At 41.5% G+C, this 57,671-nt stretch carries 50 protein-coding genes, 1 tRNA gene and 1 pseudogene (1 of these 52 running past the window's edge); 41 read left to right on the forward strand and 11 right to left on the reverse strand.

The features are described from left to right. The 14 genes and pseudogenes from K5Q34_RS07070 to K5Q34_RS07135 all read left to right on the forward strand — a co-directional run. Positions 1-3,831: gp58-like family protein (locus K5Q34_RS07070; RefSeq protein WP_221864761.1), on the forward strand; the 3,831-nt coding region annotated here is incomplete at its 5' end. Positions 3,832-3,843: 12 nt separating this feature from the next. Then, complete coding sequence (locus K5Q34_RS07075; RefSeq protein WP_002943561.1) at positions 3,844-4,050, forward strand: hypothetical protein; 207 nt, start codon at positions 3,844-3,846, stop codon at positions 4,048-4,050. Between the two features lie 5 nt (positions 4,051-4,055). After that, positions 4,056-4,424 (forward strand): hypothetical protein, encoded by a 369-nt coding sequence (locus tag K5Q34_RS07080; protein ID WP_014636352.1) that lies wholly within the window; start codon positions 4,056-4,058, stop codon positions 4,422-4,424. Beyond that, complete coding sequence (locus tag K5Q34_RS07085; protein WP_024388660.1) at positions 4,402-4,797, forward strand: holin family protein; 396 nt, start codon at positions 4,402-4,404, stop codon at positions 4,795-4,797. The genes K5Q34_RS07080 and K5Q34_RS07085 overlap by 23 nt, the downstream gene beginning before the upstream one ends. Before the next feature lie 6 nt (positions 4,798-4,803). Next, the gene (locus K5Q34_RS07090) at positions 4,804-6,273 is read left to right on the forward strand and encodes a LysM peptidoglycan-binding domain-containing protein (RefSeq protein ID WP_221864762.1); all 1,470 of its coding nucleotides are present in this window, start codon (positions 4,804-4,806) and stop codon (positions 6,271-6,273) included. Between the two features lie 106 nt (positions 6,274-6,379). After that, positions 6,380-6,541, forward strand: a complete 162-nt coding sequence (locus K5Q34_RS07095; protein WP_024380991.1) for an SHOCT domain-containing protein — start codon at positions 6,380-6,382, stop codon at positions 6,539-6,541. 57 nt (positions 6,542-6,598) lie between these two features. Continuing rightward, positions 6,599-7,834, forward strand: a complete 1,236-nt coding sequence (locus tag K5Q34_RS07100; RefSeq protein WP_105123795.1) for a recombinase family protein — start codon at positions 6,599-6,601, stop codon at positions 7,832-7,834. Further along, a complete protein-coding gene (locus K5Q34_RS07105) occupies positions 7,834-9,396 on the forward strand; it encodes a recombinase family protein (RefSeq protein WP_208498424.1) in 1,563 nt (520 codons plus the stop codon). Before K5Q34_RS07100 ends, K5Q34_RS07105 begins: the two co-directional genes overlap by 1 nt. Positions 9,397-10,036: 640 nt before the next feature. Further along, positions 10,037-10,612 (forward strand): annotated as a pseudogene (locus K5Q34_RS07110) (ComEC/Rec2 family competence protein); the annotation flags it as partial. A gap of 316 nt (positions 10,613-10,928) precedes the next feature. Further along, positions 10,929-16,904 (forward strand): ZmpA/ZmpB/ZmpC family metallo-endopeptidase, encoded by a 5,976-nt coding sequence (locus K5Q34_RS07115; protein ID WP_221864763.1) that lies wholly within the window; start codon positions 10,929-10,931, stop codon positions 16,902-16,904. Positions 16,905-17,262: 358 nt separating this feature from the next. After that, a complete protein-coding gene (holA, locus tag K5Q34_RS07120; RefSeq protein WP_105151269.1) occupies positions 17,263-18,294 on the forward strand; it encodes a DNA polymerase III subunit delta in 1,032 nt (343 codons plus the stop codon). 112 nt (positions 18,295-18,406) lie between these two features. Beyond that, complete coding sequence (gene sodA, locus K5Q34_RS07125) at positions 18,407-19,012, forward strand: superoxide dismutase SodA (protein ID WP_013730459.1); 606 nt, start codon at positions 18,407-18,409, stop codon at positions 19,010-19,012. A 263-nt stretch (positions 19,013-19,275) separates the two neighbouring features. Further along, positions 19,276-21,300, forward strand: a complete 2,025-nt coding sequence (locus tag K5Q34_RS07130) for a bifunctional UDP-sugar hydrolase/5'-nucleotidase (RefSeq protein ID WP_105151340.1) — start codon at positions 19,276-19,278, stop codon at positions 21,298-21,300. Positions 21,301-21,496: 196 nt separating this feature from the next. Then, a tRNA-Arg gene (locus K5Q34_RS07135) sits at positions 21,497-21,568 on the forward strand. Between the two features lie 107 nt (positions 21,569-21,675). Here the strand turns inward: K5Q34_RS07135 and K5Q34_RS07140 are convergent. The 4 genes from K5Q34_RS07140 to K5Q34_RS07155 form a co-directional block, all read right to left on the reverse strand. Continuing rightward, entirely contained in the window at positions 21,676-22,860 is a 1,185-nt protein-coding gene (locus tag K5Q34_RS07140; protein WP_221864764.1) for a chloride channel protein, read from the reverse strand. Next, positions 22,850-23,128: a chorismate mutase gene (locus K5Q34_RS07145; protein WP_024413316.1), complete on the reverse strand. Its 279-nt coding sequence runs from the start codon at positions 23,126-23,128 to the stop codon at positions 22,850-22,852. Before K5Q34_RS07145 ends, K5Q34_RS07140 begins: the two co-directional genes overlap by 11 nt. An 81-nt stretch (positions 23,129-23,209) precedes the next feature. Further along, on the reverse strand, positions 23,210-23,479 hold the full coding sequence (gene rpsN, locus K5Q34_RS07150) for a 30S ribosomal protein S14 (RefSeq protein ID WP_105118906.1): 270 nt from the start codon (positions 23,477-23,479) through the stop codon (positions 23,210-23,212). Positions 23,480-23,620: 141 nt separating this feature from the next. After that, positions 23,621-24,082: a flavodoxin gene (locus K5Q34_RS07155; protein ID WP_024396312.1), complete on the reverse strand. Its 462-nt coding sequence runs from the start codon at positions 24,080-24,082 to the stop codon at positions 23,621-23,623. Positions 24,083-24,176: 94 nt separating this feature from the next. Here K5Q34_RS07155 and K5Q34_RS07160 point away from each other — a divergent pair, with 94 nt between their 5' ends. The 8 genes from K5Q34_RS07160 (at position 24,177) to serB (ending at position 33,468) form a co-directional block, all read left to right on the forward strand. Then, positions 24,177-25,121, forward strand: a complete 945-nt coding sequence (locus tag K5Q34_RS07160) for a bifunctional oligoribonuclease/PAP phosphatase NrnA (protein ID WP_221864765.1) — start codon at positions 24,177-24,179, stop codon at positions 25,119-25,121. Beyond that, on the forward strand, positions 25,108-26,136 hold the full coding sequence (locus K5Q34_RS07165) for an FAD:protein FMN transferase (RefSeq protein ID WP_221864766.1): 1,029 nt from the start codon (positions 25,108-25,110) through the stop codon (positions 26,134-26,136). Before K5Q34_RS07160 ends, K5Q34_RS07165 begins: the two co-directional genes overlap by 14 nt. A gap of 119 nt (positions 26,137-26,255) precedes the next feature. Continuing rightward, the gene (locus K5Q34_RS07170) at positions 26,256-26,498 is read left to right on the forward strand and encodes a type B 50S ribosomal protein L31 (RefSeq protein WP_012027466.1); all 243 of its coding nucleotides are present in this window, start codon (positions 26,256-26,258) and stop codon (positions 26,496-26,498) included. A 553-nt stretch (positions 26,499-27,051) separates the two neighbouring features. Beyond that, the gene (locus K5Q34_RS07180) at positions 27,052-28,281 is read left to right on the forward strand and encodes an FtsW/RodA/SpoVE family cell cycle protein (RefSeq protein ID WP_172115085.1); all 1,230 of its coding nucleotides are present in this window, start codon (positions 27,052-27,054) and stop codon (positions 28,279-28,281) included. A gap of 13 nt (positions 28,282-28,294) precedes the next feature. Beyond that, entirely contained in the window at positions 28,295-28,834 is a 540-nt protein-coding gene (locus K5Q34_RS07185; protein ID WP_015647132.1) for a DJ-1 family glyoxalase III, read from the forward strand. Between the two features lie 181 nt (positions 28,835-29,015). Beyond that, on the forward strand, positions 29,016-30,968 hold the full coding sequence (gene gyrB, locus K5Q34_RS07190) for a DNA topoisomerase (ATP-hydrolyzing) subunit B (RefSeq protein ID WP_002939427.1): 1,953 nt from the start codon (positions 29,016-29,018) through the stop codon (positions 30,966-30,968). An 88-nt stretch (positions 30,969-31,056) separates the two neighbouring features. Then, positions 31,057-32,781, forward strand: a complete 1,725-nt coding sequence (gene ezrA, locus K5Q34_RS07195) for a septation ring formation regulator EzrA (protein ID WP_024385447.1) — start codon at positions 31,057-31,059, stop codon at positions 32,779-32,781. Positions 32,782-32,832: 51 nt separating this feature from the next. Beyond that, complete coding sequence (gene serB / locus K5Q34_RS07200; protein ID WP_114866363.1) at positions 32,833-33,468, forward strand: phosphoserine phosphatase SerB; 636 nt, start codon at positions 32,833-32,835, stop codon at positions 33,466-33,468. A 173-nt stretch (positions 33,469-33,641) separates the two neighbouring features. Here the strand turns inward: serB and K5Q34_RS07205 are convergent, their stop codons facing one another. After that, positions 33,642-34,292 (reverse strand): HAD family hydrolase, encoded by a 651-nt coding sequence (locus K5Q34_RS07205; protein ID WP_114866364.1) that lies wholly within the window; start codon positions 34,290-34,292, stop codon positions 33,642-33,644. A gap of 107 nt (positions 34,293-34,399) precedes the next feature. Here K5Q34_RS07205 and K5Q34_RS07210 point away from each other — a divergent pair, with 107 nt between their 5' ends. Together K5Q34_RS07210 and K5Q34_RS07215 are read left to right on the forward strand one after the other, a co-directional pair. Continuing rightward, complete coding sequence (locus K5Q34_RS07210; protein WP_114866365.1) at positions 34,400-35,527, forward strand: glycerate kinase; 1,128 nt, start codon at positions 34,400-34,402, stop codon at positions 35,525-35,527. Continuing rightward, positions 35,518-35,745: a hypothetical protein gene (locus tag K5Q34_RS07215; protein WP_044676647.1), complete on the forward strand. Its 228-nt coding sequence runs from the start codon at positions 35,518-35,520 to the stop codon at positions 35,743-35,745. Before K5Q34_RS07210 ends, K5Q34_RS07215 begins: the two co-directional genes overlap by 10 nt. A 9-nt stretch (positions 35,746-35,754) precedes the next feature. Here the strand turns inward: K5Q34_RS07215 and K5Q34_RS07220 are convergent, their stop codons facing one another. Beyond that, on the reverse strand, positions 35,755-36,207 hold the full coding sequence (locus K5Q34_RS07220; RefSeq protein ID WP_029172222.1) for a DUF1694 domain-containing protein: 453 nt from the start codon (positions 36,205-36,207) through the stop codon (positions 35,755-35,757). A gap of 149 nt (positions 36,208-36,356) precedes the next feature. On the opposite strand from K5Q34_RS07220, the gene eno reads away from it, so the two are divergent. Together eno and K5Q34_RS07230 are read left to right on the forward strand one after the other, a co-directional pair. Then, positions 36,357-37,664 (forward strand): surface-displayed alpha-enolase, encoded by a 1,308-nt coding sequence (gene eno / locus K5Q34_RS07225; protein ID WP_002935704.1) that lies wholly within the window; start codon positions 36,357-36,359, stop codon positions 37,662-37,664. A 240-nt stretch (positions 37,665-37,904) separates the two neighbouring features. Continuing rightward, the gene (locus K5Q34_RS07230; RefSeq protein ID WP_221864767.1) at positions 37,905-38,552 is read left to right on the forward strand and encodes an HAD family hydrolase; all 648 of its coding nucleotides are present in this window, start codon (positions 37,905-37,907) and stop codon (positions 38,550-38,552) included. A 27-nt stretch (positions 38,553-38,579) separates the two neighbouring features. On the opposite strand, the gene K5Q34_RS07235 is transcribed toward K5Q34_RS07230, so the two are convergent. Continuing rightward, entirely contained in the window at positions 38,580-38,765 is a 186-nt protein-coding gene (locus K5Q34_RS07235; protein ID WP_002935693.1) for a hypothetical protein, read from the reverse strand. A gap of 63 nt (positions 38,766-38,828) precedes the next feature. Beyond that, positions 38,829-39,833, reverse strand: a complete 1,005-nt coding sequence (locus K5Q34_RS07240) for a lactonase family protein (RefSeq protein WP_221864768.1) — start codon at positions 39,831-39,833, stop codon at positions 38,829-38,831. A 135-nt stretch (positions 39,834-39,968) separates the two neighbouring features. Between K5Q34_RS07240 and K5Q34_RS07245 the strand changes: the two genes are divergently transcribed. The 3 genes from K5Q34_RS07245 to budA are packed head-to-tail and all read left to right on the forward strand — an operon-like array spanning position 39,969 to position 43,074. After that, a complete protein-coding gene (locus tag K5Q34_RS07245; RefSeq protein ID WP_014638343.1) occupies positions 39,969-41,135 on the forward strand; it encodes an AI-2E family transporter in 1,167 nt (388 codons plus the stop codon). Further along, positions 41,125-42,354, forward strand: coding sequence for a tetratricopeptide repeat protein (locus K5Q34_RS07250; protein ID WP_221864769.1), 1,230 nt, complete (start codon positions 41,125-41,127; stop codon positions 42,352-42,354). Before K5Q34_RS07245 ends, K5Q34_RS07250 begins: the two co-directional genes overlap by 11 nt. A gap of 3 nt (positions 42,355-42,357) precedes the next feature. Continuing rightward, complete coding sequence (gene budA / locus K5Q34_RS07255; RefSeq protein ID WP_221864770.1) at positions 42,358-43,074, forward strand: acetolactate decarboxylase; 717 nt, start codon at positions 42,358-42,360, stop codon at positions 43,072-43,074. A gap of 27 nt (positions 43,075-43,101) precedes the next feature. Here budA and K5Q34_RS07260 read toward each other — a convergent pair whose 3' ends face one another. After that, positions 43,102-44,763: an NFACT family protein gene (locus K5Q34_RS07260; RefSeq protein WP_221864771.1), complete on the reverse strand. Its 1,662-nt coding sequence runs from the start codon at positions 44,761-44,763 to the stop codon at positions 43,102-43,104. A gap of 830 nt (positions 44,764-45,593) precedes the next feature. Between K5Q34_RS07260 and trpX the strand changes: the two genes are divergently transcribed. The 12 genes from trpX to K5Q34_RS07320 all read left to right on the forward strand — a co-directional run bounded on the left by trpX (position 45,594) and on the right by K5Q34_RS07320 (position 56,382). Further along, positions 45,594-46,595 (forward strand): tryptophan ABC transporter substrate-binding protein, encoded by a 1,002-nt coding sequence (gene trpX / locus K5Q34_RS07265; protein ID WP_221864772.1) that lies wholly within the window; start codon positions 45,594-45,596, stop codon positions 46,593-46,595. Positions 46,596-46,617: 22 nt separating this feature from the next. Next, a complete protein-coding gene (locus K5Q34_RS07270; protein ID WP_221864773.1) occupies positions 46,618-47,484 on the forward strand; it encodes an ABC transporter permease in 867 nt (288 codons plus the stop codon). Beyond that, positions 47,481-48,239: an ABC transporter ATP-binding protein gene (locus K5Q34_RS07275; RefSeq protein ID WP_221864774.1), complete on the forward strand. Its 759-nt coding sequence runs from the start codon at positions 47,481-47,483 to the stop codon at positions 48,237-48,239. Before K5Q34_RS07270 ends, K5Q34_RS07275 begins: the two co-directional genes overlap by 4 nt. A gap of 182 nt (positions 48,240-48,421) precedes the next feature. Continuing rightward, a complete protein-coding gene (locus K5Q34_RS07280) occupies positions 48,422-48,907 on the forward strand; it encodes a prolyl-tRNA synthetase associated domain-containing protein (RefSeq protein WP_105116398.1) in 486 nt (161 codons plus the stop codon). A 5-nt stretch (positions 48,908-48,912) separates the two neighbouring features. Continuing rightward, on the forward strand, positions 48,913-49,317 hold the full coding sequence (locus K5Q34_RS07285) for a hypothetical protein (protein WP_105212007.1): 405 nt from the start codon (positions 48,913-48,915) through the stop codon (positions 49,315-49,317). A 255-nt stretch (positions 49,318-49,572) separates the two neighbouring features. After that, positions 49,573-51,234, forward strand: coding sequence for a ribonuclease J (locus K5Q34_RS07290; RefSeq protein WP_024406880.1), 1,662 nt, complete (start codon positions 49,573-49,575; stop codon positions 51,232-51,234). Between the two features lie 63 nt (positions 51,235-51,297). Next, a complete protein-coding gene (locus tag K5Q34_RS07295) occupies positions 51,298-52,074 on the forward strand; it encodes an alpha/beta hydrolase family protein (RefSeq protein ID WP_105105615.1) in 777 nt (258 codons plus the stop codon). Between the two features lie 65 nt (positions 52,075-52,139). Beyond that, complete coding sequence (locus K5Q34_RS07300; protein WP_024385959.1) at positions 52,140-52,835, forward strand: M57 family metalloprotease; 696 nt, start codon at positions 52,140-52,142, stop codon at positions 52,833-52,835. Positions 52,836-52,845: 10 nt separating this feature from the next. Beyond that, entirely contained in the window at positions 52,846-53,211 is a 366-nt protein-coding gene (locus K5Q34_RS07305) for a hypothetical protein (protein WP_014638331.1), read from the forward strand. Positions 53,212-53,311: 100 nt separating this feature from the next. Continuing rightward, positions 53,312-55,210, forward strand: coding sequence for a ribosomal protection-like ABC-F family protein (gene abc-f / locus K5Q34_RS07310; RefSeq protein ID WP_221864775.1), 1,899 nt, complete (start codon positions 53,312-53,314; stop codon positions 55,208-55,210). A gap of 8 nt (positions 55,211-55,218) precedes the next feature. After that, positions 55,219-55,548, forward strand: a complete 330-nt coding sequence (locus K5Q34_RS07315) for a hypothetical protein (RefSeq protein ID WP_002935667.1) — start codon at positions 55,219-55,221, stop codon at positions 55,546-55,548. Positions 55,549-55,554: 6 nt separating this feature from the next. Further along, entirely contained in the window at positions 55,555-56,382 is an 828-nt protein-coding gene (locus tag K5Q34_RS07320; RefSeq protein WP_221864776.1) for a putative RNA methyltransferase, read from the forward strand. A gap of 140 nt (positions 56,383-56,522) precedes the next feature. Here K5Q34_RS07320 and gatD read toward each other — a convergent pair whose 3' ends face one another. Both gatD and murT read right to left on the reverse strand, forming a co-directional pair. Continuing rightward, the gene (gene gatD, locus K5Q34_RS07325) at positions 56,523-57,311 is read right to left on the reverse strand and encodes a lipid II isoglutaminyl synthase subunit GatD (RefSeq protein ID WP_221864777.1); all 789 of its coding nucleotides are present in this window, start codon (positions 57,309-57,311) and stop codon (positions 56,523-56,525) included. Next, positions 57,311-57,671, reverse strand: the 3' end of a protein-coding gene (murT, locus tag K5Q34_RS07330; RefSeq protein WP_221864778.1) for a lipid II isoglutaminyl synthase subunit MurT. 983 nt of this gene lie beyond the right edge of the window; 361 of the gene's 1,344 nt are visible here — the last part of the coding sequence; its start codon lies off the right edge, out of view — the gene reads right to left on this strand; it ends in the stop codon at positions 57,311-57,313. Before murT ends, gatD begins: the two co-directional genes overlap by 1 nt.

Below are 57,671 nucleotides of genomic sequence, written 5' to 3' on the forward strand. Positions count from 1 at the left end.
ATCAATGAAGTGACCTATACCAATAATAATCTCAAAACTCGACAGGAGTTAATAGAGTGGGCTAGTAGCAAGTTTCGCTTAGAGGGAATTGATAAGCCAAAAGACGCCATCATCATTGAGGCATTTGAGTTAGATGGTCAAACTGTTCATCTAGGCGATACAGTGACTTTAAAAAGCAAGCTACACGGCATTGATGTGAGGAAGAAAGCCATCGCTTATGATTATGATCCTTTAGCTAAGAATTACCGCTCTATCACTTTTGATGATAAGGCAAGTATTGGCACAGGTAAAACTGGTGGGAGCATAACTACACTAGCAAATAATCTCATTGATGGGAATAAGCGGAGTGAGGATGTTGCCGTTGAAATTGCTCTTGAGAATGCCAATAAAGCCTTTGATGCAGAATTTGAGAAACGTCAAGTAGCCATTGATAACGCTATTGAACAGGCTCAAAGTCATGGGGAGGTTTATGCGGATCGATTAAAGGCCAGCATTGATAATGAACTTAGTTCTATTCACCAACAGATGCGGCAACATGAAGAGGAGCAGCAACGCATAACTCGTGATTTAATGGCAAAGGCTGGGGTAAATAGCAACCTAGCCACAGAAGCCAAACTGAAGGCAGAACAGGCTCAAACTGGGGCAACTGAAGCCCTCAGAAGGTCAGAACAAGCCAAGCTTGATGCCATTCAAGAAGCTAACCGATTGACTTCAACGGAGCGTAGTCAAACAGAGTCAAAGATTGCGACAGCAAAATCACAAGCTATCTCTGAAGCTAGTCGATTGGTTGATGTAGCAAAATCACTATTAGGTGGACAGTTGGCTACAGTAAGTACCAATCTCTCGCAAACCAAGGAAGATATAAAACTTCTTGCGAGTAAGCAACTGGTGGATAGTCTGACTGGTCGAGTAACGGGTGCAGAATCCATGATTCAAGTGCAAGCAGACCAAATTTCTCAGCGAGTAAAGACTAGCGATTTTAACCAAGCAAAACAGAGAATCGAAACTGCAGAGTCAACGATTACTCAATTGGGGAATCGTATTACAACTGAAATCAGTCAAGTGGATGCGAAAATTCCAACTAGCCTAGATGGCCTAAATTTGATGACTGGTACTCGTGATTGGTCGAATAAAGGAAATGCCTGGCATTTAGGAAACAATTGGTCTACTGAAACAGAGAATTTCAGAGGACTAGTAGTTCGTTCGACCCAAGCGGGTTATAACGGAAGTCATCAGAATATTGTTGTGAAAGCAGGAGATGTCATTACTTTTAGCTTTTATGCCAAAGCAAATCAGCCACTTTCTTCCATCAAAGTTTCAGCGATTTGGTCCGGTTCGAGTGTCTATAGTGCTCCAGTCGCAAGAGTGAGAGAGTCTGACGATATTATATCTGTCACCAGTGACTGGAAACGCTACTGGAAAACCGTTCATGTATTATCTGATGGCTCACTCCAATTTCGGACAGAGTACAATGGCAGTACTATCCCAAATGGCAATAAATTCTATGTGGCAGGATTGAAAGTCGCAAAGACCTCACTAGATACAGGTTATTCAGAAAATCCAGCAGATTTAGCTGGTGAATTGACCACCCAACGGACACTCATCACTCAAACGGCTTCTGGTGTAGAGCAGGTTTCTACAAGATTAACCGAGGCGAGTGGAAAGATTTCTAGTAGTGAAACACAGATTCGACAATTAGTTTCGGATGTATCCTCAAAGGTCAGTCAGACGGATTTCAATAACTTGAAACGAACTGTTGAAGGACATACTACATCCATCCAACAGACGCAACAATCTATTTTGCTTAAGGCTGATAAGACCGTTCTTGAAGGGGTCAAAACCACCGCTGACAATGCCTTGGCTAAGGCCAACACAAACGCTAGTCAGATTACCCAAACCAAGGCAGACCTACGGATTGCAAATGACGCTATTTCACAGAAAGTCGCAAAGACCGATTTTAATAGCTTAATCGGTCGAGTAACAAGTGCAGAAACCACTATCCGAACACAAGCTGGGCAAATTGAACAACGACTAACAAGTACGCAAGTTGAATCTGCCATTAACTCAAAAGGCTACCAAACTAAGTCTCAGGTTGATTCCAATATTGCGGGTCGTGGCTATCTTACGAGCAGTTCGTTACAACCCTATGCGACGACAACTAGTGTGCAGAATTTGGTTAGAACCACCTCTGATAGTTTTACCCAGCGAATCAGTCAAACGGAAAGCAGAATCCCTACCTCAGTTTCGCATCGCAACTTGATAGCTGGTACTTCGGATAGATGGAGTGTTTATCAGACGATAAATGCCACAAGCAACTGGGTAGCCTCTTTAGGGAGGGTGCAATTTGGAGATGAAAGTGGTATTTATATTGGGTCAAAAGTTCATCTATATGTTCATATCTCAGCGGATGAGATTACATTTGACCCTGCGGTGACGACTCGTAATATGAAACTCCAAGGTCCAATTTTGGATAGTCAAAATGCTTGGACATGGACTAACTGGAATTTGTATCACCCATTCTACAATAAATGGAGCAGCAATCTGACAACGGGCAACAATTATCGGTTAATCAAACTAACCTCTACCGTCACTCAAGAGATGTATCAACACTCTAAAGGCTTTGAACTTCAAGTCAGAATTGATGGAGTTAAAACAGGTAAGTTCCATGTGAGAGCTTTAATGGTATCAACTGGTGATATCTTTCCAGACTATTGGACACCATCATTAGACGACTTTACGACAGTGACCGCCTTTCATGAAGTGCGGGATACTGTAAGTAGTCACACTCGGACCATTGGAGATCACACCAATCAAATCAGTCAGGTTGTTCAAACGGCTACTGGGATTGTGACACGAGTTGGCAATCTAGAAACAAGTCGAGCAACAACGGCGGCAATTAATGCCATTCAAACGCAGGTTTCAACACTTGCAGGGGCGTGGTCGGTTCGAAATCTGACCAGTGCAGGGACAGTCCTGAGTCAGCTCAATCTTAATAAGGATGGCACAGTCAAGATTGATGGAAAACTCGTTCAAATAACAGGCACGACCTATATCCAAGATGGTGTGATAGCGAGCGGTAAGATTGCCAGTCTTGATGCAGGCAAGATTACGTCAGGCATCATCTCGGCAGCTCGAATTGGAGCAGAAGCAATCACTGCGGATAAGTTAAAGGTTGACCAAGCTTTCTTCACCAAGTTTATGGCAACGGAAGCCTATCTCAAGCAGTTGTTTGCCAAATCGGCCTTTATAACACAAGTGCAGTCAGTAACCCTATCTGCCAACAAAATTTCAGGCGGTATTTTGTCAGCCATCAACGGAGCTATGAAAATCAATCTTTCACTTGGGAACATCAAGTTCTTTACCAACTCTCCATCCATTTCTCGAGAGGTTAGTGGATATCCCCACCAATGGGTTTCCTTTGAGACAGGAACGTCAAACGGGAAACCATGTGGTGTAACCATTATTGGTTCGAATCGATGGAACAACTGGAATGCCAATGACGGTGGCTTTGTAGGAATTCGAGCATGGAATGGTACTGATACCGACCAAATTGATGTGGTAGGTGATAAAGTACGTTTAGCCAGTGCCCCATATACCAATCCAGATGGGTGGGAAATAGTAACCTTGCCTAATCGATTGAGTATTGATGCCTTTAAAGCATCTGACCGACCAAGTTCGATATTGAATATCGGTGATATCCGCATCTATCGAAATGGGACAACCTATGTCAGTCTAAAAGATGTACTTCATCAATTCAATCACAATTTTAAACACTTAGTAAACATCACAGGTCGAGGTGACGTCATCTTGACATGGGACACGATTAAATAAAGGAGTTCACAGATGAATCTAGAACAAATCAACCAATCACTTAAACTAACTATCCAGGAGCTTGTGACAAAGCTATCTGATGAAATTACCGCTAAGAACCTCATTGCCATCCAATTGGTGGAAAGGGATGAGGAACTTAGTCTGTTGCGTAAAGAAAAACAGGAATTGACTGAGCTGTTAGAAGTTCAGACAAAACCTGAAGAAGGGAAAGGAGAATAGTTATCATGGCACTTCTCAATATTGACAAAGTAACAGAACCATTTGATTTGGAAACAGCTCTCGCTTACATGCGTAAGAATGGAGAGTTCATACGTTGTAGGACCGCAGAGCAGGATTTTTACATGTATCTTGAAGAAGTAAGGCGACCTGCCATTAAGAATGGAAAGCGGCAGTTGATTACAACTGAAACAGTTTGGGCATTTAATCAGTGGGGCAGTACCACATTAACACTGAACCTTTCTGATTTGTTCCATGATTGTTTCTATCTGATGCGGTTTGATGAGAACGGTCAACCAGATTGGTCAGACCCTACCATTGTGCAGGAGGGTTCAGTAGAAAGTGAGGTGACCGATGAAGGAATTGTTAACACTTAATAAGATTTTATTTTCCATGATTGGAGGCTTGATTGGTAGTCTATTTGGAGAGTTGGATGGCATCCTATATGCTCTACTGGTCTTCATTATTATTGACTATCTAACAGGAATTTTTGCGGCAGTTGTAGAGAAACAGTTGTCGAGTAGTATCGGTTTTCGTGGCATCTTTAAAAAGATAGCTATTTTATTTTTAGTTTCATTAGGTCATATGATTGATACTGCAATCATCAAGCAGGGTGGAACAATTCGAACCATGGTCATTTTCTTTTATCTCAGTAATGAGGGGTTAAGTATCTTAGAAAATACTGTTCGAATTGGTCTACCAATACCTGAGAAACTACAAGCAATCTTAAAACAAATCAACGAGAGGTGAGAAGTTATGGGAAAACATCTAGTCATTTGTGGTCATGGGCAAGGGCGAACAGGCTATGATCCTGGAGCAGTGAATGCCAAACTAGGCATCACAGAAGCTGGAAAGGTTCGAGAATTATCCAAGTTAATGGCTAAGTACAGTGGACAACAGATTGATTTTATTACCGAACAAAATGTTTATGATTATCGGAGTATTACTAGTATTGGTAAGGGATACGACTCGATTACTGAATTGCACTTCAATGCCTTTAATGGTAGTGCCAAAGGAACAGAAGTCTTAATTCAATCCTCCTTAGAAGCAGATAAGGAAGATATGGCAATCCTATCTCTGCTTTCACGTTACTTTCAATATCGTGGTATTAAGAAGGTAGATTGGCTCTATAATGCCAACCAAGCAGCGAGCCGTGGATATACCTACCGTTTGGTGGAGATTGCCTTCATTGATAATGAACAAGATATGGCGATTTTTGAAAACAAGAAAGAGGACATTGCGAGAGGTCTTGTATCAGCTATAACAGGAGTTGAAGTCAAGACAATAGTTCCCTCGCCCCCCAGTTCAACCGTTGGGAGTTCAGGAACTCCTTCAAAACCAATCTATCTTGTTGGTGATAGTCTTAGGGTGTTGCCTCATGCGACTCATTATCAGACTGGTCAGAAAATTGCCAACTGGGTCAAGGGGCGAACCTACAAAATCATCCAAGTGAAGAATGTTCACCAGTCCAACAGTAAGAGAGCTTATCTACTTGATGGAATCAAGTCATGGGTGCTTGAGCAGGATGTAGAAGGAACAACTAAAGGCCATAGTGAGCAGACCTATCAAGCACAGAAAGGCGATACGTATTATGGAATCGCTCGGAAGTTTGGTCTATCAGTAGATGCTCTTCTTGCGTTAAATGGCTTGAAGAAGACGGATATTTTAAGAGTTGGACAAACTCTAAAGGTCAATGCGGCTTCAAGGACAACAACCACTATTCCAACCAGTGTTGCCAGTCGTGTGGTTGCGTCAGCTTTATCTAAGGTCGGTCAAAAGGTGACTGTTCCTTCTAACCCTTATGGTGGACAGTGCGTTGCCTTGGTGGATAAGATTGTTCAAGAACTTACGGATAAGAATATGTCCTATACTAATGCCATTGATTGTTTAAAGAAAGCAAAATCAAATGGTTTCCAAGTAATCTACGATGCTTGGGGTGTGAATCCTAAAGCAGGTGATTTTTATGTCATTCAGACGGATGGTTTGGTATATGGTCACATTGGTGTCTGTGTGACGGATTCAGATGGAAAAAGTATTGATGGTGTGGAACAGAATATTGATGGGTATTCTGACCATAATAAGAACGGTATCAATGACCAATTGGAAATTGGTGGTGGTGGAATTACTCGTCGTGTGAAACGTCAATGGATGGCGGATGGCTCACTCTACGATTCAACTGGAACAATTAAACTCGGTAAAGTTGTAGGTTGGTTTAGAATTTCATAATTATGTTATTAGCCTGGTGGAAACATCAGGCTTTATTTTTTTGCCTTTTTTTCAATAAGTGCGGAAAAATTACTCCCAAACCTACCTAGTAAGGTAGGAGGATAATATGGACGTTCAAAAAATTAATAATGAGATGACCTATCAACTTACAATGATACAAGCAAAGGTACTTCTAAATAAAGGAGCAATCACTATTGAGGAATTTGAGCTTTTTAGGCAATTGATGCTTGAAAAATATCAACCATTTATAAGTCAATTATCGACCTAATAACTGGATATTTTTTTCTTTTAGAGTGATATATAGTAGCGAAAGGAGTGTATTAATTTGAGAACTGTTAGAAGAATACAACCCATAAAATCGCCCTGCAAGCCAAAATTAAAAGTTGCGGCATATGCAAGGGTTTCCGATAGTCGTCTTCATCATTCTCTGTCAACGCAGATTAGCTACTATAACCGTTTGATACAAGCACATCCAGACTGGGAATTGGTAGGGATTTATTATGATGAAGGCATAAGCGGTAAAGAACAAAGTAATCGGCAAGGCTTTCAAAATCTTATAAAGGATTGTGATGATGGAAAGATTGATAGGATAATCACTAAGTCAATCGCTCGTTTTGGTCGAAATACAGTTGAATTACTAACCACTGTTCGACAATTACGTCTGAAAAATATTGGTGTTACTTTTGAGAAAGAAAATATAGATAGTCTTAGCTCAGAAGGAGAATTGATGTTAACCCTCCTTGCCTCAGTAGCTCAAGAGGAGTCTCAAAACCTGAGTGAAAATATAAGATGGCGAATCCAAAAGAAGTTTGAAAAAGGGATTCCGCACACTCCACAGGATATGTATGGATACCGTTGGGATGGAGAACAATATCAGATTGAACCTAATGAGGCAAAAGTTATAAGAAAAGTCTTTAAATGGTATCTGGATGGAGATTCGGTACAGCAGATAGTTGATAAACTCAATCAGGAACAAGTCTTAACAAGGCTTGGTAATCCATTTACCGTAGCAAGCATCAGAGAATTCTTCAATCAAGAAGCATACTTTGGTCGCCTTGTCTTACAGAAGACTTATCGCGAATCATTCTCTAGAAATCCGAAAAGGAATAAAGGGCAACGCAATAAGTACATTATTGAAAATGCACACGAGCCAATTGTTACAAAAGCATATTTTGATTTAGTACTTCATGAGAAGGAGCGAAGATATCAGTTAATGAGTCAAGAAAGCCACTTAAATAAAGGTATCTTTCGTGACAAAATTTTTTGTTCAGAATGCGGATGTTTGATGATTGTTAAAGTGGATTCAAAACAAGTCAATAAAACCGTACGATATTATTGTAGAACACGTAATCGATTCGGAGCATCATCATGTTTATGTAGGACGTTAGGAGAAAAGCGACTTTTGGCATCGTTTAAAAGCAAGTTAGGCATTGTCCCTGATAAAGAGTGGGTTGATATTAATATTAAACAAATTGAATATGACTTTGGTCACCGTATCATTTGGGTAACACCAGTAAAAGGAAGGAAATATCCTATAGAAATTAGAGAGGGGCGATATTAGTGAAGAAAGTAATTACTATTGAGGCTACACCAAGTATTATTAGGTCGAGTTCAGATGATTTCTCTTTGAAGAAGCGTAGAGTTGCAGGCTATGCTAGGGTATCAACTGACCATGAAGACCAAGCAACAAGCTATGAGTCACAGATGCGGTACTACTCTGAATACATTAATGGGAGGGATGATTGGGAATTTGTTAAAATGTACTCTGATGAAGGCATCAGTGGGACAAACACAAAATTAAGAACTGGTTTCAAATCTATGGTGGAAGATGCACTCAATGGCAAAATCGATTTGATTATTACAAAATCTGTTAGTCGATTTGCGAGGAATACCGTAGACTCACTGACTACAGTTAGGCAGTTGAAAGAGGTAGGTGTAGAAATCTACTTTGAGAAAGAAAACATCTGGACTTTGGATTCAAAAGGTGAGCTACTCATAACTATCATGTCTAGTTTAGCACAAGAAGAAAGTAGGAGCATATCCGAGAACGTAACTTGGGGCTTAAGGAAACAATTCGCAGAAGGGAAGGTTCATTTTCCTTATACCAATGTTTTAGGCTTTAAGGCAGGTGAAGATGGGGCAATTGTAGTTGATCAGGATGAAGCCAAAACTGTTAGGTACATCTTTCAGCAAGCACTTATTGGAAAATCACCATATCATATCGCAAAGGATTTGACTGAACAAGGTATATCCTCTCCTAGCGGCAAATCTCATTGGAACGCAACCACAATCAAGCGAATGCTTAGAAATGAGAAGTATAAAGGGGATGCCTTACTACAGAAAACATTTACAATAGATTTTCTGACCAAAAAGAAGAACATCAACAGAGGTGAGTTACCTCAGTATTATGTGGAGAATAACCATGAAGCAATAGTAGATAGAGAGACCTTTGATGCAGTTCAACTAGTGCTCGATAATAAAGGCAGAAAGTCGAGCACAACAATCTTTAGTTCAAAACTGGTATGCGGAGATTGTGGTCATTTCTTTGGTAGCAAGGTATGGCATTCAACTTCCAAATACAGAAGGGTAATCTACCGATGTAACGATAAATATAATGGCAGTAGTAAATGTTCTACCCCTCACGTTACTGAGGAAGAGGTGAAACAGTGGTTTGTCTCAGCAGTTAATCAAGTATTAGATAATAGGCTTGAAGTTATTGACAATCTATCTGTATTACTATCCATTGGAAGCCTTGAGGCAATTGACGAACAGATAAAGATTCTTGAAACTGAAGCAGAAGTTATCAGTCAGTTAGTTGCAAACCTAGTTTCAGAAAATGCCATCATCAGTCAGGACCAAGATAAGTACCTCAATAAGTATAATCAACTGTCCTCAAAGTATGAAGGTATAGTTCAGGAGATTGAATCACTAGAACTCGATAGGTTAAAAAAATCCAAACGGAATAAGGAATTGCAAGATTTCATGGAGACTCTTAACAAACAGGAGGGATTGTTAACAGACTTTGATGAGTTATTGTGGGAAACGATGGTCGAAAGTATCACAATAAATTTGGAGAAAAAGATAATTTTTAAATTTAAAAATGGGGTGGTCGCAACTATTTAAGTTTCGACTGCTTTTTTTTTGTTACAATATAAATAGTATAATTTACTAATGTTATATAATGGAGTATTATATTAAAATGAAGGCTGAAATGTATAAAAGTAATATTTTTTTATGGTTGGCAAAAGCAACATTATACTATGTATTACTATTTGGGGAACTTGAACAAGAAAAACTTAAAACGATGATATTATTCTCGTCATTTTGGTTGTTTTTATTTCTATTCACAATATTTAACGAGGATTCGAAAGAAGGATATATTACTATTTTAGATAGTTTTAAAGAAGATTTGTACGTCCAGTTCTTTATATTCTTTCTTAGTTATTTCTTTAAGCCAATTAACTTTATTGATTTAGTTAACAGCTATCTACTATTCTTTTTTAGTGGTATTTCAAACGTTATTCCTCAACAAATGAGGAAATTAAAACATAATTTTCAAACAAGTGTTTATGTAATTTTTTTTATTGCAAGTTGTTATTTGCCTTTATTTATACTAATCTTTTGTAACAAATTAAACATATATATTCTTTTGATTATACAACTAATCTCTACATCGGTATTAAATTTTATTTTTCTGAATATTTTGTGGTGTATCTTGAAAAAGAATGATGAAAACTAATCTAATAATTGTATCAAATATGGAACACATACCGATACGGACCATGTGGGCGATGTGCTGGAAGTGGCAAAGCAGGTCCAGATTGGTCGGATTTACGTGTCGCCAGGAAGCCTGACGGTGCCTGACTTTGTAGCCACCTTGAAAGAAATCAATGTCCCTGTTGATGTGGTGGCGGTGGGCGACCGCTTGCCGATTTTTGACTCCTATATGGAAGTTCTCTATCCAGACGGGACGGGTGACGGTGGCAATAATGACTCTGTTGTTCTTTACGGTCGTTTGCTGGAAACCAATTTTCTCTTTACAGGGGATTTGGAGCAGGGGGAGCTGGATTTGATAGAAAGCTATCCGCAGCTACCTGTTGATGTCCTCAAAGCTGGTCACCATGGCTCCCAAGGCTCTTCCTATCCTGAATTTCTAGACCATATCGGAGCCAAGATTGCCCTGGTATCTGCAGGAGAAAACAACCGCTACAAGCACCCTCACCAAGAAACCTTGGACCGCTTTGACAGTCGAAATATCCAAGTCTATCGCACCGACCAGCAAGGAGCTATCCGCTTCCGAGGTTGGAAAGAGTGGAGGATTGAGACGGTGAAGGAGTAGATTTTGGTAGTAAGCTATATAATTATAGTTTGTTTAGTTGAGGCTGGGCAAAAAGCCCAGGACCACTACTCAGAGTTCGTGTCAACATCTCAGCGCAGTGGTTGATTGGCAGATTTGTTCGTGTTTTGTACTCCAAATCTGGCCTAATCAACTGTGCGGGGGTGGGAAGACGAACTCTTTTTATCTTGGTCGAGTTCTTTCCCACTCCCATTTTCTTGTTTTGGTGAGATTGCTAGCGTTTTCTTTGCATTTCACTCTTCTTACTTATATAATTGTAGTAGAGTTTTTATTTGGCTCAAAAGGAGACTATATTTTAATGAATTTAAATTTTTTACAAAAGAAGCACCATTTTGGTATACGTAAGTTTTCCATCGGTGTTGTTTCAGTTGCCCTGGCCGTTAGCTTTAGCGTCCTTGGAGGACAGGTTGTTGCTGCCCAAGAGGCAACACAAGCAGCTGTTAGTAGCCAGCAAACGAGTCAGTCAGTGATAGATGAGCCAAGTCAACAGCAGGAAACCAATGAAGTAGCTGTTCAAACTCCAGAAACCCTTGGTTCCCTACTAAACGAAGCTACACAGGAGAACCTAGCTCAAGAAAGCCAGCTTGTAGAAGTAGAACCAGCTATTCAGAAGGAAGTGGTCTCTCAAGGCATTTCAGCACCCCAAGCAGCACTTCCTGCAGAAGAGCAGTCAAATCCAGCTGGTGATGAGAACATTCTCCCAGCCGAAAATTTTCATCAGGTTGCTGAGCTAGTAGAACCAGATCCTATTCAAACGAAACAAGAACCAGCAGGTTCAACGGACGAGGCTACTCAACCAGTTCAACCAACTGAAACAGCAGCAGTAGCAACTCCGACTGTCCAAGTATCAGACCAAGTGGCTCAGCCTGTGCTACGTTCAGCACGAAGAGCACGCAGTGTGGCAGTTACTGAAGTAGCAAAACTACCATTAGATGCCCAAGGTCAGCTAATGACTTCAGTCAGTGGAGCTACTGTTCATAAATTCCAAGTACTCAATTCAGATGGTAGTAGCCAGATAGTGGAGGCACAGGCTACAGACCAGATTCAGAAAACTTCAGATATTTCCGATAAGGTCAACCAAATTAAACAAGAATTGTCTGCAATCACTTATGATTCGCTTTATCCGTCTTTGAATAATTATGAGAGAATTTATGATAAGACTGATATGGATAGCATTATTGCTAAGGAAAACCCTGGTCGAACCTATACAGAGGCAGAAAAGGTTGTTCTACGAAACAAATATTACATGGATCAGTTGGACATGCGTGATAGCTTTACACGTGTTCAGGGAGATTTAGAGCACATCTTAACAGGTCTTTTTGAGAAATCAAAGCAGGTCGATATTGAAACCATAAAAACAAATAAAGAGAAGGTCTTACTTGGTTTGACCTATCTTGATCGTCAGTTTTCTTTTAAGTTTGGGAATTATCAAGCCAAGGATCTCATTCTCTACCATCCTGAAGTTTTTGGTGGAACTGGGGATGTGCTGACTAATTTATACGCTATTGGTAGTCAGAACTATCAGGATTTATTATTGGCTCAAAGTGCAACAACCTTTAAAAATAAGGTGGCTGGACAGCTTGGGCAAACAGATGTATTTAGCTTTGTAGAAAAAGGATTGTCCATCTTTGATAAGGACAAGACGGATTCTGAATGGTTGAAAGAGGAATCGAAGGCACTGATTGTTGAGGCGGCGAACAGCTATGGACCTACAACAACTCTTTATGAAAAATTTAAATCTGATACTAGACTAGCTAATCATTTATTGCCGCTTCTTAGCTTGCCGAGTGAGTCCGTTTATGTGCTGTCTACCTCCAACACTGTATCTTATGGCTTGACAGAAACCTATCTGGGGCAAGCACCTGCTACAGCAGACTTTAAACAGAAACTTTCTGCCTATGCCTATCACCAGCAAGAATTTTTAAACTTCTGGCATAGGATGACCCAGAGAAAGCAAGAATTTGCCAACCATCCTCCTATTATTGTAGTTGATACTGTGCAAAAATACGGTCAACCTGGAAATGTTCGGGAATTGTATTCGCCGAAATTTGGTTCCACTGTTCTGAAAGGTGTCAGAGAGTTTATCGCTCCATTGAACCTTTATGCGAATTTTGTTTTTGCTGGTGGCCAAGCTAGTGGAACTAGCAGGATGAATAATTTTCTATATAAGTTATTAACAAATGATGGTCATGAAGTCTATACTCATGAGTTGACCCATATGCTGGATAAGACGATTTGGCTAAATGGCTATGGTCGTCGATCAGGGCAGTTACAGGAAGTATTTGCAAGGGGATTATTCGAATCTAGAAATATGTCTGCTGCCACAGTGTCTGACCCGATTTTCAACCTCAACACTGCCTATACTATTTCAGGTGCTAGAACCCAAAATAGCCATCCAAATCGATTCCAAACCACTGAGGATATGAAGACCTATATGCAGGGGATCCTTGATGTGATTTACACTTTGGATTACGCTGAGGCTGAGGCTATTTTAAAACAAACGGCTGATGATAGAGCGGTTTTACTCAATCAAATTCGCCTAGTACCTGACACTACTAATACTAGGGGAGGAATGACTGAAGAGGTTCTTCCTATTGACGCAAGTACAGCAGCTAATTTGCAAACTGTCGCTGATTTTGTAGATCAAGGTATGATTTCGGGACGCTATAAACTGAATGGAATGGCAACTAGAGGAGTAGCTAAAACCAATCAATACCATACTATTCCTCTCTTTGAACCGATTTATGCTGCCCTCCAAAATGATACTGGTAGCGGTGGTGACATTAGTTTTAAACGAAATGCCTACGAAATTTTAGGTGAATACGGCTATGAAAATGGTATGGTAGCCTACTTGTCAGATAAACATGCCAATGATCAGGCGGCCTTGAATGCCATTATGTCAGAATACAATGGTAATTTAGTAACCTTCAAGAAGGCTATGTTTGACCGTCGGATTGCCAAGGTATCCCAACTGAAATCCACTAGTGAGGCCAGTGATTTTGCTGCGATTCAAAGTGAAATGGATAAGGCTATTGCCAAAGACCTACAACAATTAAAAGCTAATGCAAACAATAATGTTCTTTTGTCAACTGGGGTAAATGCTGTCAGAGATTTGAAAAATAAAATCTTCCAGGCTTATTTGCAGGCTACAAATGACTTCCGTACAAGCATTTACAGCGAGCCTAAGGCGCGTGAGCTTTACGTCACCAATGGTTCTGAAACTTCAACCGAGGGTCAAGGGACGGAAACAAATCCATATCAAAGTTTGTCTTATGCACTTTCTCAAGCAAAAGATGGAGATACTATTAAGTTAGTTAATGACATCTTGCACCGTGATGGACAGAATTTTGTGACAAATTTTGTTATTGACAAGGCAGTGACGATTGATGGTCGTGGAAATAAATTAAATCTCCGTGGCCTCAATTTGCTGACAACAAAAGATGTGACACTGACCAATCTCAAGCTTGAGATGATCCCAGATGGTGGTCAACAACCGAAGATTTATGCGGATGGTAACCATCTGACCTTTAATAATGTGTCAACGACCATCAGTCAGGCTCAGACAGATCTTCGTCCTATCTTGATTGCAGGCTCTCTGACAGACAATCCATCAGGTAGCCACGCTCGTATTTCGATTAATGGTGGCTCTTCAGATACTCGCTTCCATCAGATTTTTGCGGGCAATGCCCAAGGGACCAGTTTGATTCCGGTTGATATTGTTATAGATTCAGAATTTGCCAAGGTTGATCAGGGGATTGATCTAGGTGGTGTAGACGGATCTCCAACTATTGATCGGGTTATCTTGGAGAGTAATTCTAGCAATATCAAGAAGGTTGTGGCGACAAATAGTTCAGACAACCATGTTACTCTGAAGGCGGCTCGTATATTTGGAGTAGAATTAGCGGATGTTCAGGAATTGACTCTGCGTGAACGTGCAGATATTACCCTGTCTGATAAGGTTTCTAGCATTACCACACGACTTGAGTTGGAAACAGGTAGCCTTCTCAATCTGGCTATGAATCAGAATCTTGAAGTCGGTGAACTGACTGGAGATGGAAAACTGATTATCCCAGCTAGCTCTAGCTTGCAGGTAACAGGAGATATTCAAGGCAGTGTTCAAGTTCTAGTTAGAGGTTTTGAACAGAATCTAGCTCAGAATGTAAACAAGGAATATGTCACCGTAGATGGAGGGGTCACCCCTAGTGCCAGCATTTCCTTGGAAAATGACTTCAATCGTTTTGTTCTGTCCAAAGAAGGTACTATCTATCGTTTAACAGAGCCGACACAGACACCACAAGATATCCAAATCCACCTTCGCTTCAAAGACGTTGAAATGGTTGTCAAGGAAGAAAGCATGACCTTGCCAGCCGGTTCCTCTGTGACTGATTTGGCGGCTCGTTTGCCTCAACCAGCCCAAGGACATTATGAAATTTCTTCAAGTTTTGACCAGACTCAATTGAACAACCTGCAAATATCTCAGACAATTGAGATTCCATTGGAATTAATCACCCCTGCCCTACCAGTTAAAGTATTCGATAAAACTGCGGTTACAGGTCTTGAATTGGTGACCCCACCGACTAAGACAGACTATCGTCCAGCTGAAACAGTGGAATTGGCAGGTCTTCAAGTGAAGCTAGTGGACAATCAAGGTCTATCCAAAACCATCACTCCAGACCAATTCAAGGAGTACGGTGTGGAAGTGGTGCCTGTTACCCTGACCCCACAAGTTACTAGTCTGCAACTCCGTAAGGACACTCATGAGGTGGCTATTCCAATTCAGGTTACCCCATGGAAAGCAGAAGTTTATTCGGTTGCTGTCGGAGATAAGTATGTCTATGAAACAGATGACGATTTGACTGCGGTGGGAACTGCTATTTTAGCCAAGGTTCAGGTTGATGCCCAGGCAGGTCCTGTTGAAAGGAGTCTTGTAAATCCTCTTCCCACAACCCTTGGTGAACATACTATTCCAGTCCTTGTTCGATTTGATGATGGCAGTCAGGAGCAGGTATTTGTTCAAGTGATTGTCCAGAAAACAGAAAATGGCAAGGGAGTCACTCATGAATTGCCAGTCGGTGTTCTTCCAAAATCCGATCTCTATCAAGCTCAGGTTACAGGAACAGCCCAAGTTCTTCCAACTAGCACTAGTGAAGTAATCACGGCTGAAATCTTGAAGCAAATCAGTCTTCCGACCGCAGCCGGTCAAGTTGATTTTGAAGTTGTAGGCTCACTGCCACAGTCCAGCGGTGATTATTCTATTACCGTTCGAGTGGTTTATGATGATCGTAGTCAAGAAGAAGTCGCCGTTCCTCTTCATATTCTCTTTGTAGAAAATGGCAAGGGCGTCAAACATGAACTGCCAGAAGGTGTTCTTCCAAAATCCGATCTCTATCAAGCTCAGGTTACAGGAACAGCCCAAGTTCTTCCAACTAGCACTAGTGAAGCAACTACGGCTGAAATTTTGAAGCAAATCAGTCTTCCGCCCGCAGCCGGTCAAGTTTATTTTGAAGTTATAGGTTCACTACCACATTCCAGCGGTGATTATTCTATTACCGTTCGAGTGGTTTATGATGATCGTAGTCAAGAAGAAATCGCCGTTCCTCTTCATATTCTCTTTGTAGAAAATGGCAAGGGAGTCACTCATGAATTGCCAGTCGGTGTTCTTCCAAAATCCGATCTCTATCAAGCTCAGGTTACAGGAACAGCCCAAGTTCTTCCAACTAGCACTAGTGAAGCAACTACGGCTGAAATTTTGAAGCAAATCAGTCTTCCGCCCGCAGCCGGTCAAGTTTATTTTGAAGTTATAGGTTCACTACCACATTCCAGCGGTGATTATTCTATTACCGTTCGAGTGGTTTATGATGATCGTAGTCAAGAAGAAGTCGCCGTTCCTCTTCATATTCTCTTTGTAGAAAATGGCAAGGGCGTCAAACATGAACTGCCAGTCGGCGTTCTTCCCCCGTTAGAAACAGGCAAGGGTGAAGGAGTTACCCATGAACTGCCAGTCGGCGTTCTTCCCCCGCTAGAAGTAGCTAAAGGAACTTTTGTGGTTTCAGAGAAAGGGACAGGAGAAAATAGTCCAAAGCCAGCCGCAAAAGAAATGGCAGTCCCTGTGAGTGCTGTTGAACAGAAAAAATTGTCTAATAGGCAGTTACCTGAAACAGGAGATAAGAATGATCTTGTCCTGGTTGGCTTAATGCTTGCACTCTTTAATCTGGTCTTTTTGAAGCATGGTAAGAAATCTCATCATTCTCTTTATAGAGGAGATGAGAAATAGTAGCAATGAATCCCAGTTTCGACTGAGTATTCATTCCCTTAAATACTACAAATCGAATTCTATCCTAATTTTGAAGGCAGAAGCTAAATGTATTAGTTTCTGCCCTTTTTTATAATTGATAGAAGAATTGATACTTTTCAAAAATCAAAAACAAACCTTGCTAGCTGAAAACAAAAGTTTTATTCGCACATGTCGAAACGAACTGTTCGTTTTAGCTCCAACTTCGAAATGATTCCCCGACCATTGAAAACGGTTTGGTTTTGATTTTAATTGAGTATGACTAATCGATTTTTATTAATGAGTTTGTTTTCTATTTTTATTTCAACATGGTATAATTTATTAAGAATTAGAGGTATACATGTTAGTTATTGAACAGATTGAAAAATTAAAAAAAGAGAAATTAGAGCTTCTGACCGTTTTATGCGGTGAAGACATCGGACAATACCAAATAGCGAAAGACTTACTTCTGAGGAAGCTTGATTTTGATGCGGCAGATTTAGGTTTTGCCTATTTTGATATGTCGGAGGCTGATTATCATCAGGTAGATTTGGACTTAGTTTCTCTTCCTTTCTTTTCAGATGAAAAAGTAGTGATTCTTGATTATTTTGCAGACTTGACGACGGATAAAAAACGGCATTTGACGGATGATGAACTCAAGCAGTTTGAGGGCTATTTGGAAAATCCTGTCGAAACAACACGTTTGGTCATTCTAGCACCGGGTAAGTTGGACAGCAAGCGTCGTCTGGTCAAACTCCTCAAACGAGATGGACTAGTATTAGAAGCCAATCCCCTGAAGGAGCTGGATTTGAAAAATCATTTCCAGAAAGAGATACTGCATCTTGGATTGCAGATGGGAGGAGAGGTTTTTCAATATCTTTTAGAAAAGTCCAATTTTGATTTTTCAGAAATCAGTAAGAACCTGGCCTTTCTTCAATCTTATAAGGGAAAAGAGACGATTGAAATTTCAGATATTGATGCGGCTATCCCCAAAACACTACAAGATAATATCTTTGATTTAACACAGTTAATTTTACAATCCAAGGTAGACGAGGCTCGCAACTTAGTTCGTGACTTGCGGTTGCAAGGGGAGGAAGAGGTTAAGTTGATTGCCATCATGTTAACCCAATTTCGAACCTATCTACAAGTGCAAATACTACTAGAGCAAGGCCGAGGGGAACAGCAGATAGTAGCTGAGTTATCAACTATTATGGGGCGTAAGGTGAATCCATACCAAGTAAAGTATGCTTTGCGTGATTCACGCCATCTGTCCATTGGATTTTTGAAAAAAGTCGTCAAGCTCCTAATCGATACAGATTTTCAAATTAAAACAGGACAATTTGATAAGGATTATTTATTTGATTTGGCATTATTAAAAATTGCGACCACATAGTAAAAAGAGTATTTTTAGACCGAGGGTCAACCGTAGTTTCAGACAAATAAATTGAAAAGGCTCTCACATTGGAGTAAAATAGAACTATCACTTAGTATAGGAGAAAACGAAAATGGCAATTATTTTACCAGACCTTCCATACGCATACGATGCCTTGGAACCACATATTGATGCAGAAACAATGACCCTTCACCACGATAAGCACCATGCGACTTATGTTGCAAATGCTAATGCTGCCCTTGAAAAACACCCTGAAATTGGCGAAGACTTGGTAGCTCTTTTGTCAGATGTGGAGCAAATTCCAGCTGACATCCGCCAAGCTTTGATCAACAACGGTGGTGGTCATTTGAACCATGCTCTTTTCTGGGAATTGCTTTCACCTGAAAAAACAGAAATTTCAGCAGAATTGGCAGCAGACATTGATGCAACTTTTGGTTCATTTGATGCTTTCAAAGAAGCCTTCACTGCAGCAGCAACAACTCGTTTCGGTTCAGGTTGGGCTTTCTTGGTTGTTAATAAAGAAGGCAAGTTGGAAGTTATCTCAACTGCTAACCAAGACACACCAATCATGCAAGGTTTGAAACCAATTTTGGCATTGGATGTTTGGGAACATGCTTACTACCTTAACTACCGCAATGTCCGTCCAAACTACATCAAAGCCTTCTTTGAAGTAATCAACTGGGACAAGGTTAACGAACTTTATAAGGCAGCTAAATAAGAACAGTTCTCTTCCGTTTGGAAGAGATTTTTTAGTTGCGAAGAGTACTTTGGAGAGAATTGTGTAAGGAAAGAGGGCTGATTTTTCGTATTATAGATAAAAATAACAAGATATTTTCAGAAAAATGATGTAAAAGTAAGAATAAACGAATGTTTTTATAATTTTTTGTTATAAATGACTGATTTAATATTGAAAAGCCGTAAGAAAAGGATTATTATAGATATGTCAATATGACAAAAAATAGAAGGAGCATTGATTTGCTTATGAAAAAGAATATTCGGTTGAAAAGCAGTGTACTAGCCCTTGTAGCTGGTTTTAGTGTCATTACAACACAGGCTGTTTTAGCAGATGAATTAGCTGTCCAAATTATGGGAGTTAATGATTTCCATGGTGCGCTTGATACGACAGGGACAGCGCGATTGGAGGGGGAAACAGTTCGGAATGCAGGAACTGCCGCCTTGCTTGATGCTTACATGGATGATTCGCAAGCAGAATTTGAAGAAACAGCAGCAGAAACAGAAACACCTGCAGAGTCTATCCGTGTTCAAGCCGGAGATATGGTTGGTGCAAGTCCATCGAATTCTGGACTTTTACAAGATGAACCAACTGTAAAAGTCTTTAACAAAATGGATGTTGAATACGGTACTTTGGGGAACCATGAATTTGATGAGGGACTTGATGAGTATAACCGTATCATGACTGGTGAAGCTCCAAAAGAAGGTCAGTTTAATGAGATTGTGGATAATTATACTCATGAAGCTGCCAAACAGGAGATTGTTATCGCTAACGTTATTGACAAAGAGACGGGTGAAATTCCGTATGGCTGGAAACCATATGCTATTAAGACTATTCCTGTAAATGATAAAGAAGCAAATATTGGCTTTATTGGTGTAGTTACGACAGAAATTCCTAATCTTGTTTTGAAGAAAAACTATGAGCAGTACACTTTTTTGAATGAGGCAGAAACGATTGCTAAATATGCGCGTGAGTTAGCTGAAAAAGGTGTAAATGCGATAGTTGTACTGGCTCACGTTCCAGCTACAAGCAAGGATGGTGTGGCTGCTGGTGAAGCTGCAGATATGATTGCTAAGCTAAATGAAATCTATCCTGAACACTCAGTTGACCTTGTATTTGCCGGTCACAACCATGTCTATACAAACGGTACAACAGGCAAAACCTTGATTGTACAAGCTACCTCACAAGGTAAGGCTTATGCAGATGTTAGAGCTGTTTATGATACAGATATTGCCGACTTTAAAGATGTTCCGACTGCGAAAATTATTGCAGTGGCACCAGGGCAAAAAACACCAAGTCCAGAAATTCAGGCGATTGTAGACGAAGCAAATACCATTGTTAAAAAAGTAACAGAGCAAAAAATTGGTACGGCTAGTCAAGCGACAGATATTTCTCGCGAGGTAAATGAATTTAAAGAAAGTGCTGTGGGCAATTTAGTAACATCGGCTCAATTAGCTATTGCTAAGAAATCAGGTTATGATGTTGACTTTGCAATGACCAACAATGGCGGGATTCGGGCAGATTTGAAGGTCCAAGAGGATGGAACAGTTACTTGGGGAGCAGCACAAGCTGTTCAACCATTTGGGAATATCCTACAAGTCGTTCAAATGACAGGTGAGCAGATTTATACAGCCTTAAATCAACAATACGATGAAGGCGAAAAATATTTCCTTCAAATGTCTGGAATCAAATATATCTACACGAAAGCAGATAATCCAACGGAAGAAAATCCTTACAAGGTTGTTAAAGCCTTCAAAGAAGATGGAACAGAGATTGTTCCGACAGAAACCTATACACTTGTCATCAATGACTTCCTATTTGGTGGTGGGGATGGTTTCTCGATTTTCAAAGAAGCTAAGCTGATTGGTGCTATCAATCCAGATACAGAAGTATTTGTGGAGTATTTGACTGATTTAGAAAAAGCAGGTCAAACGATTAGTGCAACTATTACAGGTAGAAAAGCATTTGTCGAGGAGTATGTAGAAGAACCAAAAGCAGAAGAAAAAGGAGATACTGCTGGGACAACTACCGATACGAAAACACCTGAAAAAGCAAGCGACGGTGGCGATAGTGTAGCAAATCAGAAAGCAACCGAGCAACCGGCACCATCTGGAAGTGTGGCTCCTATTTCAAATAAGAAAACTGAAAAAGCATCAGGAAATCAAACACTTCCAAATACCGGTCAAGAAGCCCTAGGCTCACTTCTTATTAGCTTGGGTGGCTTAGTTTCACTCGGAATGGCTGTCTCAATGAGACGTAAGGAAGGGGAATAGGAATCAAGCATAAAGGTGACAAATTTTCGAAGTATGTTCTAGGAGCGCTTCCTTTAGAGACTATCATGAGAGGGATACATAAAAACAATTGTATTTCGTCTTAGAGTCGGTTCTGCTTTTTGTAAAAATTTGAAAAAAACTTATATAACCTTGCTCTTGCAATCTGCTCTCTTCTGGGTTACAATAGAGAGGCAGACTTCCCTTAGTTAAATGGATATAACAAATTCCTCCTAAGAATTAGTTGCAGGTTCGATTCCTGCAGGGGAGATATTTAAAATTATAAAAACCCTTGAAATATCAATGTTTTCAAGGGTTTTGTTTTTTTCTAAAATGTGAGCGAGGGGCAAGAAAGGGGCAAACTATGAATCCAATAGTTCATCGCACCTGCACCCCATAAATGGTCTGTTTTCTGTTTATAAGATAAGCAAGGGCAAGGACAGGAATGGCATAGGGGATTAGGTTGGCACCAAATACCTCATACCCAATAAATATTGGAGCCAGTAAGGTATTGGTGGCTGTTCCAAATACGGCACAATACCCAAGGGCTGCAACAAGTTCAGTTGGTAGACCTAGTAATCCTGCTAAAACAACCCCAGAACTTGCTCCAATCGCAAAGAGGGGAGTAACTTCGCCCCCTTGAAAACCTGCAGCCAAACATAAACAGGTGAGTAGAAGTTTTAGTAGCCAATCGTAAGCAAACACCTGTTTCCCAGCTAAACTGGCATCAATCAAATTGGTCCCCAAACCAGCATAACGACCTTGATGGAAGAAAAATAGTAGAAGGGTTAGTCCAACTCCCATGATAGCTATTTTAATGTAAGGATTTGGAAACCATCGAGTTGAGATGCTTTTTGCTTGCGCCAGAAACCAAGCAAATAAATTACCGACAACTCCAAAGCAGATGGCAATTAGAAGCCATTTGAAGCTATCTGTAAAATGGAATGAGGTAGTCGCGATGGCATGCGAAAATTTCTCCAATCCCAGTAAGTGGGAAGTAGTAGAAGCCGTGAAAGCGGCAACTAGACAATAGGGGAGACTAGTCCAAGAATATTGGCCAACGACTAATACCTCAATGGCAAAGAAACTAGCAGCCAATGGTGTTTGAAATAGCCCAGCAAAACCTGCGGCCATACCAATCTTTGTTACCATGTCTTTGGGCAAGTATGTGAAACCTTGTTTTTGTAACCAGTGTGAAAGACTGGCACCAAGTTGGACAGCTACCCCCTCGCGACCAACGGAAGCGCCAAAAAGATGACTGAGCCAAGTTGTAGAGATGATGAGCGGAATGAGAACTGGAGAAATTTGCACATTCTCCCCTTGTCCAGCTTTGAAGACTAAGCCCATGCCTGCTTGGACTCCCCTCCCCCATTTTTGATAAATGAAAACAATCACCACCCCTGCAAGTGGTAGAAAGGGGATTAGAAAAGTAAAATATTCAGATCGTAAGTCTCCAACTCCTAGTAGAATTTTCCCAAAAAGTGTGGTAATTATTCCTGCACCGACTCCAATTAAGCTGGAAAAGAAAAGGAGTTGGATGGCTTGTTTCATCTTATTGCTCATGATTCGCCAGCTTGGAAGATTGATAGGCTCTTGATTGGGCCATCATATCACTAAAGGTTGCTTGAATGGCAGAGCGGTAATCATCCTTTTGAACTAATTTTCCAACTCTTTCAAGGACAGCATTTTCTCGGCTGGTATCCAAAACAGGCTTACCTGTTGCTCGTTTGTAGGCTGTGACTTGGTCGACCAACTCCATTCGTTTTTCAAGTAGTTCAACCAATTGGCTATCAATCGTGTTAATCTGTTCGCGGATGCAATCCAAATTCATCTTATAAACCTCCGTATATTGTTTCAGTTGTTTTTTAGTATAGCAAAAAACAAGGCAGAATACTAGCCTTGTTTGAGGAAGTTACCAACTTGCTTTTTTTACCCCAGGAAGTTGACCAAGATGGGCTAATTCACGGAAGGTAATCCGACTCACACCGAATTTTCGCATATAAGCATGCGGACGGCCATCGGTCCTGTCGCGGTGTTTCAGTCGATTTGGATTTGAGTCGCGAGGCAATTTTCGAAGTGCTTGATAGTCACCTTTTTCTTTGAGACTTTTTCGCAAATCTGCATAACGCTCGATTAATTCCAACTGCCTCTGATAGCGGGCCATTTTTGATTTTTTAGCCATAAAATTCTCCTTTTTTTAAAAAAACTTAACCAGTTAATTATATATCAAAAAAATAAAGATTGCAAACAATAGGTGTACAATCTTAATAAATGGCTAAAAGAAAACAGACTAGACCTATTGCTAAGCCAGTCTGTTCGTCAGTTAATTCAAAGTATCTAATTTTGCAACAAGGTCTGTTGCGAATTGCTCAAGGTTAACAATATCCTCATCTTCAGCGGCAAGGTCTACCTTAACATTTTCGGCACCCTTAGTTGCACCACGTGAACCCAACATGACATCAAAGTCATCTACTGCACTACAGAAGTCATCATAGAAGGTATCGCCAGAACCACAAACACCGTAGACCTTACCGGTCAAATCTAAATCAGCTAGGTCAGCATAGAAATCAACAATTTCATCTGGAAGCTCACCGTCTCCACCGTAAGAATAGGTGTAGCTGGCTACCACGATGAGGTCCGCATCCAAGATTTCTTCTGTTTCAATAGTCGTACATTCGTGAACCTGTACTTCCAAGCCTAACTCTTCTAGCTTACTGGCGACGATGTCAGCAATTTCTTCTGTGTTACCAGTCATACTAGCGTATACTATTTTTGCTAGTGCCATAATTTCCTCCAAATTACATAGTAATTCCATTATACCACACTCCCATCATTTTCAAAAGGGGAAGTTTATGCTAAAATGATGAAAAGGAGTTGCTATGACAATTTACAGTAAAATTATTGAAAAAATTCACGAATACGACACGATTATTATTCACCGACATAAAAGACCAGATCCGGATGCCATTGGTAGTCAAGTTGGCTTGCAGAAACTCTTGCAGAAGAATTTTCCTGAAAAAACCATCAAGGTAACCGGTTTTGAGGAACCAAATCTTGCTTGGATGGCAGGAATGGACGTAGTTGCAGACCAAGACTATCAAGGAGCCTTGGTTATCGTGACAGACACTGCCAATACGGCGCGTGTGGATGACGACCGCTATGTTCAAGGAGATTTCTTGATTAAAATCGATCATCACCCCAACGAAGAGCCTTATGGCGACCTGCTCTGGGTCAATACGGAAGCCAGTTCATGCAGTGAAATGATTGCGGAACTGGCCATCCAGAGCCAACTGGAACTAGATGGAGAGATTGCTCGTCTACTCTATGCAGGAATTGTGGGCGATACAGGCCGCTTTCTCTATCCAGCAACCAGCTCGCGCACCTTTGAGATTGTCGCTCGTCTCCTCCAAGAAGATTTTGACTTTGCAAGGATGTCTCGTCAGATGGACACCATTGATTTCAAGATTGCCAAGTTGACAGGTTACGTCTACGACAACTTGGAAGTGGATGAACATGGTGCGGCACGTGTCGTTTTGACACAGGATATTCTCAAAAAATACGGTGTGACCGATGCGGATACTTCCTTTATCGTAGGTGCACCAGGACGGATTGGAATCGTTCAATCTTGGGGGATTTTTGTGGAACAAACTGACGGAAATTACAGAGTCCGTTTACGCAGTAAGTATCTTCCAATCAACGAGATTGCCAAGCGCCACGATGGCGGTGGCCACCCACTAGCAAGTGGTGCTAACTCTTATTCACTCTCCGAAAATGAGCAAATATACCAAGAAATCCAAGAGGTAGTGAGGAATGCAAGCAAGTAGTCGCTCCCTTCGTCTTATGGGAACCATCATTGAAACCAGAATTTGGCATCCTCAGGCAGAACCGATTTTGGATCAGGTAGAAGAGCTTCTCTATCTCTACAAGGATCGGTTTTCTGCCAATGACTTGACTTCTGAATTGATGGAGGTCAACCTCAATGCAGGTGTTCAGGCGGTTCCTGTTGCAGAGGACCTGTATGAATTGATTAAGTTGGGCAAAGAACACAGTCTGGCTCAGGGATCTTTTTTGAATATTACCATTGGCCCCCTTGTGCAAAGCTGGCGGATTGGATTTAGCGATGCCAAACTTCCAAACCCAGAAACGATTAGTGAAAAACTCCAACTCATCAATCCAAGGGACATTGAATTAGATGATGAGGAGCAGACAGTCTATTTGAAAAAAGAAGGCATGGCGATCGACTTGGGTGCTCTTGCTAAAGGATATGTGGCAGATAAGATTGTCGACTTTCTTAAAAGAATAGGTGTGGAGGCTGGACTGATTAACCTGGGTGGCAACGTCCTGACCTTTGGTCAAGCTCCTCACAATGCCGATGGCTATTGGCGAATTGGTATACAGGACCCTCAGAAACCACGTGGTGAAAATGCCCTCGTCCTCAAAATAGGAGAAGAATCGGTAGTCACCTCTGGTATTTACGAAAGAACCCTTACCGTGAATGGAAAGACCTATCATCATATTTTGAGTTCCGAGACCGGATATCCAATCGAGTCGCAACTGGCTAGTTTGACCATTGTGTCCAAACAATCTGTTGATGGTGAGATTTGGACGACTCGACTGTTTGGTCAGGAAATAACTCGGATTTATAAGATGGTAGAAGAAACTGATGGTATCGAGGCGGTTCTGATTGGGCTGGATGGCAGGATTCTAGTGACCTCAGGGCTTTCTGAAAAAGTTCTTGCTGGTAAAGAAAGGATTTCTGACAGCTTGGGCAGTCCTTCAAGAGGGGGATTTGGCGCCAGAGTAACTTCTGACCTTGCTTCAGGTGCTTCCGTACTATAACTTGAAAAAATATTAGAAAAATAGGTAAAAAGACTTGCCATAAGAACAAACTTTTGGTAAACTTAAATGGTTATAATCTATGGCTCGGAAAGAGTCCATGGCAGAAAGGAATTTTTAAAATGAAAAAAGATATCCATCCAGAATATCGCACTGTTGTCTTCATGGACACAACTACTGGCTACAAGTTCCTTAGCGGTTCAACTAAGAAATCTAACGAAACAGTTGAATTCGAAGGTGAAACTTACCCATTGATCCGTGTGGAAATTTCATCAGACTCACACCCATTCTATACTGGACGTCAAAAGTTCACTCAAGCAGATGGACGTGTGGATCGCTTCAACAAAAAATACGGTCTCAAATAATCAGCGTTATAGAAGCGTTAGAAACGTTGATTTTAAGCCATTCCCGTGCCTTGGGAATGGTTTTCTTTTTGAAAAAGTAACGGAAATGGTAACGGCCGGGCGTTACATTCCCAAAAATTGGGCAAACTTTTCAGCCGTTTTTTCTTTACCTCTAGAAATTGGAGAGGGCTTTTTTGGTGCGTGATTGCCATTGGTTTACATACTCATGGCTTTGGCAAACTTAAGGGGTGTGTGAAGGTAAAGCATTATATTTCAGCCTGTTCGAAGGTATGAAGATATACGTATTTTATGATTTGTGCACTAGTAATACTCTTCGAAAATCAAAATTATCCGTTGTCAACTTGCCTTGATGAGTGAAAAGCTCCAGTGGAGGTTTTCAGCCTGTTACCTTGAAATAAGAAAGTAACAGAGTTCTATCTTCGACTTCGTTTCCTAGGCTACTTTTGATTTTCGTTGAGTATAAATCGTATCCCCTCAGATGTAACTAGATTTTTAGTTTCAATGAGAGATGATTTTTGCTATAATGGAACGAGTAAGAATTTGAAGTGAAAGTATGAGGAAATTGATGAAAAATAAGGGAACAATCGATAGTCGAGTAGACTACTCACTTATTTTACCGGTCTTTTTTTTATTAGTTGTGGGGATTATTTCTCTCTACATTGCGGTTAGTCAAGATTATCCAGATAATGTTGTACAGATGGTTGGTCAACAAATTGCTTGGATAGGAATTGGAACAGTGGCAGCTTTTTTGGTCATGTTCTTTTCCACTAAGTTTCTGTGGCAAATCACACCTTACTTGTACGTGCTTGGGCTTGGACTTATGGTATTGCCTTTGTTTTTCTACAGTCCAGACTTAGTAGCGTCAACGGGAGCAAAAAACTGGGTAACGATTGGTGGAATGACTCTTTTCCAACCATCCGAATTTATGAAAATAGCCTACATCATTATGTTGTCAAGGGTGATTGTCACCTTTCATAAATATTATCCAAATCGAAAAATTCGTGAGGATTTTATGTTGATTGGTTATATGATACTGTTTACTATCCCTGTCCTGATTTTGTTGGCCTTACAGAAAGATTTAGGAACTTCCTTAGTATTTGTAGCAATCTTTAGCGGAATGCTTCTATTATCAGGAGTTTCTTGGAAAATTCTATTACCGACTGCCTTAACGGGGATCGTTTTGGTTGGTGGATTTATGCTGATTTTTATTTCTCCTGGTGGAACAACATTCCTCCACAATTTGGGGATGGATACTTATAAAATCAATCGTATTGCAGCCTGGCTTGATCCCTTTAAAAATGCCCAATCAACGACCTACCAGCAAGCTCAAAGTCTGATAGCTATCGGAAGTGGTGGCTTAAAAGGACTAGGTTTCAATAAAACAAATCTTCTTATCCCTGTTCGAGAAAGTGATATGATTTTTACGGTGATTGGCGAGGACTTTGGCTTTATTGGAGGGACGGTATTGATTGGACTATACTTGTTGCTCATTTATCGAATGCTGCGGGTAACGTTGAAGTCAAACAATCGATACTACACTTACATATCAACTGGCTATATCATGATGCTGTTGTTCCATGTGTTTGAAAATGTTGGCGCTGCAACTGGTTTGTTACCTTTGACAGGTATTCCTTTGCCGTTTATCTCCCAAGGTGGTTCGTCCATGGTTTCAAATCTGATTGGTGTCGGTCTAGTGCTGTCAATGGGGTATCAGTCACGACTAGCTGATGAGAAGGAAATAAATCGATCACGTCGCTATAGAAAAATTACGATAAAACGTTAGAAAGTTGGTTTATATGACAAGAGTTGCGGTTGTTTTAGCCGATGGTTTTGAAGAAATCGAAGCATTGGCCCCTGTAGATGTATTTCGTCGAGCTCATTTTGACTGTCAGATTGTTGGTTTAGATAGTCATGAAGTGGAGGGATCGCACGGTATTCGTGTTCAAACTGACCAAGTCTTTGATGGAGACCTGTCTTCCTTTGATCTGATTGTGTTACCAGGAGGAATGCCAGGTTCTGTCCACCTTAGAGATTCAGAGTCACTGATTACGGAATTGCAAAGAGCGGTTGCATCAGGAAAATCAGTAGCAGCAATTTGTGCGGCGCCAATTGTTCTGGATAAGGCTGGTTTGTTAGATAGTCGTCACTATACATGTTTCCCAGGGAAAGAAAAAGACATTCCGTCAGGTATTCATCTGGAAGAGGATGTGGTCGTTGATGGTCCAATTATCACTAGCCGAGGCGCTGGAACAAGTTTGGATTTCGCCTATAAATTGGTTGATTTATTTGGTGGAGATGGGGAAAGCCTAGCTCAAACAATGGTTTATCATAGTTAAAGTAATGAAGAAGATGGAGCTAATGTTTCCTCTTCTTTTTTCTATCAAAATATTAGAAAATATGGTATAATAAAGGGTATTCGTTAGAATGATTTTTGCTCTAAAAATATGTCTCGCTTTTATCCAGATGGATTGGCTTTTCTATTTTTAAGGAGCAACAAATAGAAAATAAGGAAAAGAAATGACAGAAGAAATCAAAGATTTACAAGAGAAGGCTCAAGAATATGATGCCAGTCAGATTCAAGTCTTGGAAGGCCTTGAAGCTGTTCGAATGCGTCCAGGGATGTATATCGGCTCAACATCTAAAGAAGGTCTCCATCACTTGGTTTGGGAAATTGTCGACAACTCAATCGATGAGGCGCTGGCTGGTTTTGCGGATAAAATTGAAGTTTATATTGAGCCAGATAACTCCATCACGGTTATTGATAATGGACGTGGTATTCCGGTAGATATTCAGGAAAAAACTGGTCGTCCAGCGGTAGAAACTGTCTTTACAGTGCTCCATGCAGGTGGTAAATTTGGCGGAGGCGGTTATAAGGTCTCAGGTGGATTGCACGGCGTAGGTTCATCAGTCGTAAACGCCCTATCTACTCAGCTAGACGTTCATGTTTACAAAAATGGTCAGGTCTATTTCCAAGAGTATAAACGAGGTGAAGTCGTTGCAGATTTGGAGGTTGTTGGAGAAACAGACCGTTCTGGTACAACTGTACATTTTACACCTGACCCAGAAATTTTTACTGAGACGACTGAGTTCGATTTTGCAAAATTAAATAAGCGGATCCAAGAATTGGCCTTCCTAAATCGTGGTTTAAATCTCTCTATTACGGACAAACGTGAGGGAGTAGAGCAAACAAAGGAATATCACTACGAAGGTGGTATTGCTTCCTACGTTGAGTATCTTAATGAGAACAAGGATGTCATTTTTGAGACCCCTATCTATACAGAAGGTGAAATGGATGATATTACCGTTGAGGTTGCTATGCAATATACAACGAGTTATCATGAAAACGTAGTTAGTTTTGCCAACAATATTCACACGCATGAAGGTGGTACCCATGAGCAAGGATTCCGTACAGCTCTGACACGTGTTATCAACGACTACGCCAAGAAAAATAAAATTCTCAAAGAAAATGAGGATAATTTGACTGGTGAAGATGTGCGTGAAGGCTTGACAGCGGTCATTTCTGTTAAGCACCCAGGGCCTCAATTTGAGGGACAAACTAAGACAAAACTTGGCAATAGTGAAGTGGTCAAAATTACCAATCGCCTCTTCTCTGATGCCTTTGCAGAATTTCTTTTGGAAAATCCACAGATTGCTAGACGGATTGTTGAAAAAGGGATCTTGGCAAGCAAGGCTCGTATTGCTGCTAAGCGTGCGCGTGAGGTAACTCGTAAGAAATCGGGTCTTGAGATTTCAAACCTCCCAGGTAAGTTAGCGGACTGTTCCTCAAATGATGCAACGAAGACAGAGCTTTTCATCGTTGAGGGGGACTCAGCCGGTGGTTCAGCTAAATCCGGTCGCGACCGTGAATTTCAGGCTATTTTACCGATTCGTGGTAAGATTTTGAACGTAGAAAAAGCCAGCATGGACAAGATTTTGGCCAACGAAGAAATCCGTAGTCTATTTACAGCTATGGGAACTGGCTTTGGTGCGGATTTCGACGTTAGCAAGGCACGTTATCAAAAATTAGTCATTATGACAGATGCCGATGTCGATGGTGCCCATATTCGGACACTCCTTCTGACATTATTTTACCGCTACATGCGTCCTGTTGTAGAAGCGGGATACGTATATATCGCTCAACCACCTATTTACGGTATCAAGGTTGGAAGTGAGATAAAAGAATATATTCAACCTGGGGTTAATCAAGAGCAAGAATTGCAAGATGCCTTAGAAAGACATAGTACGGGACGGTCCAAGCCAACGATTCAACGTTACAAAGGTTTGGGAGAAATGGATGATCATCAGTTGTGGGAAACTACGATGAATCCTGAAAATCGTCTCATGGCACGCGTTTCAGTTGATGATGCGGCAGAAGCCGATAAGATTTTTGACATGCTAATGGGGGATAAGGTTGAACCTCGTCGAGAGTTTATCGAGGAAAATGCTGTTTATTCAACATTGGATGTCTAAAAACTAAAAAAACAAGTGCATATACTAGAGATTTATGGTATAATTAAGCGATATTTTCTAGTAATTACTATGAGCTAAGGAGATTTACATGCCTACAGGAACAATCATCTTAATCGTTTCGATTGTTATTATTTTAATCATTGCCTATGTAGCTTGCCTGATTGTTCGTAAACGAAATGACAACCTTTTGGTTGCATTGGAAGAACGTAAGGAAGAGCTATTTAACCTTCCAGTTAATGAAGAAGTAGAAGCTGTCAAAGCACTTCATTTGATTGGTCAAAGTCAGGTGTCATTCCGTGAATGGAATCAAAAATGGGTTGATTTGTCGCTCAATTCATTTGCCGACATTGAAAATCATATCTTTGAGGCAGAAGGCTATAACAATGCCTTTCGCTTTGTGAGTGCAAAGAATGCTATCGACAGTATCGAAAGCCAAATTGATTTAATTGAAGAAGACATCGCCTCTATCCGTCATGGTTTGATGGAGTTGAAGGAGCAAGAAGAGAAAAACTCTGGTCGCGTAAAACATGCGTTAAACTTGTTCGATAGTTTACAGGAAGCTGTTCGTGAAAATCCAGATAGCTACGGTGAGACACTACCAGAACTTGAGAAACAATTGAAAAATATTGAAGTTGAGTTTTCTGAATTTGTGATGCTCAATTCCTCAGGTGATCCGATTGAAGCTTCTGAAATCCTTGATAAGACTGAAGAGCATATGATTGCTCTCAATCAAATCATGGATCGCATTCCAAGTTTGATTGAACGAGTTACAAAAGATTTCCCAGAGCAATTGGAAGATTTGGAGTCGGGCTATCGGAAACTGGTTGAGCAGAATTATTTGTTCACAGAAGCTAACATCGAGTCACAGTTCCAAAATATTCGTGTTTCAATTCGTGAAAATACTGCTTTGATTGTTTCCTTTGATTTGGATGCGGCAGAAGCTGAAAATGAGGGAATTCAAGCAAAAATTGATCATTTGTATAAAGTCTTCAATCGTGAAATCGAAGCGAATAAGGAAGCTGTTAAGATTAGTAAAAACTTGCCAAAATTCTTGGAGCATGTTGTCCAAAATACACAGCTCTTGGATGAGGAAAGCCAACGCCTAAACGCAACTTACTTGCTGGCAGATAGCAAACTTTCACGGATCAATCAGCTTAAAGCTCGTTTGGAATCGATTGAAATTGTTGTTACAGAAAGTGTGGAAGATATTGAAAATCCACAAGTTGCATATTCTATTTTGGAAGAGCGTTTGGACCATTCATTGGCAAGCTTGAAAGAAATCGAAGAGGAGCAGCTTGTTTTAGCTGACTATCTTAAATCACAAGAATTGTCAGAGAGCACAGCGCGTAAGAAAGCTACACTTTATATCAACAAATTGCATACCCTTAAGCGTTATATGGAAAAACGCAACCTTCCAGGAATTCCAGCTGAATTTTTAACAAACTTCTTTAGAACGAGCGATCATGTGGAAGCCTTGATTGCCGAGCTAGACTATAAACGAATCAATATCGAAGTTGTTAACCGTTTGTTGGAAAATGCAACGTATGATATGAATCAATTGGAAGAGTTGGCATATTTGATTGTGCAAAATGCGACTTTAACAGAGCAGTTGCTACAATACTCTAACCGTTATCGTTCATTCGATGAAAGTGTGCAAAAAGCATTTAACCGTTCATTATCAATTTTTGAAAAAGATTTTGATTACCAAGCAGCATTTGAAGAAATTTCATTTGCTTTGGAAACAGTTGAACCTGGTGTAACAGAGCGTTTTGTACGTTCATATGAAAAAACTCGCGAAGCTATTCGCTACTAGATAAAAAGCCATTTGGCTTTTTATTTTTATACTTTGAAAGGAATATCTGAAATGACAACTGGATTATTAGTTATGGATGTTGATTCAACATTAATTTTGGAAGAAGGAATAGATTTACTTGGAGAAGAGGCCGGCTTAGGAGCGCAAGTTGCAGCAATTACCGAACGTGCTATGCGTGGGGAATTGGATTTTGAAGAAGCCTTACGTGAACGTGTGGCGTTGTTAAAGGGACTGCCTGTTTCGGTGTTTGATCGAATTATCAAAAAAATCCACTTTACGCCTGGAGCAGCAGAATTAGTCTCAGAATTAAAAATGCGAGGCTATAAGGTAGCAGTCGTTTCAGGCGGGTTTCATGAAACAGTCGATCGACTAGCTGCACAGTTAGAGTTAGACTATGTTCGGGCTAATCGATTAGAAGTAGTAGATGGAGTATTGACGGGACAAGTATTGGGTGAAATTGTAACGAAAGATACTAAAAAAGCATGTTTAGAAGAATGGGCGACAGAAAATGGGCTGACTCTATCTCAAACGATTGCCATGGGGGATGGAGCAAATGATCTACCAATGATTCAACGAGCAGGAATTGGAGTAGCTTTCTGTGCTAAACCGATTGTCCAAGAACAGGCGCCCTACCAAATAAATGAAAAAAATCTCTATAAACTAATAGAGATTTTAGATAGTAAATAATGGGAGCGGGAAAGAACTCGACTAGTCAAAAAAAGAGTTCGTCTTCCCGCCCCCGCACAGTTGATTAGGTCAGATTTGGAGTGTAAAACACGAACAAATCTGCCAATCAACCACTGCGCTGAGATGTTGACACGAACCCTGAGAAGCGAGGTTGGTCTTTTTGCCCAGCCTCTTTATTCTGTTGTCAGTAAAATCCTTTTCAAATCTTGGACGGTTTCGACTATCATGGTGGCCCCAGCCTTTTCAAATTCCTGTTTGTTCCCATAGCCGTAAAGAACACCGATGGCGGGAAGTTGGTATTTGCGTGCTCCTTCAATATCATGTTCCCTATCTCCAATCATCACAGCATGGTTTGGAAATGCCTCTAATTGATTTATAGCATAGCCGATGACGTCCGCCTTACTGATGCGACTACTATCCAGACTAGCACCGGCAATGACATCAAAGTAGTGAGCGATACCAAAATGTTCTAGAATCTGTTTGGCAAATATTTCTGGCTTTGAGGTAGCAATTACTAGTGTTTTTCCAGCTGTTCTCAATTCTTCAAGCAGAGGGATGATTCCAGGATAGAGTTGATTTTCAAACATTCCTTTTTCTTTAAAATAGACACGGAAAGCATCAACTGCACTTTGTGTATCTTCAGGGCTGAGTTGGTAGAATCGTGAAAAAGATTCATAGAGTGGCGGGCCGATGAATCGGTTTAAATTGGCTGTATCTGGTTCTTCAATTCCCATTTTTTCTAGTGCGTAGGCGACGGAGTTTAAGATTCCTTGTCCAGAATCAGTAAGAGTTCCATCTAAGTCAAATAATATAGTTTGATACATACTTATCTCCTTTCTTTCAGTATAACACAGACGATGAAAAACAGAAAAGATTTATTGAAAGCTGAATAGTAGCGTGATATACTAACAATATAAAGGAGGTTAGTATCATGCATATTCTCATTGCTCCGGATTCATTTAAAGAGTCTCTTTCAGCTACAAAGGTTGCTGAAGCGATTAAAAAAGGATTTTCTAAGGTTTATCCACAAGCAGGGTATGACTTAATTCCCCTAGGAGATGGTGGCGAAGGGACAGTTGAGAGTCTAATGCAGGCCTTATCCTTGGATGTAACCCAGACTTGGGTGACAGGTCCATTTGGCGATAAAATTAAGGTTTCCTATGCGGTTAAAGATGATCTTGCGGTTTTTGAAATGGCTGAGATTGTAGGGCTGGCAAGTATCCCGCATGGAAAAAGGAGTCCTCTCTTTATTAAGACACAAGGGGTTGGGGAGCTGATTGTAGAGCTCGTTCAAAATGGTGTTAAACGCATATTTATAGGAGTAGGTGGCTCTGCCAGTCATGATGGTGGTATCGGAATGGCGGCAGGTTTAGGAGTGAAATTTTATAATCGAGAGGGAAAAGAAGTAGAGGCAATTGGAGCTCATATCGGGGAGATTGTCAGCTTTTCCACAGAGGATATGTTGGTAGATTTATCTCAGGTCAGGATTGATTTGGTAACGGATGTGGAGAATCCGCTTTGTGGACCTGCGGGAGCCACATTTGTTTTTGCAGGTCAGAAAGGTCTTGCCTCTGCTGAATTTGAACTAGTAGACAAGAAAATGGAGTCCTTTTATAAATTGGTTAATCCTATGCTACTCGATTTAGCAGGAGCGGGTGCTGGAGGAGGTATGGCAGCAGGTTTAGTCCAATTTGCTGGTGCTCGCATTCAAAAAGGCATCGACTTTGTCTTGGACCAGTTGGACTTTGATCATCGCGTTGCTAAAGCGGATCTGGTTGTGGTCGGAGAAGGGCGGATGGATGCTCAAAGCTTATCAGGGAAGACTCCGATAGGAGTAGCTAGACGTACGCCGACTGGGATTCCCATCATTGCAATTTGTGGTAGCCTCAAAGACGATCTTCCCGAGTTTCCTTTTGAAAATATCTGCGCCGCTTTTCCGATCATTGCAAGCGTTGAAAGTTTGGAGGACACGCTTCAAAAAGCAGAAAAAAACCTGGTCCGTACGGCAGAGCAGGTGGCAAGAATTCTTCAGTTAGGAGGCCAACAAAGATGGCATTAGTAAAATATGTGGCTATTATCTTATTTATTTTTATTTGTCTTGCAAAGCTAGTATCCGTTTTGAGACTTTCCGAAAAAGAAAGAGGAATGGAAACGAATGTAATAAAGGCAAATGGAGCAATGTTCTTTTTCAATGAAAAAAATGAAAGAGGCAGATTGCTGGGAATCCTTTGTCTAACCTGTATTATTTTTACTTTAATATTTATACTGCTTTATTGATAAATAAGTCTAACCAAATAATTTTTTCCAGAAGGAAGGTTTTGCATCTTCCTTTTTTTCTTCTGGTTTTGAGATAAGATTTGGAAATATAGATTCTAAGCTAACTTCTTCATTATCCACAGCGTGGTCTGTATGAAAGACAAGTGCGTAGGGAGATTGTCCTATTTTTTCATCGATGATAGCGGTAGTAATGCCGAAGTTCTGAGCAATTTTTAGTAGTGAAATTTGTTGCTTGTCAGACAGGGCTGGCGAGAGTTTGAGGAATAGAGGAGAGTAGCTGTTTGCTAGTTTTTGGCAAATTGTATCGAACTTATTTCCGACGACTTCACTACTCAAATCGTCAAAGGAAACGAGTAGGACAACCCGTTCGCGATAGGTTCCCATGTATAGACGTTGTTCATCTGGATTCAATCGTGTTTCGCCAGAGGCTTTCTGTAGTATGGTAGTATTTAAATCGTTCATGGTTTCAGTATAACATACTCAGTTAACTTTGAAAAGGAAGGCGTTTACATTATTTCTTTCAGTAAAATAACCTGTTTTTTCTTGAAAAATCCCTTCTTTTAGGGTATGATAGCTATGTAACAATTTTAAACTCAAAGGAGAGTAATATAATGTCAATTATTACTGATGTTTACGCTCGCGAAGTCCTTGACTCACGCGGTAACCCTACACTTGAAGTTGAAGTTTATACTGAATCAGGTGCTTTCGGACGTGGTATGGTTCCTTCAGGAGCTTCTACTGGTGAGCACGAAGCAGTTGAGCTTCGCGACGGTGACAAATCTCGTTACCTTGGTCTTGGTACTCAAAAAGCTGTTGACAACGTGAACAACGTGATTGCTGACGCTATCATCGGTTTTGACGTTCGTGATCAACAAGCTATCGACCGCGCTATGATCGCTCTTGACGGTACTCCTAACAAAGGTAAATTGGGTGCAAACGCAATCCTCGGTGTTTCTATCGCTGTTGCGCGTGCTGCTGCTGACTACCTTGAAGTGCCACTTTACACTTACCTTGGTGGATTCAACACTAAAGTATTGCCAACTCCAATGATGAACATCATCAACGGTGGTTCTCACTCAGACGCTCCAATCGCTTTCCAAGAATTCATGATCTTGCCAGTTGGCGCTCCTTCATTCAAAGAAGGTCTTCGTTGGGGTGCTGAAGTATTCCACGCTTTGAAGAAAATCTTGAAAGCTCGTGGTTTGGTAACAGCTGTTGGTGACGAAGGTGGTTTCGCTCCTAAGTTCGAAGGAACTGAAGACGGTGTTGAAACAATCATCGAAGCTATCGAAGCTGCTGGTTACGAAGCTGGCGAAAACGGCATCATGATCGGTTTCGACTGTGCGTCATCTGAATTCTACGACAAAGAGCGTAAAGTTTACGACTACACTAAATTCGAAGGTGAAGGCGCTGCTGTTCGTACATCTGCAGAACAAATCGACTACCTTGAAGAATTGGTTAACAAATACCCAATCATCACAATCGAAGATGGTATGGATGAAAACGACTGGGATGGCTGGAAAGCTCTTACTGAGCGTCTTGGCAAACGCGTTCAATTGGTTGGTGACGACTTCTTCGTAACAAACACTGACTACCTTGCACGTGGTATCAAAGAAGGTGCTGCTAACTCAATCCTTATCAAAGTTAACCAAATCGGTACTCTTACTGAAACATTTGAAGCTATCGAAATGGCTAAAGAAGCTGGCTACACTGCCGTTGTATCACACCGTTCAGGTGAAACTGAAGATTCAACAATCGCTGACATCGCAGTTGCAACTAACGCTGGCCAAATCAAGACTGGTTCATTGTCACGTACAGACCGTATCGCTAAATACAACCAATTGCTTCGTATCGAAGATCAACTTGGTGAAGTTGCAGTCTACAAAGGCTTGAACTCATTCTACAACTTGAAAAAATAAATTAGTACAGTGTACTAATTTATCCCCGAGCTAGAATAGCGAGGGTTATAATAAGAACAAGTCCGAAGATTTTCGGACTTGTTTTTCTATGTACAGTGTGCTAATTTATTTTCGGGCTAACAAAGTGAGGGACAGCAAAACTCTCTAGGTAGTTTTCTTTGCCTTGATATTGATAAAATGATATTCTAAAAAGGCAGATCAACTTAAGTATTCTCATTTTGAAAAGAGATGGAGAGTGGGATGATAGAGTGGATATTTTTTGATTTGGGTTCGACGCTTTTAGATGAAGAGGCTGCTTATGGTTATTATATAGACAAGTGTGTGAAGAAGTTAGAGTCTCTGGATATAGAGGTTTCATCAGATTCTTATAAAAAGAAAATGGTGGAGTATGCTCATAAGTCGCTGGACCCTATTCGTGCGACCTGGCAATATTTTGCACCGACCGAGCCACGTCCTTTGTGGACAAATGAGGGTGTGAGCCTGTATCCTGAAACAATAGATGCTCTAGAGAAGTTATCACAAAACTATCAATTGGGGATTATTGCCAATCAGTCTAGTAGTATTAGAGAACTGCTTAAAGAGTGGGGAATTGAGTCTTATTTTCAACTCATCATCCTTTCTGAAGAGGTTGGGCTATCTAAACCAGATACAACGATTTTCACACTTGCCTTGCAAAAAGCAAACATCCCTGCAGATAGAGTTGTCTATGTCGGGGATAGGTATGATAATGATATTCTACCTGCTAAATCTTTGGGAATGTGGACTGTACGGATACTGACAGTTTTTGGGAAGCATGCCAGTGAAAATGAAAAATTGAAGAGTGATTGGGTAATTCCTTCATTGCAAGAGATAACAAATATTTTTGAAGAAATAAAAAAACTAGACTGAACATTCTCAGACTAGTTTTTACATGTATTAGAACAAGCCTTTAACTTTATCTAAAAGACCGTTAACACCTTCAGAACCTGATAACAAGCCTTTTGCTTGTTCCAAGTATTCACCGAATTGGTCCTTGTTTTCTTCGATAAATTGTTTTGCACCATCAAAGTCTTTGTTTGCAATCAATTCTTTTACTTGGTTAAAAAGATCTACTGGATTCATGTTGAAATCACCTCCTATGAGACTATTAAACCAAAACTGGACGGATTTCACAACTGAAACGACTTATAAAAATGTAACGCAAACTGCTTCAGGAACATAGAAATCGTGTGAGAGCTCAGTCAAACAGCCATTTTCGGCATCTCTTTCGAATACAGTTGCATTGTCAGAATCTTGATGGACAACAATCAAATGCTTTTCATCAGGACTAAGCGTGAAATCGCGAGGAGTTTTTCCATTTGTTGGGACGATTTCAACTAATTCTAAGCTGGCATCAGCAAGCGTTTTGTAGACTGCGATAGAGTCGTTTCCGCGGTTGGATCCATAAATAAATTTACCATCCTTTGTGATGCGAATAGCGGCAGTACCGTTGAAACCAGTATGGTCTTCTGGGAGAGTAGAGACAGTTTGTAGGTGTTCAAATTGTCCCCAGCCGTCATAGATAAGCACCTCAATAGTTGAATTGAGTTCACAGATGAGATAGGCGATTTTTGCGACAGGATGGAAGACAATGTGACGTGGACCACTTCCTGGTGTAGCCTGATAGGTTGCGATTTTCTCTACTTTTCCTTGGTCAGATACCTTATAGGTTACCACTTGATCACATCCTAAATCACAGGTTACTAAAAATTTATCGGGCGTCAAATCAGAAAAGTGAACGTGGGCGGAAGCTTGGTTTTCGTGTGGTCCAGATCCTTCGTGTTGAGCGACATCAGCTAATTCTAGTGAACCATCCGCCAAACGTTTATAAACAAGTAGTTGCCCTTTGTGGAAATTGGAGCCATAAACTAAATCTCTTGCCTCATCTACAGCGACATAGCAAAGTGGTGCACCCTCTGATACAACATGGTTGAGTAGGGTATAGTCAGCATTAAAGGCAGCGATACCTCCTAGACCATTTTCAGCGCCGACGGAGTATAGATGTCCGGCCTTATCAAAGGCAAGGTAGGTAGGGTTAGGTTCTTCAGTGACCAATTCTAGATTGCTAAGTTGTCCTGTCTCAGAGTCAAAATTTGCTTTATAAATTCCTTTTGATTCACGTTTTGTGTAGGTACCGAAATAGATAGTCATAGGATTCTCCTTTTTGGAAATGATTGATAAAATTATACCATGTTTTTCTGAGAAAGTCGTATAAATTCTGTAGTTGATTTTTACAAAAATCCTTTCTCCATGTTACAATAGAAAAAAAGACTAGGAGTGTATTAGATGGAGGATAAGCATCAAAAATTTAGTCTGACTTGGTTTTTCCGCTTGTTTTTGAATAGCCAAGCAGTGACATTTTTATTAGTAACCTTGCTGACTTTTTTGACCATATTTATTTTTAGTAAAATTAGTTTTTTATTCAGACCAATAGGAAGCTTTTTAGAAATTGTATTGTTACCGATGATTTTAACAGGTCTTTTGTATTACCTATTAAATCCGATGGTTGACTGGATGGAAAAGCATAAAATTTCTCGTACAGTTGGTATTTCTATTCTCTTTGTTTTAATCAGTCTTCTCATTATCTGGGGACTGGCGGTGGCAATTCCGAGTATTCAAGAGCAAGTGACATCTTTTGCGCAAAATCTTCCTTCGAATATCCAGAAAATCGAAGGACAGGTAACTGGGCTCCTACAGGATCAGCGCTTTGAACAATTTAGACCAACAGCTCTGGAGATGTTAAATAAGGTCAATGATCAGGTCGTTGCCTATGCTCAGAAGTTTTCTTCAAGCGCTGTGAACTGGGCAAGTAATTTGATTTCAACCGCTTCGCAGATTATTGTTGCTATTTTGATTATGCCTTTTATTCTCTTTTATCTGTTACGGGATGGTCAGTATTTGAATAAACACATCACCCAATATCTACCAACCAAGTGGAGAGAACCGATTGGAACAGTACTATCAGATGTGAATGGGCAATTATCAAACTATGTTCGTGGTCAGGTGACCGTTGCGATTATTGTTGCCCTGATGTTCTCAGTGATGTTCTCAATCATTGGTCTTAGCTATCCAATAACCTTGGGGGTGATGGCTGGTTTCCTCAATCTAATTCCGTATTTGGGTTCTTTCTTGGCCATGATTCCAGCTGTTATTTTAGGATTGATTGCTGGTCCAATCATGCTGATAAAGGTTTTAGTAGTCTTTATGATTGAGCAGACTATAGAAGGTCGTTTTGTGACACCATTGATTATCGGAAGCTCCCTAAGTATTCATCCGATTACCATCTTATTTGTATTATTGACAGCTGGTCAGATGTACGGTGTCCTAGGAGTTCTTCTTGGAATTCCAATATATGCCTCTATTAAGGTTTTAGTGAAAGCGGCATTTGAGTGGTACAAGGCACACAGTAGTTTGTATGAAGATGAAGAAAATGAGGTTGTGAATGAACAATAGTGAAAAAATGTTGGTTTGTTTGAACCAACAGGATTTAGATAAGGCAGATAAGTATTTCAAGCGTGCCTTGGCGCAAGATGATAGCGAAACGCTTTTGTCCTTGGCTGCCTATCTGGAAGGCATTGGTTTTTTCCCACAGGCTAGACAAATCTATGAACAGGTCAAAGAAGAATTTCCTGAAGTACGGATTAATCTTGCCCAAATAGCATTTGAAGATGGCTTGGTTGAAGAAGCTTTCGGATATTTGGAGGAAATTTCGGAAGACAGTCCTGCCTATGTGGAAGCCTTGTTGGTCAAGGCGGACCTGTATCAGGCAGAAGGCTTGTCGGATGTGGCGCGTGAAAAATTGTTGGAAGCAAGTCACTTATCAGATGAACCCATCATCCTTTTTGGCTTAGCAGAATTGGATATGGAACTGGAGCTTTTTAATGAGGCTATTTCCTATTATGCCCAGCTGGATAATCGTGAAATCTACGAATTAACGGGAGTTTCTACCTATCAGCGAATTGGTATTGCCTATGCAAGTTTAGGGAAATTTGAAGCGGCCATTGAATTTTTGGAAAAAGCTGTTGAGCTGGAATACGATGACCAGACTGTTTTTGAATTGGCTGCTCTGCTATTTGAAAGTGAAGAATACCAAAAAGCTAATCTCTATTTCAAGCAGTTGGATACCATCAATCCTGATTTTGAGGGCTATGAATATGCCTATGCACAGTCGCTTCATGCTGAGCATAAGATTGATGAAGCCTTGGCTATGACGCAAAAAGGCCTGGCGAAAAATGATTTTGACGCTAATCTCTTGCTCCAGGCTTCTCAGTATGCCTATGAATTGCATGACGAGGCGGGGGCAGAAGATTATCTTCTACGGGCAAAAGAGGTGGCAGATGATAGTAACGAACTAGCTCTACGCTTGTCCAATCTGTATCTTGAACAGGAGCGATTTGAAGAGGTTGTGGCTTTATTTGATGAAGAGGTAGATAACGTTCTAGCTCGCTGGAATGTGGCCAAGGCCTATCAAGCTCTAGAAAGAGATGATGAAGCTATTGAGCTTTACGATGAATTGGCCGGAGAATTGGCTGAGAATCCTGAATTTTTGGCTGATTACGTAGCGGTTTTACGTCAACTTGGTCGCTTGGATGAGGCAAAAGAGCAAGCTAGTCGTTATATCCAATTGGTGCCAGACGATTTAGCCATGCAAGAATTTTTGAATGAAGAGTAGGTTATGCAAGTAAATCGATTATTTCAATACAATACACTCGGTGCCTTGATGGCTGGACTGTATGGCGGCTCCTTGACGGTTGGCGAATTGTTGGAACATGGTGATTTGGGTTTGGGGACCCTGGATTCTATTGACGGCGAGCTGATTGTCTTGGATGGAAAGGCCTATCAGGCCAAGGGAGCAGGGGAAAAACCAGAAGTGGTTGAAGTTCCTGCTGATATGAAGGTTCCCTATGCGGCGGTCATTTTCCATGAGGCAGAAGTCATTTTCAAACAACGCTTTGAAATGACTCATGAGGAATTGCAACAGCGGATTGAGTCATATTATGATGGTGAAAACCTCTTTCGCTCCATCAAAATAAAAGGGACGTTTGCTCGGATGCATGTCCGCATGATTCCCAAATCGGCTTCGGATGTTCGTTTTGCGGAGGTGGCAAGTCGCCAGCCTGAGTATACTGCTGAGAATATTTCAGGTACCATTGTTGGTATTTGGACACCAGAGATTTTTCACGGGGTCAGCGTGGCGGGCTATCATTTGCATTTTATCTCAGATGATTTGACCTTCGGTGGGCATGTCATGGACTATGTTATCTCAGAAGGAATGGTGGAAGTAGGACCAGTAGATCAACTGGATCAACGCTTTCCAGTCCAAGACCGCCAGTATCTTTTCGCTAAGTTCAATGCCAAGGAAGTCAGAGAAGATATTGATAAGGCGGAGTAGGTTTCAATACAGAAAAATCCATGAAAATCAATTGATTTTCATGGATTTTATTTTGTCTTCTGTTGGGGTGACACGGAGGGTCTTCTGACCTCGGTAGGTCACAAAACCTGGCTTGCCACCTGTTGGCTTATGCAGTTTCTTAGCTTCTATCATATCGACTTGAACCAAGTTGGAATGTCTAGCCTTGGAGAAGTAGGCGGCCAATTCAGCCGCATCTGTCTTGACTTCGTCACTTGGGGCCAAGTTGTCTGTGATGACCACGTGGCTACCTGGAATGTCTTTGGCGTGGAACCAGAGTTCGCCCTTTTTAGCCATTTTGAAGGTCAATTCATCATTTTGCAGGTTATTTTTCCCGACCAGAATAATGGTCTTCCCGTCCGTTGCCAAGTAACGTTCCGGTTTCTGACGCTTATGGATTTTCTCACGATGACGGCGTTTGAGGTAGCCTGTTTCAATCAACTCCTCACGGATTTCGTCGATTTCTGCCAAACTAGCCTGTCCCAGCATGGTATCAACGGATTCCAGATAGACGATGGTCGCCTTGGTTTCCTCAATCAAGTTGGTCAGGTGCTTGACCGCCTCCTTGAGTTTCTGGTACTTCTTGAAGTAACGTTGGGCATTTTGGCTAGGAGTCAAAGCCACATCCAACTCAATCTCCAGCTCCTGACCCGTATAGTAGTTGTCCAAAATCACGCTCGGCTGGTCATTGGGTACCTGATGTAGATAGGTGGTCAAGAGCTCACCCTTTTGCCGCACCAACTCCGCCGTCTCCGTATCCGCCAATTCCAGTTCCTGCTTGACTAGCTTCTTACGATTCTTCTCCAGCTCACTGGCCACCCGCTTGATCAGCTCATTGGCCTGCTGGGCCACCCGATCCCGCTCCGCCTTGTCCTGATAGTAGAAGTCCAGCAGACTGCTCAGGCTCTCAAAGTATGGCTGGTTTTCAGGGCTATTGGCAAATGGCAGAGCAGCATAGGACTTGTCTGTCAGGCTAGGCTGTGTTGCCTGTTCAAAAAAGGCACGGAAGTTCTTCAGGCGGTCTGACTGCAAATGACTGGCCAGTTCAGAAGCCGTATCCCGACCCAAACCTTGAAAAAGTTGTTGGAGATTTTTTGGACTCAGTTCCTGAGTCGATAGGATTTCAAATAATTTCTCGTCAGATACCGTGTAAGGATTGAGAGAATGCGTCTCCGGTGGACGAATGTAGGTGGAACCAGGCAAGATAGTTCGGTAGGAATTTTGCGAGAAACCAACGTGCTTGATAGCCTCGATAATCTTCTGTTCAGACTTATCTACCAAGATGATGTTGCTGTGCTTGCCCATGATTTCCACAATCAAGGTAGCTTGGATATGGTCGCCAATCTCGTCCTTGTTGGATACTGAAAATTCTAAGATGCGGTCATTGTCCAATTGACGAATCTCCTCGATAATAGCACCCTGCAAGTATTTCCGCAGAATCATGGTAAAGGTATTGGGAACCTTTGGATTGGTAAAGTCCGACTGGGTCAGCTGAACCCGCCCGAAAACCGAATGGGCGGACAGGAGCAACTTATGGCTCTGACGGTTACTGCGGATGTTAAGGACAATTTCCTGTTCAAAGGGCTGGTTGATTTTCTGAATCCGCCCACCTTCTAAATTGGCCCTTAACTCAGCCGTCATGTGATGTAAAAAAAATCCGTCAAAAGACATGTTTTTCCTCTTTCTAATAACTATAACTCAGTCTAGTATATCATATTTTGATGTTTTTTGATGAGACTGGTAGTCCCTACTGACATAAAAAGTTTTCAGAAAATTTAATCAAAAGTATTGACAAAGATTGATGGATGCCGTATAATCGTCTGTAATCAGAAGAAGTAGTAAAGCAGAAGTCTTCAGGGAGCCTGTGGTACTGGGAACAGGTGGCGGAGTTTTATGAAATGGGCTGATGTGCATTTATGTCTATTTTATGACGTCGTTAGTCGGTCTTGCCGTACCACCAGTACTGCCTTCACCCGACTGCCTAGTCCTAAAATACCCTAAATTCACAAGGATTGTTTGGCATAGCATACTTTGCGTAGACTGTTTTGGCCGAGTACGAGGCAGGTCGTCGCAGCTTATACTGGCGGTATAGCAAGGAGAGTTAACGAAGTAACTAGCCAAAACAGTCACGCAAATGAACTTAAAACAATGATAGTTCGGTCCGCACACCTTACAGTGCAACTCCTTGTTAGAGGAGATGAGATATGGGAGGATTCTAGACAATTCCCATAAGTGAGGTGGCACCGTGTCATTGACGCCCTCGCGTATTGTTTTTCAATATGCGGGGGCTTTTCCATTGTCTTCGTAGATTACTTTTATATTGCGTCACGTTCGGCTTGCCTAACTTGAGTTATGTCTGCGCCTCCGTTCCTTATCTAAAAGCAATCTACTTTGACAATGATAGATAATACGAGGTAATCATGATGAAACGATGGCGATGGTGGGATAAAATATTGATGATATAGAGATTGAATATTGTGTATTTTTAAAGGAGAATGAATATGTTGAAAAATAAAAATTTACTTGCTACAATTGTTGCCCTTACCGTTATGGTAATTGCTGCCCTGTTTTTGACGCAAAAAGAACAGAGCAATTCATCTAATAGCACAGAAAAAGTTAAAATTGGAGTTCTGCAATTTGTGACACATGATTCATTAGATGAGATTTATAAGGGAATCAAGGCAGGTCTTAAAGAAGGTGGTTATACCACAACGGATAATTTAGAAATTGATTTTATGAATGCTGAGGGTGATCAATCCCAAGTTCAAACCATGAGTAAAAAACTGGTGGACAATGGCAATGAATTATTGATTGGTATCGCAACACCTGCCGCACAAGGTCTTGCCAATGCAACCACAGAATTACCCATTATCATGGGAGCTGTGACAGATCCAGTCGGAGCCAACCTGGTGACGGATTTGAAAAATCCTGGTGGAAATATCACAGGGGTATCTGACCAGACACCAGTAGCAGATGCAGTTTCTCTCATTAAAGAAATTACGCCAGACGCTAAAACTATCGGTGTCCTCTATTCTTCAAACGAGGACAATTCAAAAATTCAAGTAGCGGAATTTAAGGCAGCAGCAGAAGAGGCTGGCTATACTGTTCTTGAATATGCAGTTGCTTCTAGTAATGAAATTGCAGCGACAGTAGAGGTCGCAAGTAGTAAAGCAGATGTTCTCTTTACACCAGTAGACAACACAGTTGCCTCAGCATTTTCAACTGTCGTATCTGTGGCAAATAAAACCAAAACTCCGATTTTCACCAGCGTAGAAGACATGGTAGAAGGTGGAGGTATCGCATCTGTTACCCTTAGCCAATATGACTTGGGTGTGGCAACTGGTAAGATGGCTGCAAAAATTCTTGATGGTGCCAATCCAGCGGATACACCTGTACAAATCTTTAACGAAGGAACCGTTGTCGTTAACCAAAAAGTTGCTAAAGAATTAGGAATTACCTTGTCAGATGACGTGATTAGTAAAGCAAGCAAGGTTATCGAATAAGAGATAAGAGAAAAGGAAAAATATGATTGTATCAACAGTTTCACAGGCTCTTTTATGGGCTGTACTAGGTTTGGGAATATTCGTTACCTTTCGGATTCTGAATTTTCCTGATATGACGACAGAGGGCTCTTTCCCACTTGGAGGAGCGGTTGCTGTTACCTTATTGACGCAAGGAGTTCATCCTATCTTGGCTACTCTAGCAGCAGTTCTTGTTGGCTGTTTGGCGGGCTTTGTCACAGGCTTGCTTTATACCAAGGGGAAAATTCCCACTCTCCTGGCTGGTATCTTGGTCATGTCTTCCTGTCACTCTGTCATTCTATTTATCATGGGTAGGGCAAATCTAGGATTACTGAATACCAAACGTTTACAAGATTTCCTTCCTTTTTCTGAGCAAATTAATGGTCTCTTGCTAGGTCTAGGTAGCCTAGTGGTGGTGATTGGTGCCTTGATGTTTTTCCTCTATACTCGCCTTGGACAAGCCTTTATTGCAACAGGGGATAATTCAGATATGGCACGCAGTTTTGGTATCAATACAAGTCGAATGGAGTTGCTAGGCCTTGTTCTTTCAAATGGGATCATCGCTCTTGCAGGTGCCTTGATTGCACAACAAGAAGGCTATGCGGATGTGTCGCGTGGCATTGGTGTCATTGTAGTCGGTATGGCTAGTCTGATTATCGGTGAGGTAATTTATGGTAACCTTACTATGTTAGAACGATTCTTGGCCATTGTTGTCGGAGCGATTTTCTATCAGTTCTTAATTTTGGTTGTTATTTCCCTCGGTATCAATACCAGCTACCTCCGTATCTTCTCGGCCATGATTCTGGCGGTCTGCCTCATGGTTCCTGAGTTAAAAAATAAACTTCTGAAAGGAGCCAGTCTGTCACGATGAAAGCAATTGTTGAATTAAAAAATGCCACCAAGGTGGTGACAAACGGTTTTGATGAAGAACGTGTGATTTTGGACAATGTCAATCTGACCATCTATCAGGGTGATTTTATTACCATTTTGGGTGGAAATGGAGCTGGGAAGTCAACCCTCTTTAATGTCATTGCTGGAACCCTACCCTTGACCAGTGGTTCAGTCTATATTCTTGGTGAGGATGTGACCAATTGGCCTGCAGAAAAACGTGCCAAGTATCTGGCCCGTGTTTTCCAAGATCCGAAAATGGGCACAGCTCCGCGGATGACGGTGGCAGAAAATCTACTGATAGCTAAGTATCGCGGCGAGGGACGGGGCTTAGTGCCACGCAGATTGGCCCAACAGACGGAAGAATTTGCCCAGCTTTTGCCGAGAGTGGGAAATGGTCTAGAAAAACATCTGGACACGCCAGCAGGGCTCTTATCAGGGGGTCAACGCCAGGCATTGAGTTTGTTGATGGCGAGTTTGAAACAGCCTGAACTTTTACTCTTGGATGAGCATACTGCAGCCCTTGACCCTAAAACTAGCCAATCCTTGATGCAGTTAACAGATGAATTGATTGCGACCAAGGGAATGACGGCCCTCATGGTCACTCATCAGATGGAAGATGCGCTGCGTCACGGTAATCGCTTGATTGTCATGAAAAATGGTCAGATTATTCAGGACCAAACAGCTGAAGAAAAATCCAAGATGAAACTGGAAGATTATTATAAGTTGTTTGATTAAGAACCTGTGTGGATAGTTCGCAACCTCCAACCAAGTTTGGTTTTGGCTAAAACTGAATTTTATATCAAACACATCTCTTGTGAATACAGGTCTAAAGTCTGGAGTACTCCAGGCTTTTCTTATCCTTTGAATTTTTAGTTATAAAGAAGTATAATATACTAAATATATCAAGAGGTGCTGTCATGGATAAATTGGTTTTTGAAAGCTTAGCTAACTTGGGAATGGACTACACCATTGTAGAGCATCCACCAGCTCTGACAACTGAGGAAGCAGACCGTTACATTGAAGGGTTAGAAGGAGTACGGACCAAGTCTATGTTTCTGACTAATAAGAAAAAGACTGCATTTTATTTACTGATCATGGATGACCAGAAGCAGCTGGATATGGACCAGTTTCGTGATTTGGTGGGAGCCAACCGCATTCGAATGGCCTCGAGTGATAGCTTGATGGAAAAAATGCACTTGCCTGCGGGTGCGGTATCTGTTTTTGGCTTGTTACATAATGTTGATAAGGATATTCAAGTCTTTTTTGATAAAGAAATCCTTTCTGAATCCATTCTAACCTTTCACCCCAATGTTAATACGAAAACAATTTTTGTAAAGACAGAGGATATTTTACGTTTTGTCGAAGAGCTTGGCTTTTCAGCAACGATTGTTGACTTGGGGTAACAAAGATGAGAAAATGTTTAGCTATTTGTAGTCTGTTGTGTTGTCTCTTTTTGGTAGGATGTCGGACAGGAGCAGCTTATCAGGCAGAGATTGAACCGATGGAACAATCAGCATTGTATACGGAAAAAGAGATTGAAGCGGCTATTCTTGTAGTTGAAGATTACTTTGATCACCATTTTAAAAGTTGTAAATTGCTGACTATCGGTTATAGTGGTGATAATGAAAAGGAATTTGATGAGTGGGCGGAGCACTATGGTGCAGAGGAAGCCATTATCCTAACTTCGTCTTTTAAGGTAGCAGCTGAGGGGGCAGAGCCCACCTTAGAACCTAATAGTACCCATACGGATTGGAAATGGATTTTAGTGCGGAATGTTGGTGGTAAGTGGGAACATAAGGGACATGGTTACTAATGTATATGTAGAACTTCGTTGATTTTCAGCGGAGTTTTTTGTAAATTTTCTTGAAAAAATGTATAATAGAAGCGATAGCTATTTAGGAATTTCTATTTAAAAGTTGCTTTGATGGGTGAATATAATGTTGAACCAAAGTGTGTCTTTTGCAAATAGAGCTCCGACATAGCAGACTGTAATTCGACTTGGAATTCCCAAGGACCGTTGGTAAGAAAAATAAAATGGACATCTGTGGGATGTCCAAAAGGAGTAAAGATGAGTACAATTAAAATTATGGCTCTTGGGGGTGTGCGGGAAAATGGAAAAAACCTGTACATTGCCGAAGTGAATGAACATATTTTTGTTTTGGATGCGGGGGCAAAGTACCCAGAGAATGAACAGTTAGGTGTGGATGTAGTCGTCCCTAATTTCGATTATTTGGAAGAAAATAAGCACCGTGTAGCAGGGGTCTTTTTATCTCACGGGCATGCGGATGCTATCGGAGCGCTTCCTTATCTCTTGGAGAAAGTGAAAGTGCCAGTATTTGGTTCGCACTTGACGATCGAATTGGCTAAACTACTTGTCAAGGGGAATAATGCTACTAAGAAATTTAATGATTTCCATGTTATCAATGCTGACACTGAAATTGATTTCGGAGATTCAGTGGTATCTTTCTTTCAGACGACCCACTCTATTCCAGAGAGTTTAGGAATTGTCGTTAAGACGGATGAAGGAAATATTGTCTACACAGGTGACTTTAAGTTTGACCAGGCGGCAGATAAATTTTATCGTACGGATTTTGGGCGATTGGCTGAAATCGGTAACGAAGGTGTGTTGGCCCTCTTGTCAGACTCAGCTAACGCAGATAGCAATGTTCAAGTAGCGAGCATGCATGAGGCTGGGGAGGAAATTCTCAATACGATTGCTGACTGTGATGGGCGTGTTATTGTGGCAGCAGTTGCCAGCAATATTGTACGTATTCAACAGATTTTTGATGCGGCAGAAGCAACTGGTCGTCGTGTCGTATTGACAGGACATGATGTGGAAAACATTGTCCGAACAGCGATTCAATTGAAAAAACTTCGTTTGGTCAGCGAACGCCTGTTGGTAAAACCAAAGGATATGAACAAGTATGAAGACCATGAATTGATTATTTTAGAAACTGGTCGTATGGGCGAGCCGTTAAATGGATTGCGTAAAATGTCTATCGGTAGACATCGCTACGTTGAAATCAAAGAAGGTGATCTAGTTTATATTGTTACCACTCCAAGTATTTCAAAAGAAGCGGTTGTTGCTCGTGTGGAGAACTTGATTTACAAGGCTGGTGGTACCGTAAAATCTATCACAAAGAATCTTCGCGTATCGGGGCATGGGAATGCGCGTGATTTGCAGCTTATGCTCAACATCATGAAGCCTAAATATCTTTTCCCAGTTCAAGGGGAGTATCGTCAATTGGATGCTCACGCTAAGGCTGCGCTTGAAATCGGTATGTATCCAGAAAACATTATCATCGTTAAGCGTGGAGATGTCATGGCTTTTGAAGAGGGGGATTTTGTCCATAGCGGAGCGGTTCCTGCTGGTGATGTCATGATTGACGGAAATGCCATGGGCGATGTTGGAAATATCGTCCTTCGTGACCGTAAGATCCTCTCAGAAGACGGTATCTTTATCGTGGCTATCACTGTCAACCGCCGTGAGAAAAAAATCATTTCTAAAGCCAAGGTCAATACTCGTGGTTTTGTCTACGTGAAAAAGAGCAAGGACATCTTGCGTGAGGCATCAGAATTGGTGAATACAACGGTGGAAAATTACTTTACAAAGGATAGCTTTGACTGGACAGAGCTTAAGAGTGCTGTTCGCGATGATTTAGCAAAATTCCTCTTTGACCAAACCAAACGTCGCCCAGCTATTTTACCGGTAATTATGGAAGTTAAGTAAGCTGATTTATATACATAAGAAGAGCCGAGGAAACTCAGGCTCTTTACCATAAGGAGAAGATTTATGGCAATAATGAAAATTGAATACCACTCAGAAGCTCTAGATATGTCTAGACAGGTTACGGTTTTATATCCAGATCGCAATCGTGTGGAAAATCCTGATGACAACGACATTCCTGTCCTATATCTTTTGCACGGTATGGGAGGAAATCAGGATTCCTGGCTGAATCGTTCTACAGTGGAACGGTTGGTTCGTTATACCAATCTTATCGTGGTTATGGTCAATACAGATAAAGGCTGGTATACCAATACTACTTACGGTATGAATTATTATGATGCTATTGCAGTAGAGTTGCCTCAAATTCTCAAACGATTTTTCCCAAATATGTCTGACAAGCGGGAGAAGAATTTTATAGCTGGTTTGTCTATGGGTGGTTATGGGACCTTCAAGATTGCTATGATGACCAATCGTTTTTCACACGCAGCTTCGCTTTCAGGCGCATTGTATTTTGATTTTGATAATCCAGCGGCAGCAGAATTGGGAAGTCTTTCGTATTGGCAAGGAGTATTTGGTGACATTTCTGATAAACAGAATCCAAATAATTTGTTAGAAATTGCTAAACAATCCGATAAAAAGACCAAATTTTATGCCTGGTGTGGTGAGGAAGATTTTCTCTTTGAGGGGCATCAAAAGGCAGTTGAGGAGTTAAAAGAGCTGGGATTTGATATAGAGGCAAGTTTCGGACCTGGTAAACATGAGTGGTACTACTGGAACCAACAGATTGAGAAAGTTTTGGCCTGGCTGCCCATTGATTTCAAATTGGAAGAAAGATTATCTTAGATTTTAAGAAAAGTTTCAGAAATTATGGCTATACTAAAACCTATTTCTAGAAAGAGGTATAGTCTATGAAACTTATTGGAAATATTCTACGGTGGATTTGGCGGACATTTTGGGGTCTGATTTGGTTATCAATGGTGTTATTGGCTTGTGGTCTAGGTCTGTTATTCTATTTTCAACAGGAAGCAGCGCCTCAGATGTTACAAACTCTAGCTCAAGAAGTGCAATTGATGGTCAAAGGGCAGTCTGAAGTGACGATTGAAGAAGGTGTTAATACCATTAAGCACCTGACTACTGATACGGTTAATACAGCCGATCATGGTCGTTGGGAAAGCAATACTGCGACTGTTTACATTGAAACCCAGAATCCAACATTTGTAGCTGCCTATGAAACAGCTATTGCCAATTGGAATGCGACAGGGGCCTTCACTTTTGTGATGACAAGTGATCCAAATCAGGCCGATATTATTGCTACTGAGATGAATGATGGAAATACTCAGGCAGCAGGCGAGGCCAATTCAACGACTAATTTATTGACAAATTATTATAGCTCTGTAACGGTGCGTCTGAATAGTTTTTATTTATTAAACGACCAATATGGTTATGATATGGATAGAATTATCCATACAGCTGAGCATGAATTGGGCCATGCTATTGGCCTAGATCATGAAGATAGTCAGACCTCTGTTATGGAATCGGCAGGATCTAATCATGGTATTCAGCAGGCAGATATTGATGCGGTCCTTGCCTTGTATTCAGAATAGAAGGGAAAATATGCTTCGAACAATTACAAACACAATAAAACGTTATCCTGAGCAAGCTCTGCTCTTTCTCTATAATGCTGGGATTTTTGCATGGATGCAGTCTACCAGCCATTCGATTATGGAACAAATCGGTATAGATAGCAACTGGTTTGATAAAATCCCCGAACCAATCAAGGCCTGGACAGGTGCAAGTCTAGAGAGTATGCAAACCTTACTCAATTCTTCCGCTTGGGGATGGCTGATTGTTTCGATGATTTTGATGCTGGTCATCCGCTTTGTCAAGGGCTTGATTAAGTTTGTCATCATGCTGATTATTATCGGCGGTGGTCTTTACCTGCTCTGGCAGAATAGGGAATTGCTTAGCGGTTTGGTCTAAATATTTTTTGAGAAGGACAGTGACGGTAAAGTCGCTGTTTTTTGTTGAAATCAGAAAAAGGATTCCGCACTGTTACCCTAAATTATGGTACAATATTTTTATGATTATTCTAAGTGGAAACAAGATTGAACGCTCTTTTGCGGGCGAGGTTTTATTTAATAATATCAATATTCAAGTGGACGAGCGGGATCGGATTGCCCTTGTCGGAAAAAATGGAGCAGGCAAGTCTACTCTGCTCAAAATCCTTGTCGGAGAAGAAGCAGCGACCAGCGGTGAAATTTCAACCAAGCGTGATTTGTCCCTTTCTTATCTGGCACAGGACAGCCGTTTTGAGTCTGAAAATACCATTTACGATGAAATGCTCCATGTCTTTGACGACCTGCGGATGACGGAGAAACGCCTGAGGTCTATGGAAGAGCAAATGGGCAGTTTGTCTGGTAATGAACTCGACCAGCTCATGAAGACCTATGATAGTCTGTCGGAAGAATTTCGTCTGGCAGGTGGTTTTAACTATGAGGCAGATATCCGTGCTATTTTGAACGGCTTTAAGTTTGACCAGACCATGTGGGACATGAAAATCTCCGAACTTTCTGGCGGTCAAAACACTCGACTTGCACTGGCAAAAATGCTTCTTGAAAGCCCAGAACTCTTGGTCCTCGACGAGCCGACCAACCACCTGGACATTGACACGATTGCCTGGCTGGAAAACTACCTCGTGCATTACAAGGGAGCCTTGATTATCGTCAGCCATGACCGCTATTTCTTGGACAAGGTGGCGACACTGACACTGGATTTGACCAAGCATTCCTTGGATCGTTATGTGGGCAATTATTCTCAGTTTGTCGAGCTCAAAGAGCAGAAGTTGCAAACGGAATTGCAAAACTATGAAAAGCAGCAGAAGGAAATTGCCAAACTAGAAGACTTTGTCCAGAAAAATATTGTCCGTGCTTCGACCACCAAGCGTGCTCAGGCTAGACGCAAGCAGTTGGAAAAGATGGAGCGACTGGACAAGCCAACAACTGGTCAGAAGTCTGCCAACATGACTTTCCAGTCGGACAAGACTTCAGGAAATATCGTCTTGACAGTGGAAAATGCTGCGGTGGGCTACGATGGAGAAATACTTTCTCAGCCTATTTCCATTGACCAACGAAAGCTGGATGCCATTGCCATTGTCGGTCCGAATGGAATCGGAAAAACAACCCTGCTCAAATCCATCATCGGAGCTCTGCCATTTATCAAAGGGGAAGCCAAGCTCGGTGCCAATGTGGAAGTGGGCTACTATGACCAGACCCAGTCGGCCCTGACGCCTTCCAATACCGTCTTGGAGGAGCTCTGGTCAGCCTTTCCGACCACGCCTGAAGTGGAAATCCGCAACCGCCTTGGAGCTTTCCTTTTCTCAGGTGACGATGTCAAAAAGTCTGTCTCCATGCTATCTGGTGGGGAAAAAGCCCGCCTGCTCCTCGCTAAGCTGTCCATGGAAAACAACAACTTCCTCATCCTCGACGAGCCGACCAACCATCTGGACATCGACAGCAAGGAGGTCCTGGAAAATGCCCTGATCGACTTTGACGGCACCCTGCTCTTTGTCAGCCACGACCGCTATTTCATCAACCGCGTCGCCACCAAGGTCCTGGAAATCTCGGAAACGGGCTCCACGCTCTACTTGGGCGACTATGATTATTATTTGGAGAAAAAGGCAGAGCAGCAAGCAGAAGCCCAGCCTGACCAGCTAGAAAGCAGCAGCCAATCAGCCGGAGCCATGGACTACCAAGCTCAAAAGGAAAACCAAAAAGAGCAACGCAAACTGGCCCGCCGCATCGAGCAAATCGAGGCAGAAATCGACAACATCGAAAACCGCCTAAGCGAACTCAACCAAGCCATGCTAGAAACAAACGATATCGCCCAGCTGACCGATTACCAGAAAGAAATCGACCAACTGACAGTCCAACAAGAAAGCCTCATGGAAGAATGGGAAGCATTATCTGAGCAGATGGGGTAAGAAATAAGATGATCCAACAGAATACAGAAACACTCGAAGATAACTTACGATTTAATAAATTATCCAAACTGATTCAGACAAAATTGTCCCAATATTTTGAAACCTATCCTTCAGCTGTCCAGTGCCAATTAGTTTGTTTTGATAGAGATGAAACTCGTAGAAAAGTCCTTAGCTATGACATTTATTCCGATTTTGATAAGCTCTTCTGGGTAGAGTCAATAGCAAAGCCTATTTCTAGTTATTCCTACGGACATCAAATTGATAAAAAAGATATAGACAAACTAGATAGGGAGTTTATCTTGGATACTTTTCTTGGAATAGATGAAGAAAGAGGATAGATTTTCATGACCAAACACCCACGTTTCCTTAATAGCGACCAATTTTTCGCCTGTCCACATTGTGGGCAGGCTCTTGGTCTTGATCTCAACAGCCTCCGCTGTCCCAACCGCCACACCTTCGACATCGCCAAGCAGGGCTACGTCAATCTGGCACCCCAGGTCAAGCAGTCCGCCAACTACCACAAGTCTAGCTTTGAAAACCGCCAGGCCTTTTTAGAGGCGGGCTATTACGATCATCTCTATGAGGCTTTGGAGGGGAAAATAGCAGAGCTAGGCTTGCGGTCTGTCTTGGACATCGGCTGTGGGGAGGGCTTTTATTCCCGCAAATTAGCCGAGAAAATGGACTTGGACATTCTTGCTTTTGATATTTCTAAGGACTCCATTCTCTTGGCAGCAAGATCTGACAGTGCCAAGTCGGTCAAATGGTTTGTCGGGGACTTGACCAGGTTGCCCATTCAAGATAAGACCATTGACGGCATCTTGGATATCTTTTCCCCAGCCAATTATCAGGAGTTTGCCAGAGTACTGAAAACTGGTGGGGCTATTCTCAAGCTGGTCCCAGGACCCAATCACCTCAAGGAGCTCCGCCATTTAGCCAAAGACCAACTCCGCAAGGAAGCCTATGATAACCAGGAGATTGTGGACCATTTCAGGTCTTACGTGGGGCAGGTGGAGCAGGTGATGGTCAGCCAGACTATGCCGATTACAGCCGCCCATGCTCAAGTCCTGGCAGACATGACGCCTCTCTTTTTCCAAGTGGACCAGTCCAAGTTGGATTTGAGCCAGTTGACCGAGATTACGGTTGAGGGAGTGCTTTTGATTGGTACGATATAAAAAATGAAACCGCCTCTGATTTCAGAAGCGGTTTTGCTTTATTTCTCATACTCTTCGAAAATCAAAGTCAGACGTTGTTGACTTGATTTGATGAACTTCAGTTCTATCTGCATCTGCGTCGCCTAGTCTGATTCTGATTTTCATTGAGTATCAAACTCTGCCTTGCTTTTTACATCGCCGTATTCTTCAGCGACTTCTTTGCTGAGGATGTCAGCGTAGCTGGCAAGTTGGATGTCTTGTCCGTATTTTTTACGGAGGGCAGTTGTGACCAAGCGGTAGGCTAGGTTGGCATTGCGGGACAGGATTGGTCCGTGGAAGTAGCTGCCGAAGGTGTTTTTGTAGTGCAGGCCTTCGCCACCGTCTTCCTTGTTATTACCATTACCATAGACAACCTTGCCCAGCGGTTTTTGGTTGTCAGCTAGGAAGGTGCGGCCTTGGTGGTTTTCAAAACCGTAGTAGGTTTCCTTGAATTCATCATTGTGAATCTTGATGTCACCGATGTAGCGGTTGTTGGTCTGGTTGAGGGTGTAGTGTCCCATGATACCTAGACCGTCAATCTTGCGGCCGCCAGCTTCGATGTAGTATTGACCGAGCAATTGGAAACCACCGCAGATAGCCAGCATGACACCGTCATTTTCGATGAAGTCTGCCAAGCTGTCTTTTTTAGTTGGTAAATCTTTTGCAAGAATAGATTGTTCATAGTCCTGACCACCACCGAAAAAGGCGATGTCGTAGAAATCCTTGTCAAATTCATCTGTCAGTGAAACGATGTCCACCTGAACACGAGCACCGAGCTTTTCAGCTACATACTTGAGCATGAGGATATTGCCGTTGTCACCGTAGGTATTCATCAAATCACCGTAGAGGTGAGCGATGTGGAGATCATAAGCGTAGTCTTTTTCAGGACTTTTTAATGATGTATAGACCATTATTTCATCTCCTTTCCAACAGCTTGGCGTTGAGCCAGCAAGTCACGGAATTCCAGCATAGCCGTATAGGTTGCGAGGATATAGGCATGCTGACTGCTGGACTGCTCAATCAAGGTCATGATGTCTTCTAGTTTTGGTGTTTCAGTAATCTGGTCCTCTGGATAGCCAGTCACACGGAGGCGACGGGCAATTTCAGACGAACGCACACCGCCTGCAAAGACTTGTGGAATGTCCATTTGGGTGATTTGTTCAAAGTCGGCGTCCCAAATCCAGCTGGTATCAATTCCGTCAGCGTAGTTGGCATTGAGAAGGACGGACAGGCTAAAATCGTAAGGAGCCAGTTTCATCATTTCAATGGCC

The sequence above is a fragment of the Streptococcus sp. 2018110 genome (genome assembly GCF_019754115.1).
GTDB lineage: Bacteria > Bacillota > Bacilli > Lactobacillales > Streptococcaceae > Streptococcus > Streptococcus hashimotonensis.

Excerpts from the sequence above, each read along its gene's own strand:
- K5Q34_RS07075 (WP_002943561.1), top strand. The coding sequence starts at position 3,844 with ATGAATCTAGAACAAATCAACCAATCACTTAAACTAACTATCCAGGAG.
- K5Q34_RS07080 (WP_014636352.1), top strand. The coding sequence starts at position 4,056 with ATGGCACTTCTCAATATTGACAAAGTAACAGAACCATTTGATTTGGAA.
- K5Q34_RS07085 (WP_024388660.1), top strand. The coding sequence starts at position 4,402 with ATGAAGGAATTGTTAACACTTAATAAGATTTTATTTTCCATGATTGGA.
- K5Q34_RS07090 (WP_221864762.1), top strand. The coding sequence starts at position 4,804 with ATGGGAAAACATCTAGTCATTTGTGGTCATGGGCAAGGGCGAACAGGC.
- K5Q34_RS07095 (WP_024380991.1), top strand. The coding sequence starts at position 6,380 with ATGGACGTTCAAAAAATTAATAATGAGATGACCTATCAACTTACAATG.
- K5Q34_RS07115 (WP_221864763.1), top strand. The coding sequence starts at position 10,929 with ATGAATTTAAATTTTTTACAAAAGAAGCACCATTTTGGTATACGTAAG.
- holA (WP_105151269.1), top strand. The coding sequence starts at position 17,263 with ATGTTAGTTATTGAACAGATTGAAAAATTAAAAAAAGAGAAATTAGAG.
- sodA (WP_013730459.1), top strand. The coding sequence starts at position 18,407 with ATGGCAATTATTTTACCAGACCTTCCATACGCATACGATGCCTTGGAA.
- K5Q34_RS07130 (WP_105151340.1), top strand. The coding sequence starts at position 19,276 with ATGAAAAAGAATATTCGGTTGAAAAGCAGTGTACTAGCCCTTGTAGCT.
- K5Q34_RS07140 (WP_221864764.1), bottom strand. The coding sequence starts at position 22,860 with ATGAGCAATAAGATGAAACAAGCCATCCAACTCCTTTTCTTTTCCAGC.
- K5Q34_RS07145 (WP_024413316.1), bottom strand. The coding sequence starts at position 23,128 with ATGAATTTGGATTGCATCCGCGAACAGATTAACACGATTGATAGCCAA.
- rpsN (WP_105118906.1), bottom strand. The coding sequence starts at position 23,479 with ATGGCTAAAAAATCAAAAATGGCCCGCTATCAGAGGCAGTTGGAATTA.
- K5Q34_RS07155 (WP_024396312.1), bottom strand. The coding sequence starts at position 24,082 with ATGGCACTAGCAAAAATAGTATACGCTAGTATGACTGGTAACACAGAA.
- K5Q34_RS07160 (WP_221864765.1), top strand. The coding sequence starts at position 24,177 with ATGACAATTTACAGTAAAATTATTGAAAAAATTCACGAATACGACACG.
- K5Q34_RS07165 (WP_221864766.1), top strand. The coding sequence starts at position 25,108 with ATGCAAGCAAGTAGTCGCTCCCTTCGTCTTATGGGAACCATCATTGAA.
- K5Q34_RS07170 (WP_012027466.1), top strand. The coding sequence starts at position 26,256 with ATGAAAAAAGATATCCATCCAGAATATCGCACTGTTGTCTTCATGGAC.
- K5Q34_RS07180 (WP_172115085.1), top strand. The coding sequence starts at position 27,052 with ATGAGGAAATTGATGAAAAATAAGGGAACAATCGATAGTCGAGTAGAC.
- K5Q34_RS07185 (WP_015647132.1), top strand. The coding sequence starts at position 28,295 with ATGACAAGAGTTGCGGTTGTTTTAGCCGATGGTTTTGAAGAAATCGAA.
- gyrB (WP_002939427.1), top strand. The coding sequence starts at position 29,016 with ATGACAGAAGAAATCAAAGATTTACAAGAGAAGGCTCAAGAATATGAT.
- ezrA (WP_024385447.1), top strand. The coding sequence starts at position 31,057 with ATGCCTACAGGAACAATCATCTTAATCGTTTCGATTGTTATTATTTTA.
- serB (WP_114866363.1), top strand. The coding sequence starts at position 32,833 with ATGACAACTGGATTATTAGTTATGGATGTTGATTCAACATTAATTTTG.
- K5Q34_RS07205 (WP_114866364.1), bottom strand. The coding sequence starts at position 34,292 with ATGTATCAAACTATATTATTTGACTTAGATGGAACTCTTACTGATTCT.
- K5Q34_RS07210 (WP_114866365.1), top strand. The coding sequence starts at position 34,400 with ATGCATATTCTCATTGCTCCGGATTCATTTAAAGAGTCTCTTTCAGCT.
- K5Q34_RS07215 (WP_044676647.1), top strand. The coding sequence starts at position 35,518 with ATGGCATTAGTAAAATATGTGGCTATTATCTTATTTATTTTTATTTGT.
- K5Q34_RS07220 (WP_029172222.1), bottom strand. The coding sequence starts at position 36,207 with ATGAACGATTTAAATACTACCATACTACAGAAAGCCTCTGGCGAAACA.
- eno (WP_002935704.1), top strand. The coding sequence starts at position 36,357 with ATGTCAATTATTACTGATGTTTACGCTCGCGAAGTCCTTGACTCACGC.
- K5Q34_RS07230 (WP_221864767.1), top strand. The coding sequence starts at position 37,905 with ATGATAGAGTGGATATTTTTTGATTTGGGTTCGACGCTTTTAGATGAA.
- K5Q34_RS07235 (WP_002935693.1), bottom strand. The coding sequence starts at position 38,765 with ATGAATCCAGTAGATCTTTTTAACCAAGTAAAAGAATTGATTGCAAAC.
- K5Q34_RS07240 (WP_221864768.1), bottom strand. The coding sequence starts at position 39,833 with ATGACTATCTATTTCGGTACCTACACAAAACGTGAATCAAAAGGAATT.
- K5Q34_RS07245 (WP_014638343.1), top strand. The coding sequence starts at position 39,969 with ATGGAGGATAAGCATCAAAAATTTAGTCTGACTTGGTTTTTCCGCTTG.
- K5Q34_RS07250 (WP_221864769.1), top strand. The coding sequence starts at position 41,125 with ATGAACAATAGTGAAAAAATGTTGGTTTGTTTGAACCAACAGGATTTA.
- budA (WP_221864770.1), top strand. The coding sequence starts at position 42,358 with ATGCAAGTAAATCGATTATTTCAATACAATACACTCGGTGCCTTGATG.
- K5Q34_RS07260 (WP_221864771.1), bottom strand. The coding sequence starts at position 44,763 with ATGTCTTTTGACGGATTTTTTTTACATCACATGACGGCTGAGTTAAGG.
- trpX (WP_221864772.1), top strand. The coding sequence starts at position 45,594 with ATGTTGAAAAATAAAAATTTACTTGCTACAATTGTTGCCCTTACCGTT.
- K5Q34_RS07270 (WP_221864773.1), top strand. The coding sequence starts at position 46,618 with ATGATTGTATCAACAGTTTCACAGGCTCTTTTATGGGCTGTACTAGGT.
- K5Q34_RS07275 (WP_221864774.1), top strand. The coding sequence starts at position 47,481 with ATGAAAGCAATTGTTGAATTAAAAAATGCCACCAAGGTGGTGACAAAC.
- K5Q34_RS07280 (WP_105116398.1), top strand. The coding sequence starts at position 48,422 with ATGGATAAATTGGTTTTTGAAAGCTTAGCTAACTTGGGAATGGACTAC.
- K5Q34_RS07285 (WP_105212007.1), top strand. The coding sequence starts at position 48,913 with ATGAGAAAATGTTTAGCTATTTGTAGTCTGTTGTGTTGTCTCTTTTTG.
- K5Q34_RS07290 (WP_024406880.1), top strand. The coding sequence starts at position 49,573 with ATGAGTACAATTAAAATTATGGCTCTTGGGGGTGTGCGGGAAAATGGA.
- K5Q34_RS07295 (WP_105105615.1), top strand. The coding sequence starts at position 51,298 with ATGGCAATAATGAAAATTGAATACCACTCAGAAGCTCTAGATATGTCT.
- K5Q34_RS07300 (WP_024385959.1), top strand. The coding sequence starts at position 52,140 with ATGAAACTTATTGGAAATATTCTACGGTGGATTTGGCGGACATTTTGG.
- K5Q34_RS07305 (WP_014638331.1), top strand. The coding sequence starts at position 52,846 with ATGCTTCGAACAATTACAAACACAATAAAACGTTATCCTGAGCAAGCT.
- abc-f (WP_221864775.1), top strand. The coding sequence starts at position 53,312 with ATGATTATTCTAAGTGGAAACAAGATTGAACGCTCTTTTGCGGGCGAG.
- K5Q34_RS07315 (WP_002935667.1), top strand. The coding sequence starts at position 55,219 with ATGATCCAACAGAATACAGAAACACTCGAAGATAACTTACGATTTAAT.
- K5Q34_RS07320 (WP_221864776.1), top strand. The coding sequence starts at position 55,555 with ATGACCAAACACCCACGTTTCCTTAATAGCGACCAATTTTTCGCCTGT.
- gatD (WP_221864777.1), bottom strand. The coding sequence starts at position 57,311 with ATGGTCTATACATCATTAAAAAGTCCTGAAAAAGACTACGCTTATGAT.